The sequence below is a fragment of the Cognatilysobacter tabacisoli genome (assembly GCF_003586305.1).
GTDB classification, from domain to species: domain Bacteria; phylum Pseudomonadota; class Gammaproteobacteria; order Xanthomonadales; family Xanthomonadaceae; genus Cognatilysobacter_A; species Cognatilysobacter_A tabacisoli.
On record NZ_QXJI01000001.1, the window covers coordinates 273,274 to 328,262 of the forward strand.

Sequence of the window (54,989 nt, forward strand, 5' to 3'; positions counted from 1 at the left end):
ACGACCGGCCAGGTCGGCGACCTGGTCGGAGCCGATGACCCAGGCCCCGGGATGTCGCGCGGACACCTCCGCTGCCTTGGCCGCGGCCAGGCGCAGCGCCAGCGACGTCGGCGACTCGTCGTCGGCCGCGGTTTCGTCGACGTCCGGGCGTTCGACATCGAACGGCAGGCCCAGCCGCGACAGGAGCTCCCGCCGGTAGCGGGAGGTGGAGGCCAGGACGAGTCGCGGCATCGGCTCAGACCGCCGGCGCCCGGGCCTGCGCGATCCGCACCAGCTGGTCGTCGATGCGGTCGCGTGCGGCGTCGATCGACGCGCGGACCTCGGCCAGTTCGGCGACCGTGGCGTTGCGGCCGTGATCACGCAGCCACAGGCGCTGGCGCAGCATCTCCCGCATCGCGTCGCGGACCGGGTCCTGGTCGCGCTCGCCGGCGACCGCCTGGATTTCGTCGCGCGCCGTGCGCAGCCGGTCCTCGAGCGCGTCGGCGGCGTCGAGCACGTCGCGGACCGCCCGCTGGTGGCGACTGGGCCGGCGCAACATCAGCGCGAGCGCGGCCACGCAGGCGACGCCGATCAGGATGAACAGGGCGGTCTTCACGGAACGGTGTTCACAAAAGTCGGGGCCGGTCGTTCTGCGTTGGAAAGCCAGTCTGCCGTGCCCGGGCGCAAGCCCGCAAACCTGCGCCGCCGGCGGTCCCGCGGTTTGACACGCGGGGCCCCGATCCTTACCATTCCGCGGCTTATGTCAGCCGACCTGCCCGGGATTCTTGATGCATGGCGCATGGTCACGGCCCGGCGCGGCGTCGAAGGGCGCCTGCCGCTGTCATCGCTGACGCGACTGCAGGGCAGCCTGCTCGATACCGAAGGTGACGTGCGGTTCGCGCTCGAGTTCGATCGCGATTCGCTGCAGGTCCCGTACGTCGAGCTGCGCATCGATGCCGAGCTGCCGCTGGAATGCCAGCGCAGCATGAATCGATTCCTGCTGCCGGTGCACATCGTGCAGCGGCTCGGCCTGATCCGCGACGAGGCGGACGAGGCCGCGCTGCCGCCGGGCTACGAGCCTCTGCTGGTGCCGGACGACGGCATGCTGCGGACGGCCGAGCTGGTCGAGGACGAGTTGATCCTGGCGGTGCCGGTCGTGCCGGTGGCGCCGGGGACGGAAGAAGTGGAACGCGAGTGGCCGGCCAGCGAGGCCGAGCAGGAGCGGGCCAACCCCTTCGCCGCGCTGTCGGCGATTAAGAACAAATCGAACTGAGTTTCCCTGGAGTAAGACCATGGCTGTCCAGAAGTCCCGCGTCACCCCGTCCAAGCGTGGCATGCGTCGTGCGCACGACGCGCTGTCCGCCAAGCAGCTGGCCACCGACCCGACCACGGGCGAGACCCACCTGCGCCACCACGTGACCGCCGACGGCTACTACCGCGGCAAGAAGGTCATCGACACCCAGACCAAGGTCGTCGACGAGGAGTGATCCTCGCGGTCCCGGGCGGGTGACCGCCACCGGGACCGGCACCGGCTGTCGCGCGGCACCGCCGCCGGCAGCCACGACCGGCCGCGTCGTTCGATTCGAATCGATCGATCCGGCCAGCGAACCGAAACGGGCCGCATGGCCCGTTTCGTGCTCCGGGGCCGGCGCCGTCCTTGACGTGCCCGTGCTTCTGCGGCTTAGTCGCACGTCGCATCCGACGTGCCGGACGGGGTAACAGGCGGTAATGGCAGAGCACATCTACGCGCGTATCGCAGGCACCGGCAGCTACCTGCCGGAAAAGTGCCTGACCAACGACGACCTGGCCAAGTTTGTCGACACCAGCGACGAATGGATCGCGGCGCGCACCGGCATCCGGCAGCGCCACGTGGCCGCCGAGGGCGAGACCACCTGTGACCTGGCATACCACGCATCGGTCCGTGCGCTCGAGTCGGCCGGCGTATTAGCGAGCGAGCTCGACCTGATCGTCGTCGGCACGACCACGCCGGACATCATCTTTCCGTCGACCGCGTGCCTGCTCCAGCATCGGCTCGGCGCCAACGGCTGCCCGGCCTTCGACGTCAACGCGGCCTGCACCGGCTTCGTGTACGCGCTGACCGTTGCCGACAAGTTCATCCGCTCGGGCGCGGCGAAGACCGTGCTGGTGGTCGGCGCCGAGACCTTGACCCGCATGCTCGACTGGAGCGACCGCGGCACCTGCGTGCTGTTCGGCGACGGCGCCGGCGCGGTCGTGCTCAAGGCCGACGCCGAGACCGGCATCCTCAGCACCCACCTGCATGCCGACGGCGGCAAGAAGGAGCTGCTGTACAACCCGGTCGGCGTGTCGGCGGGCTTCAAGCTCGACGAGCCCAACGCCGGCGTGCGTGTCCTGATGACCGGCAACGAGGTGTTCAAGCACGCGGTGAAGGCACTTGACTCCGTCGTCGAGGAGACGCTCGAGGCCAACGGCCTCGACCGCCACGACATCGATTGGCTGATCCCGCACCAGGCCAACCTGCGCATCATCGAGGCGACCGCGAAGCGTCTGGACATGCCGATGGACCGCGTCGTCGTCACCGTCGACAAGCACGGCAACACCTCGTCGGGCTCGGTGCCGCTGGCGCTGGACCACGCGGTGCGCTCGGGCAAGGTGCAGCGCGGCCAGCTGCTGCTGCTCGAGGCGTTCGGCGGCGGCTTCACGTGGGGATCGGCGCTGGTCCGCTACTGACCGCGCGCCCGATGGTTGCAGATGAAACGCCCCGGCCCGCCGGGGCGTTTTGCGTTGGGCACGCCTGCCACGGCCGACGTCCGCGTCGATCGGCGGCGTGACTGTACGCGCGGGTACAGACGCGTTAGAGCAATCGCTCGTATCATTGCGCGTTCGTTTTTTGGTGGGCGGTCGCGTGGGCGCAAGGCAAGACACTTCATTGGCATTCGTGTTCCCGGGGCAGGGCTCGCAGTCGCTGGGCATGCTCGCCGAGCTTGCCGCGCGCGATGCCGGCGTTGCCGGCACGTTTGCCGAGGCCAGCGAGGGCGCCGGCGTCGACCTGTGGGCGCTGAGCCAGCAGGGTCCCGAGGCGCAACTGAACCAGACCGAGTTCACCCAGCCCGCGCTGCTCGCGGCCAGCGTCGCCGTGTGGCGCGCCTGGCAGGCGGCGGGCGGACCAGAACCGGCGATGCTCGCCGGCCACAGCCTCGGCGAGTACGCGGCGCTGGTCGCCGCCGGCGCGCTGTCGCTGCACGACGCCGCGCGCCTGGTCCGCCTGCGCGGGCAGCTGATGCAGGACGCGGCGCCGGCGGGCACCGGCGCGATGGCCGCCGTGCTCGGCGCCGAGGACGCCCTCGTCGCGGAGGTCTGCTCCGCCGTTTCCGGCAACGCCGTCGTTGTCCCTGCCAACTTCAATTCGCCCGGCCAGATCGTCATCGGTGGCCACGCCGCTGCCGTCGACGCGGCGCTGGTCCAACTGGCCGAGCGCGGCGTGCGAAAGGCGGTCAAGCTCGCCGTCAGCGTGCCGTCGCACACGCCGCTGATGCGCGAGGCCGCCAACCGGCTCGCCGAAGCAATGGGCGACCTGACCTGGCACGCCCCCAGCCTGCCGATCGTGCAGAACGTCGACGCCGAAGTGCACGACGGCGTGGAATCGATCCGCGACGCGCTGGTCCGCCAGCTCTATTTGCCGGTGCAGTGGACCGGCTGTGTGCAGGCGCTCGCCGCGCGCGGTGCCACCCGCGTGGCCGAGTGCGGCCCGGGCAAGGTGCTCAGCGGCCTTGTGAAGCGCATCGACAAGTCGCTCCACGCGCGCGCACTGGGCACTCCGGCCGACTTCGATGCCGCCCTGAACGAATGGAACCCCGCATGAGCCAGCTTCCCCTCTCCGGCGAGATCGCCCTGGTCACCGGCGCAAGCCGCGGCATCGGCGCCGCCATCGCCGACGAACTCGCCGTGCAGGGCGCGACCGTGATCGGCACCGCGACCTCCGAGTCCGGCGCCGCCGCGATCGGCGAGCGCCTGGCCGCGCACGGCGGCCACGGCCGCATGCTCGACGTCAGCGATGCGAGCTCGATCGAATCGGTGCTCGACGGCATCGCCAAGGACATCGGCGCGATCTCGATCCTGGTCAACAACGCCGGCATCACCCGCGACAACCTGCTGATGCGGATGAAGGACGAGGACTGGCAGGCCATCCTCGACACCAACCTGACCAGCGTGTTCCGCACGTCCAAGTCGGTCATGCGCGCGATGATGAAGGCCCGCAAGGGGCGCATCATCAACATCGCATCGGTGATCGGCGTGACCGGCAACGCGGGGCAGGCGAACTACGCGGCCGCCAAGGCCGGCATCATCGCCTTCAGCAAGTCGCTGGCGAAGGAAATCGGCTCGCGCGGCGTGACGGTGAATGTCGTCGCGCCGGGCTTCATCGACACCGACATGACCCGGTCGCTGCCGGAGGACGCCAAGAACGCGATGCTCGGGCAGATCGCGCTGGGCCGATTCGGCGAGCCGGCCGACATCGCCCGCGCGGTGGCGTTCCTGGCCGGTCCGTCGGCGGCGTACATCACCGGCGAAACCCTGCACGTCAACGGCGGCATGTACATGCCGTGATGCGCCCGTCGCATCCGGTAAGCGTTTGAAGAAAAAGGGCTTTGGCCCATCCGCACCGGCGCTCTCGCGAACGCCGGGGTTTCCATTAGACTAGTAAATCGAACATCCCGTCCGGGAGGAGAGAGCACCAATGAGCAGCATCGAAGAGCGCGTCAAGAAGATCGTGGTCGAACAGCTTGGCGTCAAGGAAGACGAGGTCACGAACAACGCGTCGTTCGTCGACGACCTCGGCGCGGATTCGCTGGACACCGTCGAGCTGGTGATGGCGCTCGAGGAAGAGTTTGAGTGCGAGATCCCGGACGAGGAAGCCGAGAAGATCACTTCGGTGCAGCAGGCCATCGACTACGTCAAGGCGCACGTCAAGTCGTAAGCGCGCCTCGCGGAGCGGCCGGCGGCGTTGCGCCGTCGCCGCCAGCACCACCGACCGGGGCCGCACTGCGGCCCCGCGTCTTTACGGAACCATCCATCGCCGCGGCACGCTGCCGTCGCGATGCAACCTGCGGTGCGGGCCGCCCGGCCGGCCCCGCCGACGGCACTGAATCCAAGCGGAGCCCTTCATGTCCCCACGTCGCGTCGTCATCACCGGCCTCGGCATCGTCTCCCCGCTGGGCAACGACCTGGCCACCACCTGGGACGGCATCGTCAACGGCCGTTCGGGCATCGGTCCGATCACCCATTTTGACACCGAGGGCTACGTCACCAAGATCTCCGGTGAAGTGCGCGGCTTCGACGTCACCCAGTGGGTGAACCCGAAGGACGCAAAGAAGATGGACCCGTTCATCCACTACGGCGTCGCCGCGTCGATGATGGCGATGCGCGACGCCGGGCTCGAAGTGACCGAGGCCAACGCCGAGCGCGTGGGCGCGCTGATTGGCTCGGGCATCGGCGGCATCCTCGGCATCGAGGAAACCGCGGTGAAGCTGCACGAGGGCGGTCCGCGCAAGGTCAGCCCGTTCTACGTGCCGAGCACCATCATCAACATGCTGCCCGGCCAGATCAGCCTGCTGACCGGCATGAAGGGCCCGAATTTTTCCGCGGTGTCGGCCTGCGCGACGTCGAACCATTCGATCGGCATGGCGATGCGCATGATCCAGCACGGCGACGCCGACGTGATGATCGCCGGCGGCGCCGAGCGCGGTTCGACGCCGAGTTCGATGGCCGGGTTCTGCTCGATGAAGGCGATGTCGACCCGCAACGACGAGCCGACGCGCGCGTCGCGGCCGTGGGACAAGGACCGCGACGGCTTCGTCATGGGCGACGGCGCCGGCATCCTCGTGCTCGAGGAGTACGAGTACGCCAAGGCGCGCGGCGCGCGGATCTATTGCGAGCTCGCCGGCTTCGGCGCCAGCTCCGATGCGTTCCACATGACCGCGCCCAGCGAGAACGGCGAGGGCCCGGCGCGCTGCATGGTCGCGGCGTTCAAGGACGCGAAGATCAACGCCGACCAGGTCGGCTACCTCAACGCGCACGGCACGTCGACGCCGCTGGGCGACCTGGCCGAGACGCTCGCGGTCAAGCGCGCGCTCGGCGACCACGCGTACAGGACGATGGTCAGTTCGACCAAGTCGATGACCGGCCACCTTCTCGGCGCCGCCGGTGGTGCCGAGGCGATCTTCTCGGTGATGGCGCTGCACACCGGCATCATCCCGCCGACGATCAACCTCGACGAACCAGGCGAGGGCTGCGATCTCGACTACGTGCCGAACGTGGCGCGCCAGCACGCGGTCGACGTGGCCGTGTCGAACGGCTTCGGCTTCGGCGGCACCAACGGCACGCTGGTGTTCCGCAAGATGTGATTCCGCGCCCCGCACGGCGGGGCCCCAGCGGCGCGCGCGGCCCTGCGCGCACCGCATCGCACGCCGCGGCCCGCACCCACGCGCGGTCGGGCCGTCCCGGACCCCCGATGCTGCTGAGCCGCGCGCTGCCGACATCGATCGACCTGCTCGACCTGCACCGGTCGGCACCGCTGCGCTTCCCGCTGCTGCTCGAATCGAGCGCGCACGGCACCGCGCAGGGACGCTGGGACCTGCTGCTGGTGGCCGGCGACGAGGCGCTGCGGCTCGGCCCCGACGGCGTCACCCGCGACCCCAGCGGGCAGGCGAAGCCCGGCACGTTCCTCGACGCGCTCGATGCGGCATGGCGCGCGCAGCAGACGGCGCGCGACGAGCCGCGCTGGCCGTTCCGCGGCGGCTGGGCGCTGCTGCTGTCGTACGAGCTGGCCGCGCAGGTGGAGCCGGTGCTGTCGCTGCCGCCGGCCCCGGGCGCCGTCCCGGTAGCGCTCGCGGTCCGCTGCCCGGCCGCGGTGCTGCGTGACCACGCCACGGGCGAATGCGTGGCCGTTGCCGAGTCGGGGTTTGGCCACCTGCTGAATGCGATCGAGCGCGACGCCGCGGCGGCGCTGCGCGCCCCCACGCTGCCGGACTGGCAGGCTCCGGCGCGAATCGACGAGGACGAGGCCGCGCGCTACACCGACGGCGTCGCGCGCGTGATCGACTACCTCGCCGCCGGCGACGTGTTCCAGGTCAACCTGTCGCGCGGCTGGCGCGCGCAGTTCGATCGCCCGCTTGAGCCGGCGGCCCTGTTCCAGCGGTTGCGCGCGCACAACCCGGCCCCGTTCGCGGGCGTGTTCGCCGGCGATGGCTGGGCGGTGGTCAGCGCGTCGCCCGAGCGGCTCGTGTCGGTGCGCGGCGACGTGGTGGAGACCCGGCCGATCGCAGGCACGCGGCCGCGGTTCGCCGGCGACGACGACCGCGCGCGCATCCAGGAGCTGGTCGGCCACCCGAAGGAGCGCGCCGAACACGTGATGCTGATCGACCTGGAGCGCAACGACCTGGGTCGCGTCTGCACGCCCGGCAGCGTCGAGGTCGATGAGCTGATGACGGTCGAGAGCTATGCGCACGTGCACCACATCGTCAGCAACGTGCGCGGGCGCCTGCGGCCCGACGCGACGCCCGGCGAGGTGATCCGCGCAGTCTTCCCGGGCGGCACGATCACCGGCTGCCCGAAGGTGCGGTGCATGCAGATCGTCGCCGAACTCGAGGGCGTGGGACGCGGCGCGTACACCGGTGCGATGGGCTGGCTGAACCGCGACGGGGACCTCGACCTCAACATCCTGATCCGGAGCGCCGAACTCGAACCGGTTTCCGGCGGCACCGAACTGCGCTTCCGCACCGGCGCGGGCATCGTGTTCGACTCGGTGCCCGAGCGCGAGCTCGACGAAACGCGCGCCAAGGCCCGCGGCATGCTGCGCGCGCTCGGAGTCGCGGGATGACGACGCGCGTGTTCGTCGGGGCCGACGAGGTCGCGGCCATCCCGCCGGACGACCGCGGCTTCGCCTACGGCGACGGGCTGTTCGAGACCATGCGCATCCACGGCGGCCGCGTGCCGTGGTGGGACGCGCACTGGGCACGGCTGTCGCGCGGCGCGCGGCATCTGGCGATCGCGCTGCCGCCGGCGCAGCGGGTGCGCGAGGAGGTCGAAGCCGCGAGCCGCGGCGCCGGTACCGGCGTGCTCAAGCTCGTGGTGTCGCGCGGCGCGGGCGGGCGCGGGTACGCGCCGGAGGCGGCGCCGACGCCCACGTGGACGCTCGGCGTCCACCCGCTGCCCGCGTCGCTGCCGGTCGAGGGCATCGCCGTGCGCTGGTGCGGCACCCGGCTCGCGACGCAGCCCGCACTCGCCGGGTTCAAGCACTGCAACCGCCTCGAGCAGGTGCTGGCCCGCGCCGAATGGGCCACAGCGACCGACGCGGAGGCGCATGAGGGGCTGATGCGCAGCATCGACGGCGACGTGGTCTGCGCCACCGCCGCGAACGTGTTCGTGCTGAGCGGCGACGTGTGGCGCACGCCGGCGCTGGACCGCTGCGGCGTGGCCGGCGTCTGCCGGGAACACGTGCTGCGGCTGGTGCCGGCTCACGTCGGCGTTGTGACGGTCGACGAGGTCGAGTCCGCGGACGCGGTGGTCCTGTGCAATGCGGTGCGCGGTATCCTGCCGGTCGCGCGGCTCGGCCTGCGCACCTGGGCGCCGCACCCCGCCGTGCGCGCGCTGCAGCGGCAGCTGGCCGGGCTGCATCCGGCGTTCGTCGTGGAGGAATCGTGAGTCGCAAGCGCAAGGGTGGTTGCCTCGGGGTCGTGTTCAAGCTGTTCGTGCTGCTGGTGCTGGTCGCCGCGGCGGCCGCGTTCTGGCTGTGGCAGCGTTACGACGGGTTCGCCGACGCGCCGATGTCCGGCATCGAGAACGGCGAAGCGCTCGTGGTGGCATCCGGCGACACCGTTCCGGCGGTCGTGCGCAAGCTGCGCGAGGCCGGCGTGGTGGAGGGCGATTCGCTCGAGTGGCGCGCGCTCGCGCGGCAGCTCGGCGCGGCCGGGCGGCTCCAGGTCGGCGAGTACGAGCTGAAGCCGGGCATGACCCCGCGCGAGCTGCTGGAGATGGTCCGCGACGGCCGCATCGTGCAGCGCCGCTTCACCATCGTCGAAGGCTGGAACATCCGCGAACTGCGCGCGGCGCTGAAGCGGGTTGCCGAACTGGAGCAGGAGTCCGCGGGCCTCGACGACGCCGCGCTGATGAAGGCGATCGGCCATGCCGGCCAGCACCCGGAGGGGCGGTTCCTGCCCGAGACCTACGCCTACACGCGCGGCGACAGCGATCTCGACGTGCTGCGCCGCGCGCACGAGGCGATGGCCAAGGCGCTCGACGCCGCGTGGGCGCGCCGCAGCAAGGATTCGGTCCTCAAGACGCCGGACGAGATGCTGGTGCTGGCGTCGATCGTCGAGAAGGAGACCGGCGTCTCCGCCGAGCGCCCGCAGATCGCCGGCCTGTTCGAGCGGCGCCTGCGCATCGGCATGCGCCTGCAGACGGATCCGACCGTGATCTACGGGCTCGGCGCCGCATACGACGGCAACATCCGCAAGCGCGACCTGACCACCGACACGCCGTACAACACGTACACGCGCCCCGGGCTGCCGCCGACGCCGATCGCGATGCCGGGCGTCGACGCGCTCAACGCGGTGGCGAACCCGGCGCCGGGCGACCACCTCTACTTCGTCGCGGTGGGCGACGGCAGCGGCCGCCACCTGTTCGCGCGCACGCTCGCCGAGCATGAGGCCAACGTCCGCGCCTACCTGCAGAACTACCGCAAGGCGCGGCAGGCCGAATCGCAATGACGCTGGCGACGCAGCCGCGCCTGGTCACGCTGGAGGGCGGCGAGGGCGCGGGCAAATCGACCGTACTGGCCGCGCTGCGCGAGGAGATCGCCGCGCGCGGCGACGGGCTCGTCTGCACGCGCGAGCCCGGCGGGACCCCGCTGGCCGAGCAGATCCGCGGCCTGCTGCTGGACACGCACCACGAACCGCCGACCGCCGACACCGAGCTGCTGCTGATGTTCGCCGCGCGCGCCCAGCACGTGGCCGAGACCATCGCCCCGGCGCTCGCGCGCGGCGCGTGGGTGCTGAGCGACCGGTTCACCGATGCCAGCTATGCGTACCAGGGCGCAGCGCGCGGCGGCGACGTCGGTTTCATCGCCGATCTGGAGCGGCGTGTGGTCGGCATCGTGCCGGGCCTGACGCTGCTGCTCGACGTGCCGGTCGACGTGGGGCTGCAGCGCGCCCGCGGGCGCGGCGCCGCCGACCGGATCGAGGGCGAGCGCGAGGACTTCTTCGAGCGCGTGCGCGAGGGCTACCTGGCCCGCGCCGCCGCCGAACCGCACCGCTTCCGCGTCATCGACGCGACCCGGCCGATCGAAGCCGTGGCCGCCGCGGCGCGTGCGCACCTGCGCGACTACATGGCCGGGCTCGCATGAGCGCGTTCGCACCGTGGCAGCAGCGCGCGTACGAGCAGGCGACGGCGGCGCTGGACGCCGGCCGTCTCGGCCACGCGCAGCTGTTCTGTGGCCCGGCGATGCTCGGCAAGCGGGCAGTCGCCGAGCGGCTGGCGCGCCGCGTGCTGTGCCAGCAGCGCATAGACGGCGAGCCGTGCGGGCGCTGCCGCAGCTGCCAGCTGCTCGACGCGGGCACCCACCCGGATTTCCACGTCGTGTCGTTCATCCCCAACAAGGAAGGCACGCGGCTGCGCACCGAGATCATCATCGACCAGATCCGCGCGCTGTCCGAGAAGCTCACGCTGACGACGCAGTACGGCGCCGCGCAGGTCGCGATCCTCGATCCCGCCGACGCGATCAACCACGCCGCGAGCAACGCGTTGCTGAAGACGCTCGAGGAGCCGGTCGACGGCCGCTACCTGTGGCTGGTCAGCGCGAATCCCCACCGGCTGTCGGCGACGATCCGCAGCCGCTGCCAGCGCCTCGAGTTCCGCCTGCCGTCGCGGGAGGAGTCCGTCGCCTGGCTGCGCGCACAGGGCCACCGCGACGCCGAAGCGGCCGAGGCGCTCGACGCGACGCGCGGGCATCCGGGGCTTGCGCACCAGTGGCTCGAGGGCGACGGCATGGCGCTGCGCCGCGAAGTCGCCGGCGACCTCGCGCGGCTGTCGCGCGGCGATGCATCGGCGATCGAGACGGCGCAGCGATGGGCCAGCGACGAGCACGCCGCGCTGCGGCTGCAGCACGCCGCGGACGTCGCGCTGGCCGAGGCGGCCCGCTTGACCGACCCGACCCGAGCGCGCAGTCTGGCGGCGTGGTTCGATCGTGCCAACCGCGTCCGCGATCTGTTGCGCACGACGGTCCGGACCGATCTGGCGATCGTCGAATTGTTGATGGCCTGGCAGGCCGGGGACGGGGCAAGCGTGGCGCGAGGACAGCACGGATGAGTGGAGGCAACGCGGGCGCAGCCGGTGGCGGGGCACGCCAGGGCATCGTCAACCACGCATTCAAGGACAAGGCGGCGCTGTACAGCGCGTACATGCCGTTCCTGAAGGCGGGCGGCATCTTCGTGCCGACGCCGAAGCGCTATTTCCTCGGCGACGAGGTCTTCCTGCTGCTGACGCTGCCCGATTCGACCGAGCGCCTGCCGATCGCCGGCAAGGTCGTCTGGGTGACGCCGCCGGGCGCGCAGGGCAATCGCCCCGCGGGCATCGGCGTGCAATTCGTCGACAGCGCCGAAGGCGAGGCCCTGAAGGGCAAGATCGAAGCGATGCTGGCCGGCACGCTGAACGCCGAGCGCGCCACGCACACGATGTAACGGTCGCGCCAGCGTCGTGCAATGGAAAGAGGCCGCTTGCGCGGCCTCTTTCGTTTGGTCCGGGTGCCGCGTCGCGCTAGGGCCGCAGCGCCGGCGCGTCCCAGCCCGGTCGCGGCGCGAAGCGGTCGCCGTAGCGCGCGTGCAGCTGCTGCAGGCGAGCCAGCAACGCGTCGGCACCGGCCTCGCGGATGTACTGGATCGGCCCGCCGCGGAACGGCGCGAATCCGGTGCCGAAGATCACGCCGGCGTCGAGCAGGTCGGCATCGGCGACCACGCCGTCGTGCAGGCACGCGACCGCCTCGTTGAGCAGCGGCAGGACCAGCCTGTCCTCGAGGTCGGACGGCGCCTGGTATTCCTTAGCCAGCGCCGGCTTCACCGCGCGCCCGTTCTCCCACTTGTACAGGCCCTGTCCGTCCTTCTTGCCGCGCTTGCCGGCCTCCGGCGGCGTCGACAGCGACGCCGGGATCGGCAGGCCGAGGAACGGGGCGAGCTCGGCACCGACGCCGGCAGCGACGTCGAGCCCGACCGTGTCGATCAGCTCGATCGGCCCCATCGGCATGCCGAACTTGACCGCGGCCTTGTCGATCGCCGCGCCGGGAATGCCCTCGGCGTACGCCGTCGCGGCTTCGAGCAGGTACGGAAACAGCACGCGGTTGACGAGGAATCCCGGCGTGCCGGCGACCGGCACCGGCAGCTTGTCGATCGCCTTGCAGAACGCTGCGAGGCGCTGCTCCACGTCCGGCGTCAGCGCGTCGTGGCGGATGATCTCCACCAGCGGCATCAGCGCGACCGGGTTGAAGTAGTGCAGGCCGGCGAACTGCGCCGGGCGCGCGATGTGCCCGCGCAGTTCGGTCAGCGGAATCGACGAGGTGTTGGTGGTCAGCAGCGCGTCGGCCTTCATCCGCCGCTCGACGGCCGCGTAGAGCTCGCGCTTGGCCTCGGCCTTCTCGATGATCGCCTCGATGACGAGGTCGGCGTGGGGCACGCCGTCGCCGGCGAGGTCGCCCTTCAACCGGCCCGCGACGGCCGCGCGCTTGGACTCGTCCTTGACCTTCTTGTCGAACAGTGCGGTCGACCGCTGCAGCGCGGCGTCGACGAAGCGCTGCTCGCGGTCCTGCAGCGTGACCTCGAAGCCCTTGTAGGCCGACCACGCCGCGATGTCGCCGCCCATCACGCCGGCGCCGACGACGTGCACGTGCCTGATGCCGTGATCCTTCCCGCCGAGCCCTTTCAGCCGCTCCTGCAGGAAGAACACCCGGATCAGGTTGCGCGCGGTCGGCGTTGAGGCGAGCTTGACCACGGCCTTGCGCTCGGCGGCGAGGCGCCCCTGGATGCCGGCGCCGCCGCTGCGCTCCCACGCGCCGATCAGCGCGTACGGCGCGGGATAGTGCTCCTTGCGCGCCTTGCGGGCGACCTGCTTGGCCAGCATCGGCGCCAGCAGCTTGCGGGCGGGCAGGGTGTTCGTCGCCCAGCCGAGCAGGCGCTGCTTGAACGGGCGCTGGGTGCCGCGCAGGCCGAGCATCGCCGCCTCCTGCACGAGGTCGGCCGGCTCGGCGAGCTTGTCGACCAGCCCCATCGCGCGCGCGGCCGAGGCCGACAGCGTGCGGCCCGTGAGCATCAGGTCGAACGCGGCCGGCGCGCCGACCAGGCGCGGCAGCCGCGCGCTGCCGCCCCAGCCGGGGAAGATGCCGAGCTTGACCTCGGGCAGGCCGATGCGCGTGGACGGATCGCGACTGGCGACGCGGTACCGGCACGCGAGCGCGAGCTCGGTGCCGCCGCCCATGCAGAAGCCGTGGATCGCCGCCACCGTCGGGCACGGCAGCTCGGCCAGTCGCTGGAACACCTGCTGGCCGCGGCGGATCGCGCCGTCGACCGTGCCCTGCTGGTCGAAGACCTGGAACTCCTTGATGTCGGCGCCGGCGATGAAGCCGCTGGCCTTGGCCGAGCGCACCACGAGCGCCTTGGGCGGATCCAGCGCGAGGCGCTCGAGCAGGCCGTCGAGTTCGACCAGCACGTCCTGGCCGAACGTGTTGACCGATGCGCCGGCACGGTCGAACGACAGAACGACGACGCCGTCGCCGCGCAGTTCGGTCGTCCAGTGCTGGGCGCGGAGGCCGTCGAAGCGCGACAGCCCGTGCAGGCCTGCGGTCATGCTGCACCATCCGTTCACGTATGGAATAGGCCGCTATCATCCCGAGGATGTTTCGACGCCGTCAAATCGCGGCGTCCCGCGGCCCGCGTCCGGTGCGTGACGCTTGGCGCTTGCGGATGGCACGCCGCGGCCCGATGTTGGTCGGTGTCAATGAATGCGCGGCGCGCGGCGGGCGGATGCCCGGGCGCCGCGGAACTTTCCCCCGGATGGGTGGTCACAGTGCCCGGCCATGGCCGAGCTGACAGGAGTGCCGGCGCGCCGTATGGCCGAACAAGAGTTGGACAGACAGCTGGAACTCGACCAGGAGCTGGTCAGGCGTGTACAGCGAGGCGACAGTGCGGCCTTCGATGCCCTGGTGCGCAAGTACCAGCACCGGATCGTCGGACTGATCGGGCGCTACATCGCCGACTGGAGCGAGTGCCAGGACGTCGCCCAGGAAACGTTCATCCGTGCCTACCGGGCGCTGCCGAACTTCCGGGGCGATGCCCAGTTCTATACGTGGCTGCACCGGATCGCCGTGAACACCGCCAAGAACCATTTGGTCTCGCAGAACCGCCGTCCTCCCAACGAGGACATCGACGCCGCCGACGCCGAGCAGTTCGATGGCGGCGCGCGCCTGCGCGACACCGATACGCCCGAGCGCGAGCTGCTGCGTCAGGAGATCGAGCGCACCGTGATGCGGGCGGTCGACGGCCTGCCGGAGGACCTGAAGGTCGCCATCACCCTGCGCGAGGTGGACGGCCTGAGCTACGACGAGATCGCGCAGAAGATGGACTGCCCGATCGGCACCGTGCGTTCGCGGATCTTCCGCGCCCGCGAGGCGATCGATGCGCAGCTGCGCCCCCTGCTCGATAACGACCAACGCGAACGTGCCCACCGATGATGTCGACCCTCAATCCGCACGATGACCGTGATGCCCTCAGCGCGCTGTTCGACGGCGAGCTGCAGGGCGATGCCGCGCGCTTCGCGCTGAAGCGGTTGGCCCACGACCCGCAGTGGCGGGAGAGCTTCAGCCGTTGGCAGCTGGCCGGCGACGCGATGCGCGGCCGCGCGACCGCGGCTGCCCCGCTCGATTTCGCCGACGGGGTCGCGGCACGCCTCGCGCGCGAGTCGGCGGCCACGGTGGTGCCAATCGCCATGGGCGAGCGCGTCGCCGCAGGCGAGCACGCGACGGTGGTGGCGTCGGGTTCCAGCGCGGGCGCCTTGTCGCGGCGGCGCTGGCTGGGCGGCGCCGCGCTGGCGGCGTCGGTCGCGATGGCGGCGCTGTTCGTCGGCCGCCCGTTCTCCGGCGGCGATGTGGCCCCGGCGTCGACTCCGATCGTCGCCGACGCTCCCGCGACGACGCCCGTCGCTGCGGCGCCCGCGGCGGCCGAGCCTGCCGCCGCCGCGCCGGTGCTGGCGGCCAGCGCCGTCGCGGTGGCCGTCGCCGAGGCCCCGCGGCGTGCCGCCGAGCGCCGTTCGCGCGGCCAATCGCAGCGCGCGGCGCTGCGCGCCCAGCAGCGGACGACGCAGGTCGTCGCCGCGGCCGCGTCCAGCGCGGCGCCGCCGGTCGTGGTTGCCACCAGCGCCGCGCCGGCTTCGGCCGACCCGTTCCGTCCGCTGCCGGCCGACACGATCACCGCCCGTCCGTGGCCGCGCGCGGCCCTGCCGAACTACCCGGCCACCGGCGCGCTGACCGCCAGCAGCGGCGCGAGCCTGGCGTCGGCGCCGTCGTTCTATCCGTTCGAACCTCGGCTGGATCCCAGCGCCGCCCCGTCCTCCGACGCCGGCCCCCAGCCCTGACGCACCGCTGCTGGCCCCGTGACGCGGCCGGCGTCGCGCGTGGCGCCCGCGCCGCGCGCTGCCCAATGCCATTCCCCTGTCCATCGCTCCTTTCGAGGCCGATCGCATGAACCGCCCGCTCCGCACCATCGCCGTGCTCGGCCTGCTGGCCGCCACGCTCCCCATCGCGTGCACCGCGCAGCAGCCGCCCGCCGAGGCGCGCGCGCCGGCGCCGACCGCCGTGCCCGCCGCGCCGATCGTCACCGGCCTGCCGGACTTCACCAGGCTGGTCGACCAGGTCGGCCCGGCCGTCGTCAGCGTCAGCGCCGAGTCCGCGCCGCGCCGCGCCGTGCGCGGGCAGATGCCGGACGAAGCGGAGATCCCCGAGTTCTTCCGCCGCTTCTTCGGCGACGATCTGCCGATCCCGGGTGGTCCGGGCGGCCCGGGCCAGGGCGGCCCGCGCATGCCGCGCGGCGGGGGCACCTCGCTGGGCACCGGGTTCCTGATTTCGGCCGACGGCTACATCCTGACCAACCACCACGTGGTCGCAGGCGCCGACACGGTGACGGTCCGGCTCAATGACCGGCGCGAGCTGGCGGCGAAGGTCGTCGGCAGCGATGCGCAGTCCGACGTGGCGCTGCTCAAGGTGGATGCCAAGGGCCTGCCGATGCTGCGCACCGGCGATTCCGACCGCCTGAAGCCCGGCCAGTGGGTCGTCGCGATCGGCTCGCCGTTCGGCCTCGACCAGTCGGTCACCGCCGGCATCGTCAGCGCGGTCGGTCGCAGCAATCCGTACGCGGACCAGCGCTACGTGCCCTTCATCCAGACCGACGTCGCGATCAACCGCGGCAACTCGGGCGGCCCGCTGCTGAACACCAGCGGCGAAGTAGTCGGCATCAATTCGCAGATCTTCAGCAACTCCGGCGGCTACATGGGCGTGAGCTTCGCGATCCCGATCGACGTGGCGATGAGCGCGGTCGACCAGCTCAAGCGCACCGGCCGGGTCAGCCGCGGCCAGCTCGGCGTGCAGGTGCAGCAGATCACCAGCGAGTCCGCGCGTGGGCTGGGGCTGCCCGACACCAGCGGCGCCCTCGTCGCGGACCTGGTCGCCGGCGGCGCCGCGGCGAAGGCCGGCTTGCAGCGCGGCGACGTGATCCGCTCGGTCAACGGCAGCCCGGTGAATGTCTCCAGCGACCTGCCGCCGCTGATCGGCGGCATGTCGCCTGGCTCGAAGGTGCGGCTGGGCGTGCTGCGCGACGGCAAGCCGCGCGACATCACGGTGGTGCTCGACGAGCTCGACGAAGGCCTCGCCGGCGGCGCGGTCGACACCCCGGCGCCGAACGCGCCGGCCGCGCCCTCACCGGCCACCAATGCACTCGGCCTGGTCGCGCAGGACCTGGCCACGGCCGAGCGCCAGCGCCTCGGCCTGCAGGCGGGCGAGGGCGTCCGCCTGGCGCGCGTCACCGGCGAGGCGGCGATCGAGGCCGGCCTGCAGTCCGGCGACGTGGTGCTGGCGGTCGGGCGCAACAGCGTCGGCAGCGTGGCCGACCTCAATCGCGAGCTGGCGCCGGTCCGCGCCGGCCAGACGGTGATGCTTCTGGTCCGGCGCGGTGGCGCGACCCAGTTCGTGGCCGTGACGGCCGACGGCGCGCGCGGCGCCGGTTGATCCCCGGCCCGTGAGGCCCTGCCGCCAACCCGCGGCGGCAGGGCCACTGAATGCGTGTGCGATAATTGCCCGTTACCTCCCAGGTCCCCCGGCGCGTTGTCGCCCACGCATGCAGCAGATCCGTAATTTTTCCATCATCGCCCACGTCGACCACGGCAAGTCGACCCTGGCCGACCGCATCATCCAGCTCTGCGGCGGCCTCGAGGCCCGCGAGATGGAAGCGCAGGTGCTCGACTCCAATCCGATCGAACGCGAGCGCGGCATCACCATCAAGGCGCAGTCCGTGTCGCTGCCGTACAAGGCCAAGGACGGGCTGACCTATTTCCTGAACTTCATCGACACGCCCGGCCACGTCGACTTCAGCTACGAGGTCAGCCGTTCGCTGGCCGCGTGCGAAGGCGCGCTGCTCGTCGTCGATGCCGCGCAGGGCGTCGAGGCGCAGTCGGTCGCCAACTGCTACACCGCGGTCGAGCAGGGGCTGGAAGTCGTGCCGGTGATCAACAAGATCGACCTGCCGACGGCCGACATCCCCAAGGTCAAGGCCGAGATCGAAGCGGTGATCGGCATCGACGCCGAGGACGCGGTCGCGATCAGCGCCAAGACCGGTCTCAACATCGTCGACGTGCTCGAGGCGATCGTGCAGCGCATCCCGCCGCCGAAGCCGCGCGACACCGACAAGCTGCAGGCGCTGATCATCGACTCGTGGTTCGACAACTACCTCGGCGTGGTCAGCCTCGTGCGCGTAATGCAGGGCGAGATCAAGCCCGGCGACAAGCTGCTGGTGATGTCGACCGGCCGCACCCACCAGGTCGACAAGGTCGGCGTGTTCACGCCCAAGCGCAAGGAGCTGACCAAGCTCGGCGCGGGCGAGGTCGGCTGGGTGCACGCTTCGATCAAGGACGTCCACGGCGCGCCGGTCGGCGACACGCTGACGCTGGCCGGCGATCCGGCGCCGAAGCCGCTGCCGGGCTTCCAGGAGATGCAGCCGCGCGTGTTCGCGGGCCTGTTCCCGGTCGACGCGGAGGACTACCCGGACCTGCGCGAGGCGCTCGAGAAGCTGCGGCTCAACGACGCCGCGCTGCGCTTCGAGCCGGAGAGCTCGGAGGCGATGGGCTTCGGCTTCCGCTGCGGCTTCCTCGGCATGCTGCACATGGAAATCGTGCAGGAGCGCTTGGAGCGCGAGTACGACCTCAACCTGATCAGCACCGCGCCCACGGTGATCTACGAGGTGCTCAAGACCGACGGCACGATCGTGCCGATGGACAACCCGGCCAAGCTGCCGCCGGTGAACCAGGTCGAGGAGATCCGCGAGCCGATCATCCGCGCCAACATCCTCACGCCGCCGGACTACGTCGGCAACGTGATCACGCTGTGCGAGGAGAAGCGCGGCAGCCAGATCGGCATCCAGTACATGGGCGGCCAGGTGCAGATCAGCTACGAGCTGCCGATGGCCGAGGTCGTGCTGGACTTCTTCGACAAGCTCAAGTCGGTCAGCCGCGGCTACGCGTCGCTGGACTACCACTTCCTGCGCTTCGACGCCGGCCCGTTCGTGCGCGTCGACACGCTGATCAACGGCGACAAGGTCGACGCGCTGAGCATCATCACCCACCGCAGCCACGCCGACCGCCGCGGCCGCGACTTGTGCGAGCGCATGAAGGAGCTGATCCCGCGGCAGATGTTCGACGTGGCGATCCAGGCCGCGATCGGTTCGCAGGTGATCGCCCGTTCGACGGTCAAGGCGATGCGCAAGAACGTGCTGGCCAAGTGCTACGGCGGCGACATCAGCCGCAAGAAGAAGCTCCTCGAGAAGCAGAAAGAGGGCAAGAAGCGGATGAAGCAGGTCGGCCGCGTCGAGATCCCGCAGGAAGCCTTCCTCGCGGTGCTGCAGGTTGACAACAAGTAGGCGCATGGGTCGCGCGCGCGGTTCCGCCGGCTCGACCGGAGCGGAGCGGTCCGCGACTGTGACCGGCCGCGGGTCCGCCGCTATGCTCGCCAGGCCGGGCCCGGCCGCGCTCCGCCGAGGCGCGGGCCCGCTCGATGCTCCCGGCATTTTCCAATCTGGATTTCTGCTCCAAAGGAGCGCGCATGCGTTGGTTTGAAATCGCCCTGGTCGTCCTGACCGCGTTCACCGGCCTGGTCTGGCTGATCGATGCGCTGTTCCTGGCCAAGCGCCGCGCGGCCGGCGCCGGCCTGCTCGACGAAGGCGGCGAGCCAGTGGTCGTCGACTACTCCAAGGCGTTCTTCCCGGTGCTGGTGATCGTGCTGGTGCTGCGCAGCTTCATCGCCGAGCCGTTCCGGATCCCGTCGAACTCGATGATGCCGACCCTGCTGACCGGCGACTTCATCCTGGTCAACAAGTTCACCTACGGCCTGCGCCTGCCGATCAACAACCACAAGGTCGTGCCGCTGGGCGAGCCGGAGCGCGGCGACGTGGTGGTGTTCCGCCCGCCGCACCACCCCGACCAGGACTGGATCAAGCGCGTGATCGGGCTGCCCGGGGACCGGATCGCCTACCGCGACAACCAGGTGTCGGTGAACGGGACGGTGCTGCCATACGAACTGAAGGGGCCGTTCGAGGGCACCGGCAACGGCACCGAGATGACCGGCGCCTCGCTGCTGGCCGAACAGCTGCCCGGCCGCACCCACGACGTCCTCGAGCGCGAGGACCTGCCGTTCCTCGACCAGGGCGAGGGCGAGTGGGTGGTCCCGCCGGGCCATTATTTCGTGATGGGCGACAATCGCGACAACAGCGAGGACAGCCGATACTGGGGCTTCCTGCCGGAGCGTAACCTGCGCGGCAAGGCGTTCCTGATCTGGATGAACTTCGACCGGCGCGCCGGCGGTGTCGACTTCGGTCGCATCGGCAGCCGCATTCCGTAAGATCAGGCGCGCGACGCGTCGACTGGCGACACGCCACACAACTGGGGAGAGCAAGGGGATGAAAGGTAAGCAGAGCGGCATGACCCTGATCGGGTTCATCCTGGTCCTGGGCGTGGTCGGCGTGTTCGTGTACATGGGCATGAAGCTGATCCCGATGTACTCCGAGTACTACGCGGTCAAGCAGGCGCTGAACGGGCTGGCCAGCGAGCCGGGCGTCGCCGAGAAGGACCCGGCGAAGCTCAAGGACCTGTTCTTCCGCCGCCTGTACATCAGCTACGCCGACAACATCAAGACCGAGAACGTCAAGGTCACGCGCAAGGAAGCCGGCTGGATGATGACGGTCGACTACGAAGTGCGTAAGCCGCTGATCGCCAACCTCGACGTGGTCGGCGTGTTCCACGCCGAAAAGGAACTGAGCCGTCGCAGTGGGATCGAGTGACCCCAGTCGCCACTCCCTGACGGCGCCGGCGTTCGGCCGGCCCGAGCTGCTGGCGCAGGCGCTGACCCACCGCAGCGCCGGCAGCCCGCACAACGAGCGCCTCGAATTCCTCGGCGACGCGCTCGTCAACCTGTTCATCGCCGAGGCGCTGTACGCGCGCTGGCCGCAGGTCGACGAAGGCGCGCTGACCCGCGCCCGCGCCGAGCTGGTGCGCGAATCGGCGCTGGCGTCCATCGCACGTGAACTCGACCTCGGCCCGCGGCTGACGATGGGCCCGGGCGAGATGAAATCCGGCGGTCACCGCCGCGATTCGATCCTCGCCGATGCGGTTGAGGCGCTGGTCGCGGCGATCTACCTCGATGCCGGCTTCGAGGCCTGCCGCGCCGCCGTGCTGCCGTGGTTCGAGCCGGCGATGGCCGCGCTGCCGCCGCCGCACAAGGTCGGCAAGGACGCCAAGACCCGGCTGCAGGAATGGCTGCAGGGCCGGCAGAAGCCGCTGCCGGTGTACACCCTGCTGTCCGAGTCGGGCGAGGAGCACGCCAAGCAGTTCCGCGTGCGCTGCGAGCTGCTGCAGCCGCCGCTGGCCACCGAGGGCGAGGGCGGTTCGCGCCGGGCGGCCGAGCAGATCGCCGCCGACGCGGCCTTGGCCCTCGTCGACCCGCCGCGCGGCGCACGCTGAGCCGCGCTTCGGCAGCGCCTGATCGGGCCGGCCTTCGCGGCCCAGCCGGTACAATCCCCGCATGACTACCTCCCCCCACCGCGCCGGCCACGTGGCCGTGATCGGGCGCCCGAACGTCGGCAAGTCGACGCTGGTCAACGCGCTGGTCGGCGCCAAGGTCAGCATCACCTCGAGCCGCCCGCAGACCACGCGCCACCAGCTGCTCGGCATCGCCACGTTCCCCGAGGGCCAGCTGCTGCTGGTCGACACGCCCGGCATCCACCGCGAACAGAAGCGCGCGATGAACCGCTGGATGAATCGTGCGGCCCGCGGCGCGCTGGAGGGCGTCGACGCCGCGCTGCTGGTGGTCCGCGCCGGGCGGTGGGACGACGAGGACGCGCTCGCGTTCGACGCGTTGAAGAAGGCCGGCCTGCCGGTCGTGCTGGTGGTCAACCAGGTCGACAAGATCAAGGACAAGGCCGCGCTGCTGCCGTACCTGGCCAAGGTCAGCGAGGGCCGCGACTTCGCCGGCGTGCACCCGGTCTCGGCGCTCAAGCGCAGCGGCCTCGACCCGCTGGTCAAGACGCTGCTGGCCCTAGTGCCCGAGCAGGACGCCCTTTACGGCGAGGACGAGATCACCGACAAGAGCCAGCGCTTCCTCGCCGGCGAGATGGTGCGCGAGCAGCTGATGCGCCAGCTCGGCGAAGAGCTGCCGTACGCGACCACGGTCGAGATCGAGAAGTTCGAGGTCGACGGCACAATGCTGCGCATCGGCGCGGTGGTGTGGGTCGAACGCGACGGCCAGAAGGCGATCGTGATCGGCAAGGGCGGCGAGCGGCTGCGCGAGATCGGCTCGCGCTCGCGCCAGCAGATGGAAAAACTGTTCGGCGCCAAGGTGTTCCTCGAGACGTGGGTGCGCGTGCGCGAGGGCTGGTCGGACGACGAAGCCGCGCTGCGCGCGTTCGGCTACCACGACTGATCGCCGCGATTACCCGCGCGCGCTGACCGATGCGCTACCAGGCCGAACCCGCCTTCGTCCTGCACGCGCGGCCGTGGCGCGAGACCAGCCTGCTGGTCGAAGTGCTGAGCGAGCAGCACGGCCGCATCGGGCTGGTCGCGCGCGGCGTGCAGACGCCCAAGCGCCACTTGCTGCGCGCCGCGCTGCAGCCGCTGCAGGCGATCCGCTTCGATGCCGTGCAGCACGGCGAACTCGCACGGCTGACCGCCGCCGAAGCCATCGACGCCGCGCCGCGCCTGCTCGGCGAGGCGATGCTGGCCGGCTTCTACGTCAGCGAGCTGACCCTGCGCCTGGCGCCGCGCCACGATCCGTCGCCCGAGCTGTACCACGCGTACGCGATCACGCGAGAGCGCCTGCGCGCGCAGGAGCCGCTGGCGTGGACGCTGCGGCGCTTCGAACGCGACCTGCTCGACGCGCTCGGCGTCGGCTTCGACTGGGCCAGCGACGGCGACGGCGCCGACATCGACCCGGCGGCGCGCTACCGGCTCGACCCCGAGCACGGGCCGCGCCGGTTGCTGAGCGATCGCGGCCGCGCCGACCGCAGCGAGGCGGCGACCGGACGCGCGCTGCTCGCGGTTGCCGCGGACCGCATGCCGTCGATCGACGACCTCGCCAGCCTGCGCCGCGCGATGCGCGGCGTGCTGGCCCATCACCTCGGGCCACGCGGGCTCAAGTCGTGGGAGCTGATCGGCGACCTGGCGCGGGTGTCGCGTCGCGAAGCACCCGGCGGTGCGCCCGCCGTCGCCGCAGTCGGGCCCACGGACGACCCGGCTAACGGTGCCGCGGAAGGCGGCGCTCACCCCGACGGCGAAGGCGCCTGATCGACGGTGTCGCGTGCTGCCTCGCGGAAGCGGGCGAGCAGCGCGTCCGAGCGCGGTCCGGTGCCCAGCGCCTGCGCGGCCGCGGCCAGACGCGCCGCGCCAACGAAGCCGCAGCTGGCGCGCAGTTTATGCAGCTCGGCGCTGATCGACTCGGCATCGCCGGTCGCTGCGGCGCGCTCGATGCGGTCGACGACGCCCGGCAGTTCACCTAGGAACAGCCCGCGCAGCGTCGCCACATGCGCGGCGTTGCCGGCCAGCGCGCGTGCGGCCGCGGCGTCGTCCCAGACCGGTAGCTTGGGCCCGAGCGCCGCCAGGTCGGTCGATACCGGGCTGCCTGGGGGCCGCCCCAGTGCCCGCCGGATCGCCGCCTGCACCGCGGCGGCGGGCAGCGGTTTGACCAGCACTTCGCTGAAGCCCCCACCGATCAGCCCGTCGGCGGCGGCGCGGGTCGTGTCGGCGGTGTGCGCGACGGCGGCGGCGTGCGCATCGTCCGCACGCAGGCGCGCGAGCAGCTCGACGCCGCGGCCGTCCGGCAGGTTCGCGTCGACCAGCCACAGTGCGTAGCGGTGCCGCGCGCCCAGCGTCACCGCGGCGTGAATGCTGTCGGCGCTGTCGACGCGTGCCGGCGTCGCCTCCGCCGCCGCGGCGAGGAAGGCGCGGCTCACGGCGTCGTCCTCGACCAGCAGGATGCGCGGCAGATCGCCCGTCGGAAGGTTCATGGCGTGCTCGCGCTCCGTCGCTATGCTGATGTCCATGTCGCGCCCGATGGTAATCCCGCTGCCGAGCCTGCGCGCGTGTGCGCTGGGGCTCGTGCTGCTGGGCATGTCGATCGCCGGCGGCGAGGCGCAGGCGCGCTCGGCGACGGCGCGCATCGCGCGCGTGGTCACGCCGGCGGCGACGCTCGAGGGCGTGCGGGTGCGCCTCGATTGGCCGGCGAGCGCGGCGTCTGGCGAGCTCCGCCTGCAGGCCGCGCGCCTGGATGCGCCGGATCTGGGCTACCGCTTCCGCGACGTCGACTGGCGCTGCCCACTGCAGCGCGACGGGCGCGGCGGCTGGCGCTGCGACGGCACCGTGCGCAGCGGCCGCGGCGCGCCGTTCCGGCTGGCGATCGACATCGACGATGCGGGCACCGACGCGCGACTGGTGCGCGGCGACTCATCGATCGCGGTCCGCCGCGACGCGCGCACCCCGGACGTCACCCGCATCGACCTCGCCCGCGTGCCGCTGGCGTGGACCCAGGCGCTGCTCGCGCCGGCGTGGCCCGACGCGCGGCTGACCGGCGGCGACGGCGATGCCGAGTTCCGCCTGGCCACCCCGTCCGGCGGACCGGTGCGCCTGAGCGGTCCGCTGCGGCTGCGCGGGCTGTCGCTGGACACGCCCGACGGCACGATCGCCGCGCAGGGGCTCGGCGCGCGGCTCAAGGTCGACGTCACGTTTGGGCCGCGGACAGTCGTCGACCTGCAGGGCCAGCTGATCGGCGGCGAGGCGCTGTTCGGCACGACGTACCTCGCGCTGGAGCAGCGGCCGGTCGACGTGTCGCTGCGCGCCGAGGCGCTCGCCGGCGGCGGCTGGGCGATCCCGCGCTTCGCGTGGAGCGACGGCGGGCTGCTGCGCGCGACCGGCAGTGCGCGCATCGGCGATGGCGGCGGGCTCGACGCGCTCACGATGCAGGCGCGCAGCGACGACCTGTCGACGCTGCGCGACGGCTACCTGAGCGGCTGGCTCGGCAGCGCCGGGCTGTCCGCGCTGCAGCTGCGCGGGTCCGCCGACGCGAACCTGACCGTGGCCGGCAGCGCACTGCAGACGGCGGAGCTGGCGCTGCACGACGCCGACGTCGACGACCCGGACGGGCGCTTCGTGTTCGACGGTCTCGACGGCGAGGTTCGCTTCTCGGGCGGCGCGCCGGTCGACAGCGCGCTGCGCTGGCGCAGCGGCGCGCTGTACGGACTGGCGTTCGAGGGTTCGCGGCTCGCGTTCAGCAGTGCCGATGGACTGCTGCGGCTGCGCGAGCCGGCCCGCGTGCCGATCCTCGGCGGCACCGCGACGTTCGATCACCTGAGCCTGCGTCCGCGCGCGGGCGAGCGCGGGATGGAGCTCGAGTTCGGCCTCAGCCTCGACGAACTCGACGTCGGCCAGCTGGCGAAGACGCTCGACTGGCCTGCGTTCACCGGCGAGCTGACCGGGGTGATCCCGAGCGCGCGCTACGCCAACGACCAGTTGCAGTTCGACGGCGGCCTGTCGATGGGGGTGTTCGGCGGGCAGGTGCAGGTGTCGGCGCTGGCGATGGAGCGGCCGTTCGGGGTCGCGCCGACGCTGTCGGCGGACGTCGCGTTCAACGACCTGGACCTCGAGGCGCTGACCGGCGTGTTCGGCTTCGGCGCCATCACCGGGCGCCTCGACGGTACGCTCGCCGGCGTCCGTCTGGTCGACTGGACGCCGGTCGCCTTCAACGCGGAACTCCATTCCGACCGCGACGCCGCGCGCCGCGCGCGCGTGCGCCAGCGCATCAGCCAGCGCGCCGTGCAGAACATCTCCAGCGTCGGTGACGCCTCGTTCGTGACCAGCCTGCAGGGCCAGCTGATCGGGCTGTTCGACGACTTCGGCTACCGCCGCATCGGCATTTCCTGCGCGCTGGCCGACGAGGTCTGCACGATGGATGGACTGGGTTCAGCGGGCGAGGGCTTTATTATCGTCGAGGGGTCGGGCCTGCCACGCCTGACCGTGGTCGGCTTCAACCGCCGCGTCGACTGGCCGACGCTGCTCGAGCGCCTCGCCGCGGTCGGCAGCGGCGACGTCAAGCCGGTGGTCGAGTGACCGCCGGCCGTCATTCACAGGAGAAGGTCATGCGTCGTTGGATGGGGATTCCCGCAACCGCCGTGCTGCTGACGGCGTGCGTCACGATCAACGTGTACTTCCCGGCCGCGGAGGCCAAGGAAGCGGCGAAGGAATTCGTCGAGAAGGTCATCGGTGACGAAGTGTCCCCGCCGGCACCCGCGCCGCCGACGCCGGGCGGGAGTGCGTCGCTGCCGTCGCCGGTCGACGCGCTCGCGCGCATCGACTTCCTGTCGCTGGTCGGCATCGGCGCCGCCCACGCGCAGGGCCAGCCCGACATCACGATCAAGACCCCGGCGATCCAGGCGATCCAGGCCCGCATGGCCGCGCGCTTCGACGCCCAGCTGCGGACGGGCTTCGATGCCGGCGCGCTCGGCTTCGCCAGCGACGGCACGATCGTGGTTCGCGACGCCGGCAAGCTCGAGCTCAAGGACCGGGTCGCGGTGAACCAGGCCGTGGCCGACGACAACCGCGACCGCAAGGCGGTGTACCGCGAGGTCGCGGTCGCCAACGGACACCCGGAGTGGGAGGCGCAGATCCGCGACGTCTTTGCCAAGCAGTGGATCGCCAGCGCCCGCGACGGCTGGTGGTACCAGAGCGGCGGCGCCTGGAAGCAGAAATAAGGCGCGCTGCAGTCGATCCCGGACGGCCCGCTTCGGCGGGCCGTCTGCGTTTGGCAGGGTGCAGGCGCGCCGGATCGCGTCGCGCCGGTCGCGCCGGCGGCATCTGCGACAATACGCGGCCATTCGCTGTCCCCCGCCGAGCTCCGTGGCCCGCATCGACCAGACCCCGTTCGAAGTAGACATCACCGACCTGACCCACGACGGCCGCGGCGTCGCCCGCCGGCCGGATCCGAAGTCCCCGGGCGAGGCCGGCAAGGCGGTGTTCGTCGCCGGCGCGCTGCCCGGCGAACGGGTGGTCGCGGTGCAGACCGGGCGCCACCGCAGCTTCGACGAGGCGCGCACCGTCGACGTGCTGCGTGCCGCGCCCGAGCGCGTCGCGCCGCGCTGCCCGCACTTCGGCACGTGCAGCGGCTGCGCGCTGCAGCACTACGACGAGTCGAAGCAGATCAACGCCAAGCAGCGCGTGCTGATGGAGAACCTCGAGCGCATCGGCCACGTGACGCCTGGCCGGGTGTTGCCGCCGCTTACCGACGCCGCCTGGGGCTACCGCCGCAAGGGCCGGTTCTCGGTGCGGCGCGTGGAGAAGAAGGACAAGACCCTGGTCGGCTTCCGCGAGGTCGACCCGCGCTTCGTCGCCGACATCGGCGAGTGCCACACCGTCATCCCGGAGATCGGTTCGCGCATCGCCGCGCTGTCGGCGCTGGTCGACGCGATGGACGGCCGCCGCGACATTCCGCAGATCGAGTTCATCGCCGGCGACGCCACGCCGGAGTTCGATGGGGTCGCGCTGACGTTCCGCCACCTGATGCCGCTGTCCGAGCGCGACCTCGCCGCGCTGGTCGCGTTCGGCCAGCACCACCGGATGGCGATCTTCCTGCAGCCCGGTGGCGTCGACAGCGTCCACCCGCTGTGGCCGGCCGATCCGCAGCTGGCGTTTTCGCTGCCGCAGTGGAACCTGTCGTTCGCGTTCCGGCCGCTCGACTTCATCCAGGTCAACGCCGGCCTCAACGGCAAGATGATCCGCTCGGCGCTCGACCTGCTCGACGCGCAGCCGGGCGACCGCGTGCTCGACCTGTTCTGCGGCCTCGGCAACTTCACCCTGCCGCTGGCGCGTGAAGTGCGCGAGGTCGTCGGTGTCGAGGGCGAGGCCGGCCTCGTCCGTCGCGCACGCGAGAACGCCGAGCGCAACGGCATCGCCAACGCGCAGTTCCACGCGGCCGACCTCGGCAAGGACCTCAGCGACCAGCCGTGGATGCGCGAGGGATTCGACCGGCTGCTGCTCGATCCGCCGCGCTCGGGCGCCGATTTCGTGCTGACCCAGCTGCCGCTGAAGCAGTTCAAGCGCATCGTCTACGTCAGCTGCCACCCCGCGTCGCTGGCGCGCGATGCCGGCTACCTCGTCAACGAGAAGGGCTGGAGGCTGGCGGCCGCCGGCGTCATGGACATGTTCCCGCACACCGCGCACGTCGAGTCGATCGCCGTGTTCGAGCCGGCCTGAGGACACGCGATGGGCATCGAGATCGAACGCAAGTTCCTGGTCAACGGCGACGGCTGGCGCGCGGCCGCGCACAAGGTCGTGCCGATGGCGCAGGGCTACCTCAACGACCTCGCGGCGATGGACGCGGCGGCCGACGGCCGCCCCGCGATGAAGGCGTCGGTGCGCGTGCGCATCCAGGACGACCAAGCCTACCTCAACCTCAAGTCGCGCGAGCTGGGCCACACCCGGCAGGAGTTCGACTACCCGATCCCCGTCGATGACGCGCGCGGGCTGCTGGCGCTGTGCATCGGTGGGCTGGTCGACAAGCGTCGGCACTACGTCGAGTTCGAAGGGCGGCTGTGGGAGGTCGATGAGTTCCTCGGCGACAACGCCGGGCTGGTCGTGGCCGAGATCGAACTCGAGTCCGCCGACGCGGTGTTCGCGATGCCCGACTGGGCCGGTCGTGAAGTGACCGACAGCCCCCGCTACTACAATCTGGCCCTGGCCTCGCGGCCGTACTCGCAGTGGAGCGGGGCGGAGCAGTCGGGCGCCGCACCGTGATGGAGAATCCGCAATGCTCGTAATCGGCGTCGCCGGCACCGAACTGACCGCGCAGGAGCGCGACTGGCTGCAGCACGACGCGTGCGCCGGCGTGATCCTGTTCAAGCGCAATTACGCATCGCGCGCCCAGGTGGCCGAGCTGTCGCAGGCGATCCGCGAGGCCGCACCGCGCCCGCAGCTGGTCTGCGTCGACCAGGAAGGCGGCCGGGTGCAGCGCTTCCGCGACGACGGCTACAGCGCGCTGCCGCCGCTGGACGGCTTCGGACGGCGGTATGCCCGCGATCCGCAGGCCGCCTTGGCGCTGGCCGAGGAGCACGCGTGGCTGATGGCCAGCGAGGTGCGCGCCAGCGGCGTCGACCTGAGCTTCGCGCCGGTCGTCGACGTCGGCCACGGCAACTTGGCGATCGGCGACCGCTCGTTCTCCGAGTCGCCGCAGGTCGTCGCCGAGTTCACCCGTGCCTACGTGCGCGGCATGCACGCCGCCGGCATGGCCGCGACGCTGAAGCACTTTCCCGGCCACGGCTCGGTGCGCGAGGACACGCACTTCGACCACGCGTCCGACCCGCGTTCGCTCGACGAACTGCGCGCGCACGACCTGGTCCCGTTCGTCGCCGGCATCGAGGCCAAGGCCGACGCGGTGATGATGGCGCACGTCGCGTACCCGGCCGTCGCGCCGGAGCCGGCCGGCTACTCGCCGCGCTGGATCAAGGAGATCCTGCGCGAGGACATGGGCTTCCGCGGCGTGGTGTTCAGCGACGACATCGGCATGGCCGCGGCGTTCTCGGTCGGCGGCATCAAGGCGCGCGTCGACGCGCACCTGGACGCCGGCTGCGACGTGGTGCTGGTCTGCCACCCGGAGCTGGCGGAGGAATCGCTGAAGGCGGTCGAAGGCCGCACGCTCGACACGATGGCGGTCGCCAACCTGCTCGCGCGCGGGCCGATGACCTGGGACGGCCTGCTCGCCGACGCACGCTACAGCGCCGCGCGCGGCCGCCTCGAGGGGCTGGCATGACCGCGCCGCGGCTGGCCGATGCGCTGGCCAATGCCGAGGTCGTGTTCGACCGCGCGGCGCTCGAGCAGGCGATCACGCGGATGGCCGCCGACGTCGCCCGCGATTTCGCCGGCAGCGTGCCGGTGTACCTGACCGTCATGCACGGCGGCCTGCCGTTCGCTGCGCAGCTGGCGATGGCGGTCGGCGCGCACGGCGTCGACCTCGAGTTCGACTACCTGCATGCGACCCGCTACCGCGGCGCCACGTCGGGCGGAGAGCTGGTGTGGAAGCACCGGCCGGCGACGCCGCTGCGCGGCCGGCGCGTGCTGCTGGCCGACGACATCCTCGACGAGGGCCACACCCTGCTGGCGGTGCGCGACTGGTGCCTGGCCGAAGGCGCGAGCGAGGTCCGCATCGCCGCGCTCGCGGTCAAGCAGCACGACCGCTGCGTCGCGGGCATCTGCGCCGACTACGTGGGCGTCGAGGTGCCGGACCGCTACGTGTTCGGCTACGGCATGGATTTCCACGAGCAGGGCCGCAACCTGCCGGCGATCTACGCGCTGAAGGACTGAGCATGAGCACCCCGACCCATCCGCCGCTGGCGCTGGCCGTGATCGGCGGCACCGGCCTGTACCGGCTGGCCGAGCTGCAGGACGTCGAATCCCACCAGCCGGTCACGCGCTACGGCGCGCCGTCCGGGCCGATCCGGATCGGCACGCTCGACGGCCACCGCGTCGCCTTCCTCGCGCGCCATGGCGAAGGCCATTCGGTCCCGCCGCACCAGATCAACTACCGCGCCAACCTCGCCGCGCTGCAGGCGCTCGGCGCGTCGCACGTGCTCGCGCTGAACACCGTCGGCGGCATCACCGAGCGCTTCGGCCCGCGCGTGCTCGGCTGCCCCGACCAGCTGATCGACTACACCTGGGGCCGCGTCTCGACGATCTGCGAAGTCGAGGCCGACGGTCGACTCGGTGGCGAGGTGCTGCACGTCGACTTCGGCGACCCGTACACGCCGTCGCTGCGCGCGCGCGTGCTCGAGGCCGCCGCGGACGCCGGCGTCGCGCTGGTCGACGGCGGCTGCTATGGCGCCACGCAGGGCCCGCGTCTGGAGACGCGCGCCGAGATCGCGCGCATGCGGCGCGATGGCTGCGACCTGGTCGGCATGACCGGGATGCCCGAGGCCGGGCTCGCGCGCGAGTTGGGCCTGCACTACGCGTGCCTTGCGATTGTTGCGAACTGGGCGGCGGGCGCCGGGCCCGATCCCGACGAAGTGATCACGCTGCAGGACGTGCTCGACAACGTCGCGGCTGCGTCGTCCGGCGTGCCCGCCGTGCTGCGGTCGATGCTCGCGCGCGGACCGTTGCAGCCGTAACCGTTTTCGCACGACGCGGAGTGTTGCGCTCCGTTCAGGTGCAGGCATACTCGCCTCGCGCCCGACCCATGCCGGCGAGGGCGCGCATCATCGCACCCAGCATGAGGTCATCCAGGATATGCAGTACGGCACCGTGAAATGGTTCAACGACGCCAAGGGCTTCGGCTTCATCTCGCCGGAAGACGGCGGCGCGGATGTATTCGTGCACTTCTCCGCGATCAACTCCAAGGGCTTCCGCAGTCTGCAGGAAGGCCAGCGCGTCAGCTTCGAACTGACCCAGGGGCCGAAGGGTGCCCAGGCGTCGGGCGTGGTGCCGGTGGCCTGAGGCCGCGCGGCGACGCACACGCAGCCTCTTGAAAGCCCCGCCCAGGCGGGGCTTTTTTCATGCGCGCGCCGGCCGTCGCCGCGCGCGGCGCTGCGCTAGAGTCCGGCCACACCCGACCGGAGTCGCGCCGCGATGAGCCTGCCGCCGTTCGCCACGCACGTCGTCGACAACCAGCCGCCGCCGTTCCCCCCGCGCGACCTGTGGCGCGACGACGTCGCATTGCGCGAGGCGGTGCTGCGCGAAGGTGGCGGCGCCTTCGTCGAGCGGCTGGCGCGCTACGGCGCGCTCGCCGGCGACACGATGTACGCGGCAAGCATCGACGCGCACCGCGACCGGCCGCGTCTGCACACCCACGACGCCCGCGGCGCGCGCGTCGACCGGGTCGAATTCCACCCTGCCTACCACCAGGTGATGGGGGCGGCGATCGAGCACGGCGTCGCCGGGCTGTCGTGGGCCGAGCCGGGCCCGGGCGCGCACGTCGCGCGCGCCGCGCTGAGCTTCCTGCACTACCAGGTCGAACCCGGCAGCAGCTGCCCGCTGACGATGACCCACGCCGCCGCGCCGGTGCTGCGCGCCGTGCCGGCGCTGGCCGAGTGGCACGACAAGGTCATCGCGGCACATTACGACGGCCGCGACGTGCCAATCGGCGCAAAGCGCGGCGTCATGCTCGGCATGGGCATGACCGAGAAGCAGGGCGGCAGCGACGTTCGCGCCAACGCCACGGTCGCCACGGCGCTCGCGGCCGACGGCGAATACGAGCTGGTCGGCCACAAGTGGTTTTTCTCGGCGCCGATGTCGGACGGGTTCCTCGTGCTCGCGCAGGCCGCGGGCGGGCTGACGTGCTTCCTGCTGCCGCGCTGGCGGCCCGACGGCTCGCGCAACGCGCTTCGGCTGATGCGCCTGAAGGACAAGCTCGGCGACTGGTCGAACGCCTCGAGCGAGGTCGAGTTCGCCGGCGCCTGGGCGCACCGCGTCGGCGACGAGGGCCGCGGCATCGCGACGATCCTCGAGATGGTCATGCTGACCCGGCTCGACTGCCTGCTCGGCTCGGCGGGCCTGATGCGCATGGCGCTGGCGCAGGCGGTGCACCACGTGCGCCACCGGCGCGCGTTCGGGCGCGCCCTGGTCGACCAGCCGCTGATGCGCCGCGTGCTCGCCGACTTGGCGCTGGAGTCGGAGGCCGCGACCGCGCTGGCGTTCCGGGTCGCCGGCGCGATCGACCGCGCCGGGCGCGACCCGGGCGAGGCCGCGTTCGCGCGCATCGCCACCGCGATCGGCAAGTTCTGGGTGTGCAAGCGCGCGCCGGGTTTCGTCAACGAAGCGCAAGAGTGCCTCGGCGGCGCAGGCTACGTCGAGGAGTCGCTGCTGCCGCGGCTGTATCGGCAGGCGCCGCTGAACTCCATCTGGGAAGGCAGCGGCAACATCCAGTGCCTGGACGTGCTGCGCGCGCTGCGGCGCGAGCCCGGCTGCGCCGAGGCGCTGGTCGCCGAGTTCGACGCCGTCGCGGGGCGCTGCGCGTGGCTCGACGCCGAGGCCGCGGCGCTGCGGCCGCGGATCGCGGCCGACGTCGACGAGGCCAATGCGCGCGAACTGGTGCAGTCGCTCGCGTTGGCGCTGCAGGCGGCGGCGCTGCAGCGCGCCGGGCACGCGGCGGCGGACGCGTTCGGCCGGGTGCGCCTCGCGCCGTCGCGCGCGCTGGCCTACGGCGCCGGGCCCGCGCTGGCCGAAGAGGGGCTGCTGGTCGAGCGCGTGTTCGACGGCGCCGCGGGCTGACCGAACCCCGGATCGAGCGCCTGCAGGAATCGATCGACGCTGCGTGTGTAGGGGCTTGGCGCGCCCAAATCCCGGTTGATCTGCATGTGCGAGAGGGGCACGGCGAGCACCTCGGCGCGGCCGCCCAGCGCGTTCGCGCGGCGGGCGAACGCCTTCGCCTGCGGGCAGGCCTCGCGCCGGCCCGACGCGCACACCGCCAGCAGCGGCGCCGTCGGCCCGGACAGCGCGTGCAGCGGCGACGCCGCATTCCATTCGCGCGGGTCGCTGCCGAACGCGTCGGTGTGCAGCCGCATCGGGCGGCCCGCCATCAGCGCCGGCACGTCGAGCGCGGCGCCGTCGAGCAGCACGGTGCCGAGCCACGGCCGCGCCCCGGCCGCTGCGGACAGCGCGCGGTCGGCGTGGACCAGCGCGGCCAGGTGGGCGCCGGCCGAGTGCCCCATCAGCACGACGCGCGCCGGGTCGCCACCGAACTCGGCGGCGCGCCGCTGCACCGCGGCGAGCGCGAGCGCGAGGTCGGCGGCTTGCGTGCGCGGCGGCGCCTCGGGCAGCAGCCGGTAGTTGACCGACACGAACACCGCGCCGCGCGCCAGCCAGTGCGCGGCCTTGTCGCCGACGACACCCGGCGAGGCCTTGTCGCCGAACGCCCAGCCGCCGCCGTGCGCCATCACGACGATCGGCGCGCCGCGCGCGCCGGCCGGCCGGTACACGTCGAATCGCTGGCGCGGGTCGGCGCCGTAGCCGACATCGCGGATGACGCGGGTGCCGGCCGGCAGCCCGTGGGTCGGCGCGGATGCGCGACCGCGCTCGGCGAGGGCGTCGCGCACGCGATCGGCGGCGACCGCGTGCGCGGCGAGCAGCATCGCGATCGCCGCGGCCACGAGCGGCAGCGCGGCAGTCGGCAAGGAACGGGGCAGGGCCATGGCGGACTCCGGGGCGGCAACCCACCCGCCAACGCGCGACCAGATCGCGCGTTGACCGCCGACCGCCGCTAGTCGAGGAACTGCAGCCTGGCGAGCTCGGCGTACAGGCCGCCCTCGGCCAGCAGCGCGTCGTGCGTGCCCTCGGCGACGATGCGGCCGTGGTCCATCACGACGATGCGGTCGGCCTTCAGCACGGTGGCGAGGCGATGGGCGATCACCAGCGTCGTGCGGCCCTCCATCAGCGTCTCCAGCGCCTGCTGCACGGCGCGTTCGCTCTGTGCGTCGAGCGCGCTGGTGGCTTCGTCGAGCAGCAGGATCGGCGCGTCCTTGAGCAGTGCGCGGGCGATGGCGATGCGCTGCTGCTGGCCGCCCGACAGCCGCGCGCCGCGCTCGCCCAGTTCGGTGCCGAGGCCGTCGGGCAGCGCGGCGATGAAGTCGGAGGCGTGTGCGGCGCGCACGGCGGCATCGACCTCGGCGTCGCTGGCGTCCAGCCGGCCGTAGCGGATGTTGTCGCGCGCGGTCGTCGCGAAGATCGTCGGCTGCTGCGGCACCAGCGCGATCGCCTCGCGCAGCGCGGCCGGGTCGAGCTCGCGCAGGTCGATGCCGTCGACGCGCAGCGCGCCGGACTCGGGGTCGTGGAAGCGCAGCAGCAGCGAGAAGACCGTGCTCTTGCCGGCGCCGGACGGACCGACCAGGGCCACGGTCTCGCCCGGCCGCACGCGCAGGCTGAACTGCTCCAGCGCCGGCGCGTCGGGGCGCATCGGGTAGTGGAACGTCACCGCATCCAGCTCGATCTCGCCGCGCGGCGGCGACGGCAGCGCGCGCGGCGCCGCTGGCGCGCGCACCTCGGGCGTGGCCTGCAGCAGTTCGGTGATGCGGCCCATGCCGCCCGCGGCGCGCTGCAATTCGTTGAACACTTCGGCCAGCGCGCCGACTGAGCCGCCGCCGATCAGCGCGTACAGCACGAACTGGCCGAGCGTACCGGCGGTCATGCGGCCGGCGACGACGTCGTGCGCGCCCGACCACAGCACCAGCGTGATCGCGCCGAACACCAGCGTAATCGCCACCGCGGTGACCCACGCCTGCGCCTGGATGCGCCGGCGAGCGGTGTCGACCGCCGTCGCCAGCGCTTGGGCGAACCGGCCGCGCTCGTACGGCTCGCGCGCGTGCGCCTGCACCGTGCGCACCGCGCCGAGGGTTTCCGACGCCAGCGCGTTGGCGTCGGCCACGCGGTCCTGCGCCGATCGCGAGATCTTCTGCAGCCGGCGGCCGCCGAACACGATCGGCAGCACCGCCAGCGGAATGCCGACCAGTGCGTACGCCGCCAGCCGCGGACTGGTCACGAACAGCATCGCCAGGCTGCCGACCACGGTGACCGAGCTGCGCAGCGCGACCGACATGCTCGACCCGACGACGCTGCGCAGCAGCTCGGCGTCGGCGGTCAGCCGTGACACCAGCTCGCCGCTGCGGGTGCGGTCGTGGAAGCCGGCGTCGAGCGCCATCAGGTGCGCGTACAGGCGCTCGCGCAGGTCGGCGACGACGCGTTCGCCGAGCAGCGAGACGAAGAAGAACCGCGCGGCGGTCGCCAGCGCCAGCGCCACGGCGACCAGGAACAGCAGCACGAACGCGCGGTCGATCGCTGCGCCGCCCATGCCGTCGGCGCCGGCGGCGAAGCCCTGGTCGATCATCGTGCGGAACGCCAGCGGCAGGCTCAGCGTCGCGGTGCTCGACGCGGCCAGCGCGACCAGCCACGCGACGAACAGCCCGCGGTGGCGCCGCACGAACGGCCACAGCGCGCGCAGGGTGCCGAGCGGTGCCTTGGACAGCGGGTTCGGGTTGGGGGGCGGCGGAGCGGGTGAATTCATGGGCACAGGATGACCGGTCGGGGCGTCGCGGGCGAGCCGCGACGCGGGCACGTCAGCCGGCTTGCACCCGCACCCGGTCACGGGTGGCGTCGCGAAGCTGCGCTTTCAAGGCGTCCAATGCGCTCGCGGGCAGCCGCAGCCGCAGCGAGGCGCCGGCTTCCTCGAAGCGTTCGTCGAGCTTCTCGCCGGCGAAGTGCGCGAGCGCGGCGTGCACCGCGCCGGTGTCCTCGAAGCCGTAGTCGATGGTGGCGTCGACCAGCGCGACCAGCGGCTCGCGCACCGCCACGCGCAGGCACTCGGCCGCGCACCCGCCGTAAGCGCGAACCAGGCCGCCGGCGCCGAGCTTGACGCCGCCGTACCATCGCGTGACGACGACGGCGACGCGGTCGTAGCCCTGGCCGTCGATCGCGGCGAGGATCGGGCGCCCCGCGGTGCCGGCCGGTTCGCCGTCGTCGCTGAAGCGGTACTGCGCGCCGATGCGGTACGCCCAGCAGTTGTGCGTCGCCGCCGGGTCGGACACCGCGGCGACGAAGTCGAGCGCGGCCTGCGGTGACGCGACCGGCGCGGCGTGTGCGATGAACCGGCTGTGCTTGATCTCGACCGCGTGCGCGCAGCGCGCGGCGAGCGTGTCGAGGCTCATTGCAGCAGCGCGGCGAGGTCGTCGGGAATGCGCACGCGCGGATGGGCCTTGCGGAACTGCACCAGGCTCTCGCGCGCGTCGTCGAGCTCACCGGCGTCGCGGCGCGCGCGCACGCGCTCGAGCCAGTCGGCGGCGTCCAGGCCGCTGTCCTCGTGCAGCGGCGGCAGCGGTTCGCCCGCCGCGCGGATGCGCGTGCCGGTGACCTCGATGCGGTCCAGAGAGGACGCTGCGGCCGCCTCGCCGGTGAACTCCGGCGCGGCCGCCTTGGCCGATGCGCGCACCGGCGCATCCGGCACGGCGCGCGCGGAGTTCGTGTAGCTCGGCCGCCGCGCCGCGGCCGGCGCGGCGACCGCGTCGGCCGCCGTGCCGGCGAAGGCTTCGGGTTGATCGACGCTGGCGGCGGCGGGCGCGGGCGCGGGCGCGGCCGGCGTGCGCTCGCGTGCCTGCGACTCGGCCCGTTCGGCCGCGGCGCGCTGCTCGGCCGCCCGTGCACCGGCGCGCTGCGACGCGGCGTCCGCCGCCTGCCGTGCCGCGGCGTCGCGGGGGGTCGTGGCGTCCTGCCCTTCGGCCAGCTGCGTTTCGGCGGCGGGCGGCGGCGGCATCACCATCGGGCGCGGCGCGCTGGGCACCGTGTCGAAGACGACGGCCGGGCCGTCCGCCGCGGCGGCCGCCTCGCGTGCCGCGCTGCCGGCGGCGCCGTCGACCGGCGGCCGCAGCTGCCAGACGACGCCGATTGCCAGCGCGAGCGTGGCCGCGGTGCCCACCGCGGTGACCAGGCTGGCCGGAGTGCCGAGCCAGCCCCGCCACCCGCGCCGCGCCGGCGCGGGGCCGGCCACCGCGCGGTGCGCGGCGGCGAGGATGCGCGCGTCGAGTGCCGGCGACGGGCCGTCGTGCGGGCCGAGCCGCGCGAGGCGGTCGGCCAGCGCGCGCTCGTCGGGCGTCAGCGGGTCGTGGCGGGGCGTGGTCATTCGTTCAATCTCGCGCGCAGCTTGTCCATCGCGTACCGCAGCCGCGACTTGACGGTTTCCCGGCCGGCGCCGGTGATGTCGCCGATCTCTTCCAGGCTCAGCTCGTGCTCGAGCCGCAGCTGCAGCACCTCGCGCTGCTCGTCGGGCAGCGATTCCATCGCCAGCTGCAGGCGGCGGCGCTGCTCGAAGTCGGACAGCTCGCGCTCGGGCGTGGTCGGGTCGGGGACCCGGGCGGCGCGCTCGTCGCCGTCGTCCGGCGCCGGTGGGCGGTGTTTGAGGCCGCGCCAGTGGTCGTTGAGCCGATTGTGGGCGATCCGGAACAGCCAGGTCCTGAACGCGGCGTCCGGGGTCCAGCCGGCGCGCGCGGCGATCACCCGCTGCCAGACGTCCTGGAAGAACTCGTCGGCCAGCGCGGGATCGCGCAGCTGTCGCAGCAGGAAGCGATACAACGGACCGCGGTGGCGGGCATAGAGGACCTCGAACGCCGCGACGTCGCCGCCGGCCCAGGCCAGCATCAGCACGTCGTCGCCGGGGTCGCTGGCCGCATTCATCGCGGGCAGGGTACGGGCTGGGGCCTCGCCCGGGAAGCGGCCCGGCGCGGGGCCGGGCCGCCGCGGCAAGGCCGGCAGCGGCACGGCGGTCGAAACGTCCATGTTCGGATCAACGGGCATGGCGGGCAGACGGGGTTGGCCGCGTCGCCGGCGGTGCGCGCGTTATCCTCGTGAGTCAGGAATGGCGGCGAACGGGGGCCGCACACCCAATGGAGCAAGCGATGGCCACCAGCGGCGCGGGCGATGCCCCGGCCGGACGCGGTTCGTTGGCCGCGGCGCTGCAGGAGGCGCTGCCCAGCGGTTCGCAGGTCGCCGTCCACTGGCAGTGGCCGTCCGGCGAGCTGGGCGAGTCCCGGTCCGAACACGCGCCGCCGGCCCTGTCCGAGCATGCCCATCGCCTGATGGAGCGGAACGAGCCGGCGCCGACCGGCGCGCCCCGGCGCCTTCAGCTGTGCTGGAGCGACGACGACGACGGCTCCGCGGTGGCAGTGGTTGCCGACCTGCCCGAGGCGCTGTCGCCGGCGTCGCGCACCGCGTGGAAGGCGATGGCGCGGCGGCTGGTGTCCGCGCACCTGGTCGCGCTCCGCGCGCAGGCCCGCGCCGAGCTGCTCGAACGTTCGCAGCGCCTGCAGCAGGCGCTGTACGAGATCGCCGACCTGGCCGGCTCGGACCTCGAGATGGCCGAGATGCTGCGCCGCATCCACGAGGTGGTCGGCCGGCTGATGTTCGCCGAGAACTTCTACATCGTGCTGTACGACGACGTGCGCGATTCGCTGCGGTTCCTGTACTTCGCCGACAGCCAGGACAGCTACGTCGCCGACCCGGACGCGCACATCGCGATCGCCGACATGCCCAACAGCCTCACGGTCGGCCTGTTGCGCCACGGCGACCCGATGCGCGGCCCGTCGCGGTCGCTGCGCATGCAGCTGGGCATCCGCCGCGACGATGCGCACGGCCCCGACAGCGCCGACTGGCTCGGCGTGCCGATGCGGCGCGAGGACCGCGTGTGCGGCGCGATCGTGGTGCAGAGCTACGTGCTGCCGGGGGTCTACCGCGACGAGGAGCGCGCGCTGCTGGCGTTCGTTGCCCAGCACATCCTGACCGCGCTCGACCGCCACCAGGCGCGCGAGGAGCTCGAGCGGCGCGTCGAAGAGCGCACCCGCGAGCTGCAGCAGACCAACCGCGAGCTGCAGGCCGAGATCGTCGAGCGCCAGCGCGGCGAGCGCCTGCAGCGCGCGCTGTTCCGGATCGCCGAGCTGTCGATCAGCGCCGAGTCGCTGGAGCGCTTCTACCAGCAGGTGCACGACGTCGTCGCCGAACTGCTGTACGCGCGCAACTTCTACATCGCGCTGCTGTCGGCCGACGCGGCGCACCTGGAGTTCCCGTACTCGATCGACGAGCGCGACGCCGTGCGCGCCACGCGCAAGCTGTCCAAGGGCCTGACCGAATACGTGATCGGCAGCGGCCGGCCGCTGCTCGCCGACCGCCCCACGATCGACGCGCTGGCCGAGCAAGGCGTGGCGCGCAGCCGCGGTTCGCTCGCCCACTGCTGGCTCGGCGTGCCGCTGCTGCGCGGCGACGTGCCGGTCGGCGTCATCGCGGTGCAGAGCTACTCGCCCGCCATCGCCTTTAACGCGCGCGACCAGGAGCTGCTGACCTTCGTTGCCCACCACATCGGCATCGGCCTGGCGCGCAAGCAGGCGCAGGAGAGCCTGGTCGCCGCCCACGCCGAGCTCGAACAGCGGGTCGACGCGCGCACCCAGGAGCTGGCCGAGGCCAACGCGCAGCTGCGCGCCCAGATCAACGAGCGCCTGCGCGCCGAGCAGAAGCTGACCCACCAGGCGCGCCACGACGCGCTGACCGGGCTGCCCAACCGCGAGCAGCTGCTCGAGAGCCTGGCCGCGGCGATCCTCGCCGCGCAGGCCGACCCGGACCGCCAGTTCGCGGTGCTGTTCCTCGACCTGGACCGCTTCAAGCTGGTCAACGACAGCGCCGGGCACTCGGCCGGCGACGAGCTGCTGGTCGAGGCCGGCCGGCGCATCGTGTCGGCCGTGCGCAGCCACGACGTGGTCGCGCGGCTCGGCGGCGACGAGTTCGCGATCCTGATCGACGCGATCGATGGCCAGAACGTGGCCGAAGAGGCGGCGCAGCGGATCATCGAGGTGCTCGGCCAGCCGTGCTGGGTGGCGGGCCGCGAAGTGTTCCCGTCGGCCAGCATCGGCATCGCGCTGTGGCACCCGCGCTACCGCAAGGGCGCCGACCTGCTGCGCGACGCCGACGCGGCGATGTACCGGGCCAAGGCCGGCGGCCGCGACCGCTGCGCGGTGTTCGACGAGGCGATGCGCGAGGAAGCCGTGCGCATCCTCGACCTCGAGGCTGACCTGCGCCGCGCGATCAACAGCGACAGCTTCGTCGCGCACTACCAGCCGATCGTGCGGCTGGCCGACGGCATGCCGATCGGCCACGAGGCGCTGCTGCGCTGGCGCCACGAGCGCCGCGGGCTGCTGTTGCCGGGCGAGTTCATCGGCCTGGGCGAGGACACCGGACTGATCGAGGAGGTCGACTGGCTGCTGTACGCGCAGGTCGCGCAGCGGCTGGCCACGGTCGACGACGGCTACATCTCGATCAACGTGTCGCCACGGCACTTCCTGATGGCCGATTTCGCCGAGCGGCTGCTGAACCTGCTCGACGCCGCCGGCGCCGACCCGCACCGGCTGCGGATCGAGATCACCGAGGTGGCGCTGCTCGACGACGCGCCGCGCGCGCTGCGCATCCTGCGCACGCTGCGCAGCCACGGCGTGCTGGCGCAGCTGGACGATTTCGGCACCGGGTTCTCGGCGCTGTCGTACCTGCACCGCTTCCCGATCGAGTGCCTGAAGATCGACCAGAGCTTCGTCGCCGGCCTGGTCGGCGACACGCGCCCGGAGAGCGTCGCGGTGGTGCGCGCGATCCAGGCGCTCGCCGGCACGCTGGGCATCTACACGATCGGCGAGGGCGTCGAGAACGAAGCCCAGCGCGCGGTCCTGCGCGAGCTGGGCTGCGAACACGGCCAGGGCTATCTGTTCGGCCGCCCGGTCGAGGATCCGTTCGCGCTCGCGCGGCAGGCGGCGCTCATTCGCTGACAGTCGCGGTGCGTGCGCGGTCGGCATCGACCAGCGCCCGCGCCTGTTCGACCAGCTGCAGGAACTCCGCCCGCTGGCCCCAGCGGTCGTCGCCGCGGGCGCCGCGCGCCGACGCGGCGATCTGCGTCCAGCTCCAGCCATCCAGACGCGTGCCGCCGCGCAGCGCATCGGCGTAGCCGGCGACGGCGGCAGCGAAGCGCAGCGCCTCGCTCGGGCGGGCCCCCAGCGCACCGGCCGCGATCGGCGCTTCGATCAGGCGGCTGCGCGTCTCGCCGGGGCGCTTGTAGCGCAGGCGCAGGTGGGCGAGTTCACCCGCCGATGCGCTCGGCTTCGTCGTTGCGGCATAGCGCAGCGCCGGCAGGCGCTCCGTCCCCGAGCCGACCGGCGTGATCTCGTACAGCGCGGTCACTTCGTGGCCGGCGCCGATGTCGCCGGCATCGACGCGGTCGTTGGCGAAGTCCTCGCGCTGCAGCAGGCGGTTCTCGTAGCCGATCAGGCGGTACTCGGCGACGACGGCGGGGTTGAACTCGACCTGCACCTTCACGTCCTGCGCGATCGTCAGCAAGGTCGAGCCCATCTCCTCGACGAGCACCTTGCGCGCCTCCTGCAGCGTGTCGATGTAGGCGTGGTTGCCGTCGCCGACGTCGGCCAGCTTCTCGGCAAGCGCGTCGTTGTAGTTGCCGCGCCCGAAGCCGAGCGTGGTCAGCGCGATGCCGGACTTTCGCTGGTCGGCAACCAGGGTCTCCAGCGCGCCGTCGTCGACCGTGCCGACGTTGAAGTCGCCGTCGGTGGCCAGGATCACCCGGTTGACGCCGCCGGGCACGTAGGCCTGCTGCGCCATCGCGTAGGCCAGCCGGATGCCGTCGCCGCCGTTGGTGCTGCCGCCGGCCTGCAGGCGCTCGAGCGCGGCGAGGATCTCGCCCTGGCGGTCGCCCGGCGTCGGCGGCAGCACCAGCCCGGCGCTGCCGGCGTAGACGACGATCGACACGCGGTCCTGCGGCCGCAGCTGGCGCGCCAGCAGGCCGAACGCGCGGACCAGCAGCGGCAGCTTGTCCGGCGACTCCATCGAGCCGGACGTGTCGATCAGGAACACCAGATTGGCGGGCGGCAGGGTCGCCTTCGGCACGTCGTAGCCCTTGATGCCGACCATCAGCAGCTGGCGCTTGGCGTTCCACGGGGCGGCGGCCAGTTCCGTGGTCACCCGGAACGGCACCTCGCGCGACGTCGGCGCGGGGTGGCCGTAGTCGAAGTAGTTGATGAATTCCTCCGCGCGCACCGCGTCGGCCGGGGGCCGCTGGCCGTCGGCGAGCAGGCGGCGCACGTTGCTGTAGCTGCCGGTGTCGACGTCGACCGAGAACGTCGACACCGGCTGTTCGGTCGTGCGCTGTACCGGGTTGTCGGCGCGCTCGGCGTAGCGCTCGGTGTTGGCCACGGGCGGCGGGCCTGCAAATCCGGCGACCGGCGCGGCCATCCGCATCTGCGGCGGCGGGGGCGGGGACGGCGGCGCCATCACCTGGACGTGCGCGTCGTTGACTCGCGAGCCGATCACTTCGACGCGGTCGAGCGTGGCGCTCGCCTCGGCGGCGACCACGGCGGCGGCCGCGTGCTGCGCGGTCGCGTCATGGGCGCGCCGGGCGTTGGCGTCCGCGGCGGCGGCCGACGCCTTCTGTTCCGGCGAGACGGTGGAGCACGAACTGAGCACGCCTGCCGACAGGGCGACGGCCGAGAGCAGGGCGAGAGACAGCGCGGAGCGGGTGGGCGTCGGACGGTTCATCGGGTTCCTCCCGGGGTGGTCGTGGCGTTCGAACGCACGACCCCCGCGGGCGGGGTTAAGCCGATGCCGCCGGACGCGCGATCAGCCGGCGCGCACCACGAGCAGGCGCGGCTCGGTCATGTCCTCGATCGCGCTGCGCACGCCCTCGCGTCCGAGCCCGGACTGCTTGATGCCGCCGTACGGCATGTTGTCGACGCGGAAGCTCGGCACGTCGCCGACCACGACGCCGCCGACCTCGAGCCGGTCCCAGGCGCGCATCGCGTGGTCGAGGCGCGCGGTGAACACGCCGGCCTGCAGGCCGAAGTCGCTGTCGTTGACGCGCGCGATCGCCGCGTCGAAGTCCGCCACCGGCTCAAGGAGGGCCACGGGGCCGAAGGCCTCCTTGCGGTACAGGTCGGCGTCGCGCGGCACGTTCTCGAGCAGCGCCGCCGGCAGCCGGTTGCCGTCGCGCGCGCCGCCGGCCAGCCGCTTGGCGCCGGCCTTGCGTGCGTCGTCGATCCAGCGTTCGACGCGCTTGGCGGCGTCCTCGTCGATCATCGGGCCGATGAAGGTCCGCTCGTCGCGCGGGTCGCCCATCCGCAGCCGGCCGACCGCGGCCTTGAGCTTGCGCCGCAGCTTCTCGTACACGGCCTCGTGCGCGACGATCCGCTGCACGCTGATGCAGCTCTGCCCGCTCTGGTAGTACGCGCCGAACACCAGCCGCTCGACCACGTGGTCGAGCGAGGCGCCCGGATCGGCGTCGACGATGCACGCCGCGTTGCCGCCGAGTTCCAGCGTGACCTTCTTGCGTCCGGCCCGCGCCTTGAGGTCCCAGCCGACCAGCCCGCCGGTGAAGCTCAGCAGCGCGATGCGCTCGTCCTCGACCAGCGCATTGGCGTCCTCGTTGCTGCACGGGAACACCGAGAACGCGCCCTTCGGCAGGTCGGTCTCGGCCAGCACCTCGGCGATGATCAGCGCGCCGACCGGCGTCTTGGCCGCGGGCTTCAGCACGAACGGGCAGCCGGCCGCGATCGCCGGCGCGACCTTGTGCGCGACGAGGTTCAGCGGGAAGTTGAACGGGGTGATGAAGGCGCACGCGCCGATCGGCACGCGCTTGACCATGCCGCGGTAGCCGCGGGTGCGCTCGGACACCTGCAGTTCAATCAGCTCGCCGTCGATGCGGGTGGCCTCGCCGGCCGCGATGCGGAACGTGTCGATCAGGCGGGTGACTTCGCCGCGCGCGTCCTTGATCGGCTTTCCGGCCTCGATGCACAGGGCCAGCGCGAGCTCCTCGAAGCGCTCGGAGAACCGGCGCACGCAGTGCTCGAGCACGTCGCGGCGCGCGTCCGGTGGAAACGCCGCCATCGGCCCGCGCGCCTTGTGCGCGGCGACGATCGCCTTGCGCACCGTCGCCGCGTCGGCCATCGCGACGCGCGTCGCGCGCTTGCCGCTGTACTTGTCGAGCACGTCGAGGTCGGCGTTGGCCGCCACCGGCTGGTTCGCGAGGTAGTACGGGTAGCGCTTGGCGAGCATGGGTCGCTCCGGGCGGGGACGCGGCGCCAGCGTAGCGACTGGCGCGTAAACATGCGGTGCGGCTCGAGCGGGTGCGCTGTGACGCGTCGCCGCGCGGTGGGGCAATGAACGCGGGCTTGCGCTCAGTCGGCGGAACGTTCGCCGCGCGCCAGCACCTGCACCGCGAGCGTGCCGTCGGCCAGCCGCGCATCGAGGCGGTCGCCCGGCGCGGCGTCGAGCACGCTTCGCACGACGCGTCCGTCGTCCCGCAGCACGATCGCGTAGCCGCGCGCGACCGTGGCCAGCGGACTCACCGCCTCCAGCGAGCGCGCCAGTCCGCGCAGGTGCATCGCGTCGCGCGACAGCCGCCGCGCCATCGCCGACTGCGGCCGCGACGCGAGCGCGGCTAGCCGCTCGCGCAGCCGCTGCAGCCGGCGCTGCGGGTGCGCGGCGCGCAGCACCGCGTCGCTGTGGCGCAGGCGCGCGCGTTCGCGGTCGAGGCGGCGCTGCCACGCTGCGGCGAGCCGTCGCAGCGCCTCGGTCTGGCGCCGGCGCAGCAGTTCGAGCCGCGCCGCCGGGCGCAGCGCGTTCAGGCGCAGCGCGGCGCGGTCGGCGCGCTGCATCGCCGCGCGAAGCTGGTGCTGCTGCAGCGACGCAAGCCGCGCGTCGAGTGCGCGCAGCCGCCGGGCGAGGTCGTCGGCGTTCGGCACGAGCAACTCGGCGGCGACCGACGGCGTCGGCGCGCGCAGGTCGGCGGCGAACTCGACCAGGCTGAAGTCGGTCTCGTGGCCGATCGCCGCGACCACTGGCACCGCGCACTCGGCCACCGCGCGGGTCAGGCGCTCGTCGTTGAACGCCCACAGGTCCTCGAGCGAGCCGCCGCCGCGGGTCAGCAGCAGCACATCAAATCGACCGGACGCGGCCGCGCGCTGCAGCATCGCGAGGATCTGCGCCGGCGCGGCCTCGCCCTGCACCGGCACCGGCAGCACCTCGACCTCGACCAGCGGGAAGCGCCGCGCAAGCACGCTCAGGACGTCGCGCACCGCCGCGCCGCTGGGCGAGGTGATCACGCCGATACGGGCCGGGAACGCGGGCAGGGGACGCTTGCGCGACGGATCGAACAGGCCCTCGGCCTCGAGCCGCGCGCGCAGCTCGTCGTACGCGCGCCGCAGCGCGCCTTCGCCGGCCTCCTCCATGTGATCCAGCACCAGCTGGTAGTCGCCGCGCGCCTCGTACAGCGTCAGCCGGCCGCGCGCGAGCACGCGCACGCCCTCGCGCGGCTGGAACTTCAGCCAGCCGCTCTTGGGCTTGAACATCGCGCAGCGCACCTGCGCGCGCGCGTCCTTCAGGGTGAAGTACAGGTGGCCCGACGACGGGCGCGACACGTTGCCCAGCTCGCCCTCGACCCAGATCAGCGGAAAGCTGCCCTCCAGCAGGTCGCGCGCCAGCGCGTTCAGCTGGCTGGGGGTGAGCACGTCGCGGGCGTCGTCGCGGGTCATCGCAGGGCAGGCGGGACGGCCGGCCACGGTACCGCAGGGCCGGCCGGCGGTCACGCCGACGCTACAATGCGCGCATGGATTCCGCCGCCCTCAAGCCCTGCGCACACCCTGCATTCGGCCCGCTGCCGCGCCGCCTGACCCGCTCCGTCGCGATCGGCGGCGTGCAGGTCGGTGGCGGCGCGCCGGTGGTCGTGCAGTCGATGACCAACACCGACACCGCCGACGTCAACTCCACGACGAAGCAGGTCGCCGAGCTGTGGCGCGCCGGCTCGGAGATGGTGCGGGTCACCGTCAACACCGTCGAGGCGGCCGCCGCGGTGCCGCGCATCGTCGACAAGCTGGCGATGATGGGCGTCGAGGTGCCGATCATCGGCGACTTCCACTACAACGGGCACCAGCTGCTGGCTGCCGAGCCGGCCTGCGCCGAGGCGCTGGCCAAATACCGGATCAACCCCGGCAACGTCGGCTTCGGCAAGAAGAAGGACACCCAGTTCGCCACGCTGATCGAGTTCGCGATCCGCTACGGCAAGCCGGTGCGCATCGGCGCGAACTGGGGCTCGCTCGACCAGGCGCTCGCGACCCGCCTGATGGACGAGAACCACCTGCTGCCGCAGCCGAAGGAAGCGGCCGAGGTGCTGCGCGAGGCGCTGATCCGCTCGGCGCTCGATTCGGCCGAACGCGCCGTGGAGCTGGGCCTGCCGGCAGATCGCATCGTGCTCAGCGCCAAGGTCAGTGGCGTGCAGGAGCTGATCGCCGTCTACCGCGAACTGGCCCGCCGCGGCGACTACGCGCTGCACCTGGGCCTGACCGAAGCCGGCATCGGCAGCAAGGGCATCGTCGCCTCGAGCGCGGCGCTGGCGGTGCTGCTGCAGGAAGGCATCGGCGACACGATCCGCATCTCGCTGACGCCCGAGCCCGGCCAGGCGCGCAGCAACGAGGTCGTGGTCGCGCAGGAGCTGCTGCAGACGATGGGGCTGCGGGCGTTCACCCCGATGGTGACCGCGTGCCCGGGCTGCGGCCGCACCACCAGCACGTTCTTCCAGGAGCTCGCGCAGCGCGTGCAGGAGCACGTGCGCGCGAAGATGCCGGAGTGGAAGGTGACCCATCCGGGCGCGGAGAACCTGACCCTCGCGGTGATGGGCTGCGTGGTCAACGGCCCGGGCGAATCGCGCCACGCCAACATCGGCATCTCGCTGCCCGGCACCGGCGAAGCGCCGTCCGCCCCGGTGTTCGAGGATGGCGAGAAGACGGTCACCCTGCGCGGCGACAACATCGCAGGCGACTTCATCGGGCTGATCGACGCGTACGTGGCGCGTCGCTACGGCGGGCATGCATCCGCCGGCTGATCCCGGCGCCGCGCTGGCCGACGTGGCCCGCGACGTCGTCGACGTGCTGCGCCGTCGCGCGTGGCGGCTGGCGCTGGTGTTCGCGTGCATCGTCGCGCCGCTGTGGATGTTTGGCGAACTGGCCGACGAGGTCCGCGACCAGGACATGATCCCGTTCGACCAGCCGCTGCTGCGGCTGGCGCAGGCCATGGCGCGCGACGGCTTCGACCATGCCTTCCTGTGGCTGTCGAAGCTGGGCTACCTGTATTTCGTCGTCCCGTTCGACGTGGTCCTGGTCGTGGTGCTCGCCCTGGTGCGACGCCACCGCGAGTCGGCGTTCGCCGGCATCGCGCTGGCCGGCTCGGCGCTGTTGAACCTCGGCGCCAAGCAGTCGTTCGCCCGCGCGCGGCCGACGCTGTGGGAGTCGATCGCGCCCGAAGCGACGTACAGCTTTCCCAGCGGCCACGCGATGGGGTCGATGACGCTGGCCTGCGTCGTCATCGCGCTGACGTGGCAGACGCGCTGGCGCTGGCCGGTCGCGGTGCTGTCGGGGCTGTTCGTCGTCGGCGTGGGCCTGTCGCGCATCTACCTCGGCGTGCACTACCCGTCGGACATCCTCGCCGGCTGGGCCGCGGCCAGCGCGTGGGTGATGGCGGTCTACCTGCTGGCCTTCCGCGGCGAACTGCGGCCGTGGCACCCGCGCCAGCGCTGAGCGTCAGTCGGCGATCGCGTCGACCGGCCCCTCGAACGCGATGAACAGCGTGCACGGGCCGGTCGACTCGCACGTGGCCTCGTGGCTGCGGCCGGCCGGGCCGTAGGCGTAGCCGCCGGGCTCCAGCGTCGCCGCGGGTTGCCCCCGGTACTGGACGCGCAGCCGGCCCTCCACCAGCACCATCCGCTCGGCCGAGGTGTGCCGGTGCGACGGGATGACCGCGCCGCCGGGCACCTGGAAGAACACGTCGGCGTTCGGCTGGGCGGGGTCGCCGTGCAGCACCGCGATGCGGCAGCCCGCGGGCAGGAAGGCCGGGCACGGCCCCCACTGCAACCCGGCGGCATCGGCGCGGATGGCCAGCGCGGGGGCGGCCCGCGCGGCCTCGGCGGCCGTCGGCGTCGACGGCGGCGGGACCGGGGGCTCGGCCGATGCGGCGTGGACCCAGGCGAGCAGGGCGCCGGCGACGGCGAGGCAGGGCAGCGGCATGTTCATGTCGACCTCGGACGGCGGGCTCGTCCAAGTCAACGCAACCGCGGCACAAAGGCGGCCCCTGCGATCCGCCCGGCTCCGTCATCGCACGCCGGCGGCGATGCCGGTCGCAGCGCCACCGCGCGGCCTCACTCGCCGGGCTTGGCACCCGCGCTCGGCGCGGCGGTGCCTGCCCGGCGCGACAGCACCGCCTCGCGGTGCGCGATGTAGGCGTTCGAGGCGAGGATGATCGCGGCGCCGACCCAGGTCCACGCGTCGACGGCCTCGTCGAACAGCAGCCAGCCGGCGGCGGCGACCAACGGCAGCTGCATGAAGCTGATCGGCGTCAGCGCCGAGACCTCGCCGAGCTTCAGCGCGTGCGTCCACAGCACCTGGCCGCCGGTGCCGAACAGGCCGGCGGCGATCACCCACAGCCACGCGATCCCGACCGGCCACTCCCACACGAACAGCGCCGGCAGCAGCGACATCGGCACCCAGAACAGGTACGTGTAGAGGACGATCGTGTTGGCCGCGTCGACGCGCGACAGCTGCTTGATCTGGATCGCGACGATGCCGCTGAGCACCGCGGCCAGCAGCGCGATCAGGGTGCCGGTCGAGAAGTCGGCCGAGCCCGGCCGCACGATCACCAGCACGCCGAGGAAGCCGAGCGCGACCGCCGCCCAGCGCCGCGCGCGCACATGCTCGTGCAGGAACACCGCCGCGGCGATCGTCACGAACACCGGCGTCGAGTACGACAGCGAGATCGCCTGCGCCAGCGGAAGGTGGCCGATCGCCCAGAACCCGGCGAGCATCGAGCCGATCCCGATCGCGCAGCGGACGAAGTACTTCGGCAGCTGCGTGGTGCGCAGCGCGGCGCGCCCGGTGCCGATCAGCAGCGGCAGCACCGCGAGCAGCCCGAAGAAGTTGCGGAAGAACGCGATCTCGAACGTGTGCAGCGACGCCGACGCCAGCCGGATCGCGATCGCCATGACGCCGAACGACAGCGTGCTGGCGAACATGAAGCCCGCCGCGCGCAGCGGGTGCCCCGGCGCGGCCGTCACCACTGCGCGCCGATCACGCGCGGTTCCGGTTCGATCGCCACGCCGAAGCGGGCGTGCACCGAGTCGGCGATGCGGCGGGCGAGGTCGAGCAGCTGCGCGCCGGTGGCGCGGCCGTGGTTGACCAGCACCAGCGCGTGCGACGCAGCCACGCCGACGTCGCCGTCGCGATGGCCCTTCCAGCCGCAGGCGTCGATCATCCACGCCGCCGACAGCTTGCGCCGGCCGGCCGCGCCCGCGCGGAACACCGGCAGCGCCGGGTGCGCGGCGAGCAACGCATCGGCCTGCGCGGCCGGCACGATCGGGTTCTTGAAGAAGCTGCCGGCGTTGCCGAGCACCGCCGGGTCGGGCAGCTTGCGGCGGCGGATCGCGATCACCGCGTCGGCGACGTCGCGCGCATCGGGCGTCGCAACGCCGCGCGCGGCGAGCTCGTCGCCGAGCCCGGCGTAGTCGAGCCGCAGCGCCGGCGTGCGCGACAGCGCGAACTCGACCGCGGTGACCAGGTAGCGGTCGGCGTCGTGCTTGAACACGCTGTCCCGGTACCCGAAGCGGCAGGCGTCGCGACCGAGCCGGTGCACCTGGCCGGTAGACGGTTCGAACACCTCGACCGCGTGGATCGTCTCGCCGACCTCGACGCCGTACGCGCCGATGTTCTGGATCGGCGCGGCGCCGGTGGTGCCGGGGATCAGCGCGAGGTTCTCGAGCCCGCACAGGCCGCGGTCGAGCGTCCACAGCACCAGCCGGTGCCACTCGACGCCCGCGTCGGCGCGGACGATCGCGCGGTCGCCGTCGTCGTCGATGACCGCGATGCGGTCGCCGGTCAGCGCCAGCACCGGGCCGTCGGGATCGCCGGCGAACAGCAGGTTGCTGCCGCCGCCGAGCACCAGCGCGATGCCCAGGCGCAGCGGCGGCGCGGACAGCGCCTCCGGCAGCCGGGCGGCGTCGGCGACCTCGACCAGCCACGGCGCGCGGGCGTCGACGCCGAAGGTGTTGCGGGTGCGCAGCGGCGCGTCGCGGGTGACGCGGACGGCCTCGCTCATGCCGGCGTCGCGCGGCGCAGGCTGGCGGACGACTCGCGCCGCCGGCGGATCGCCTCGACGCACTCGTGCACGAGGCCGGGGCCGCGGTAGATCAGGCCGGTGTAGCACTGCACCAGCGTCGCGCCGGCGGCCATCTTCGCCACCGCGTCGGCGCCGGACAGGATGCCGCCGACGCCGACCAGCGGAATCGCCTCGGGCAGCCGCGTGCGCATGCGCCGCAGCACCGCGGTCGACGGCGCCATCAGCGGCGCGCCGGACAGCCCGCCGGTCTCGTTCGCGTGCGGCGCGCCTTCGACGTCGGGACGGCCGACCGTGGTGTTGGTCGCGATCACGCCGTCGACCTCGAGGTCGGCCAGCACGCGGCCGGCGGCCTCGATGTCGTCCTCGCTGAGGTCCGGGGCGATCTTGACCAGCATCGGCACGCGCCTGCCGTGCTTGGCGCCCAGGCGCTCCTGCTCCTCGCGCAGCGTGCCGATCAGCCGGCGCAGCTGCTGCTCCTCCTGCAGTTCGCGCAGGCCGGCGGTGTTCGGCGAGGAGATGTTGATCGTCACGTAGTCCGCCAGCGGATAGACCCGCGACAGGCAGTACATGTAGTCGCCCTCGGCGGCGTCGTTCGGCGTGTCCTTGTTCTTGCCGATGTTGATGCCGAGCAGGCCGCCCTTGCGCTGTGCCTTCTCGACGTTGCGCACCAGCGCGTCGACGCCGGCGTTGTTGAAACCGAGCCGGTTGATCACCGCGCGGTGCTCGGGCAGCCGGAACATCCGCGGCTTCGGGTTGCCCTCCTGCGCGCGCGGGGTGACCGTGCCGACCTCGACGAAGCCGAAGCCGAACGAGAACAGCGCGTCGATGTGCGCGCCGTTCTTGTCGAGACCGGCCGCCAGGCCGACCGGGTTCGGAAAGGTCAGGCCGAACGCCCGGGTCGGCAGCGGCGCCGGGCGGCGCGCGAGCAGCGGGTTCAGCCCGGTGCGGTACGCGGCCTCGAGCGCGCGCAGTCCGACGTCGTGCGCCTGCTCGGCGTCGAGGTGGAACAGGAACGGTCGGGCCAGGCCATACATGTCGGGGCAAGTGCTCGCGTTCGGAACGGGCGGGTGCGGCAGGATCGCCGCCCCGGGGAGCGGGGCGGCGATGGCGCTACGTTACAGGTCGAACTTGATGCCCTGCGCCAGCGGCAGCGCGTCGGAGTAGTTGATCGTGTTGGTCTGGCGGCGCATGTACGCCCGCCACGCGTCGGAGCCCGACTCGCGGCCGCCACCGGTTTCCTTCTCGCCGCCGAACGCGCCGCCGATCTCCGCACCCGAGGTGCCGATGTTGACGTTGGCGATGCCGCAGTCCGAGCCCCAGGCCGACAGGAACTGCTCGGCGGCCTTCAGGTTGGTGGTGAAGATCGACGACGACAGACCCTGCGGCACGGCGTTCTGCAGCTCGATGGCCTCGTCGAGGGTCTGGTACTTCATCACGTACAGGATCGGCGCGAAGGTCTCGTGCTGGACGATCTCGGCATCGTTGGTCAGGCCGGTGACGATGGTCGGCAGCACGAAATTGCCCTTGCCCTCGATCGCCGCGCCGCCGGTTTCGACGGTGCCACCGGCGGCCTTGGCCTTTTCGACCGCGTCGAGGTACGCGTCGACGCCGTCGCGGCTGTTGAGCGGGCCCATCAGCATGGTCGGGTCGGTCGGGTCGCCGATCTTCTTCTCGACCTGCTTGTACGCGGTGACGAGCTTGGCCAGCACGTCGTCGTAGATCGACTCGTGCACGAACAGCCGGCGCGTGGTCGTGCAGCGCTGGCCGGCGGTGCCGACCGCGCCGAACACGATCGCCGGGATCGCCAGCTTCAGGTCCGCCGACGGGTCGACGATGATCGCGTTGTTGCCGCCGAGTTCGAGCAGCGAGCGGCCCATGCGGCGCGCGACGCGCTCGCCGACGATGCGGCCGACCTTGGTCGAACCGGTGAAGCTGACCAGGCCGATGCGCTTGTCGTCGACGAAGGCCGAAGCCAGCTCGGTGCCGGCATCGTTGAACAGGAAGAAGATGTCCGGGAAGCCGGCCTTGGCCAGCGCCTCGTTGCAGATCTTCATCGACGCGATCGCCGACAGCGGGGTCTTCGGCGACGGCTTCCAGATGGTGATGTCGCCGCAGATCGCCGCGATGAACGAGTTCCACGCCCACACCGCGACCGGGAAGTTGAACGCCGAGATCACGCCGACCAGGCCGATCGGGTGCCACTGCTCGTACATGCGGTGGCCGGGACGCTCGGAGTGCATCGTCAGGCCGTACAGCTGGCGCGACAGGCCGACGGCGAACTCGCCGATGTCGATCATCTCCTGCACTTCGCCGTCGCCTTCCGGCTTGGACTTGCCCATCTCCAGCGCGACCAGCGACCCCAGCGCATCCTTGTGGGTGCGCAGCGCGTCGGCGCACAGGCGGATCGCCTCGCCGCGGCGCGGCGCCGGGGTCGTGCGCCAGACCTTGAAGGCGGCCTGCGCGCGCTCGACGATCGTGTCGTAGTCCGCCTGCGACGACGCCTGCACGCGACCGAGCACCTCGCCGGTGGTCGGGTTGACCGGTTCGATGACGCCGGCATCGCGGGTCGTCGACCACTGGCCGCCGCCGAGGTAGGTGCCGGATTCGCTGGCGCCGAGGCCGAGCGCGGTCAGGACGGGATGGGTCATGGGGTGGAGCTCCTGCAGGACGGGGACGGCGCGCCGGGGCAGGCGGGCCTTCGCTGGGGTGGCTGCGGCGGGCGTCATGCCCACGCGCGGTGGATGGCGGCCCCGACACGATTCGAACGTGCGACCTGTCCCTTAGGAGGGGACCGCTCTATCCAGCTGAGCTACGGGGCCTGAATGCGGAATTATCGCAGGGAACCCTCGGGCGAGGCCAACGCGGCGCGCGTCTGCGGGCGCCGAGAACGGGCACGCGCGCGCAGCGGCGACGGCGGTCGCGACCGCACGCCTCGGCAGGGCTGGCGCGCGGCGGCGGGCCCCGATAAACTCACCCGCGTTTCGTGGGGCGGTAGCTCAGCTGGGAGAGCGTCGCGTTCGCAATGCGAAGGTCGGGAGTTCGATCCTCCTCCGCTCCACCACGAACACCAGAACGGCGCCCTCGGGCGCCGTTCTCTTTTGGAGCGCTGGCGCCCTCGGGCGCCGTTGTCTTTTGGGATCGCTGGCGCCCTCGGGCGCCGTTCTTTTTTTGGATCGGTGGAGCCGGTGGGCGCCGTCGCGTCTTCTGGGTCGCGGGCACGGGGGGCACGCGGCTCTCACCCGTCCAGATAGTGCGCATCGGCGCGTCAGCGCTCGGGGCGCGGGCATTGCGACCGCTTCGGCGGTCCGCTTTGCCGCAGCGTCGTGGAAAGCCTGCCGTGCCCGATCGGGTCAGCCCGCCGGCTTCAGCAGCGGGCCGAGCACGGGCTCGAGCACCCGCCGGCGCCACCCTTCGAGCGCGTCCGGCCAGCCCTCGCGGTCGAGCATCGCTTCCAGCCAGCGCCGCGACGCCAGCACGCCGTCGGGCAGGCCGAGCTCGCCGCTGCGCTGCGCGACGGCGTCCTGCAGGGCGCGCAGGCGCTGCTTGTCGCGGGTCTCGGCCACGCCGGCATCGGGCAGTTCGGCCTCGTCGGGAAGCGGTGTGGTCAGCGCCCGCCAGATCGTGTCGACCAGCTTGCGCGGGCCCTTCGGGTGCGCGTCGACCTTGCGCTGCAGGGCGTCGCGGTCGGTCGGCGGCGTGCGTGCCAGCGCGACGGCCAGTTCGTTGTCGAGGATCCACGTGCGCGGGCGGTCGCTGTCGCGCGCGTAGGCGTCGCGCCAGCGCAGCAGGCGCACGAGGCGGACCTGCGAGTCGTGGTCGAGGAATTGCGCCGTGCGCAGCGACAGGTGCGGCCAGCGCTCGGGCGCCTCGTCGGCGGCGTTGGCGAGGGTGCGCGCGGCGTCCTCGGCCAGCCACGCGCGGCGTTCGAGTTCGCCCAGCCGCGCGTCGAGCGCGTCGTGCATCGCGAACAGGTGGCGCACGTCGTCGGCGGCGTACTCCAGCTGCGCCGGCGACAGCGGGCGTCGCATCCAGTCCGAACGGGTCTCGCCCTTGGCCAGCTGCACGCCGGTGAGCTGTTCGACCAGCTTCTGGTAGCCGAGCCCTCCGCCGATGCCTGCCATCGCCGCCGCCAGCTGGGTGTCGAACAGCGGCGCCGGCAGCACGCCGCAGGCGCGCTTGAACGTGACCAGGTCCTCGCTGGGGCTGTGCATCACCTTGAGGATGCGTTCGTCGGCCAGGATCGGCGCGAGCGCCTCGCACATGCCCGGCACGAGCGGGTCGACGAGCAGGATCGCGTCGCCGACCGCGATCTGCACCAGCGCCAGCTGCGGCCAGTACGTGCGCTCGCGGATGAACTCGGTGTCCAGGCCGATGCGGGCCGGCGCGGTGGCGAAATGCGCCTGCAGCGCGGCGGGGTCGGCGATCCAGATGGGCATGGGAGCGAAGGCGGGGCGGGCGGGCACGGTTGCCGCGGCGGGCGACAATAGCCTACTTTC

At 72.5% G+C, this 54,989-nt stretch carries 52 protein-coding genes and 2 tRNA genes (1 of these 54 running past the window's edge); 35 read left to right on the forward strand and 19 right to left on the reverse strand.

Going from position 1 to position 54,989, the window contains the following annotated elements:
* Positions 1–231, reverse strand: partial view of a Maf family protein gene (locus tag D3A60_RS05885; RefSeq protein ID WP_119717801.1) — the start only. The gene continues 345 nt to the left of window position 1, outside the view; only the first 231 of its 576 coding nucleotides appear in the window; its start codon is at positions 229–231; the stop codon falls past the left edge of the window.
* A 4-nt stretch (positions 232–235) separates the two neighbouring features.
* Positions 236–595 (reverse strand): hypothetical protein, encoded by a 360-nt coding sequence (locus D3A60_RS05890; protein ID WP_119717802.1) that lies wholly within the window; start codon positions 593–595, stop codon positions 236–238.
* Positions 596–739: 144 nt separating this feature from the next.
* On the opposite strand from D3A60_RS05890, the gene D3A60_RS05895 reads away from it, so the two are divergent.
* The 13 genes from D3A60_RS05895 (at position 740) to D3A60_RS05955 (ending at position 11,690) form a co-directional block, all read left to right on the forward strand.
* Positions 740–1,252 (forward strand): YceD family protein, encoded by a 513-nt coding sequence (locus D3A60_RS05895; protein WP_119717803.1) that lies wholly within the window; start codon positions 740–742, stop codon positions 1,250–1,252.
* 19 nt (positions 1,253–1,271) lie between these two features.
* Positions 1,272–1,466, forward strand: a complete 195-nt coding sequence (gene rpmF / locus D3A60_RS05900) for a 50S ribosomal protein L32 (protein ID WP_119717804.1) — start codon at positions 1,272–1,274, stop codon at positions 1,464–1,466.
* A 241-nt stretch (positions 1,467–1,707) separates the two neighbouring features.
* On the forward strand, positions 1,708–2,688 hold the full coding sequence (locus tag D3A60_RS05905; protein WP_119717805.1) for a beta-ketoacyl-ACP synthase III: 981 nt from the start codon (positions 1,708–1,710) through the stop codon (positions 2,686–2,688).
* A 175-nt stretch (positions 2,689–2,863) separates the two neighbouring features.
* Entirely contained in the window at positions 2,864–3,820 is a 957-nt protein-coding gene (fabD, locus tag D3A60_RS05910; protein ID WP_269203660.1) for an ACP S-malonyltransferase, read from the forward strand.
* On the forward strand, positions 3,817–4,563 hold the full coding sequence (gene fabG / locus D3A60_RS05915) for a 3-oxoacyl-ACP reductase FabG (RefSeq protein WP_119717806.1): 747 nt from the start codon (positions 3,817–3,819) through the stop codon (positions 4,561–4,563). Before fabD ends, fabG begins: the two co-directional genes overlap by 4 nt.
* Positions 4,564–4,693: 130 nt before the next feature.
* Positions 4,694–4,933 (forward strand): acyl carrier protein, encoded by a 240-nt coding sequence (gene acpP / locus D3A60_RS05920; protein WP_036111977.1) that lies wholly within the window; start codon positions 4,694–4,696, stop codon positions 4,931–4,933.
* 187 nt (positions 4,934–5,120) lie between these two features.
* The gene (gene fabF / locus D3A60_RS05925) at positions 5,121–6,359 is read left to right on the forward strand and encodes a beta-ketoacyl-ACP synthase II (RefSeq protein ID WP_119717807.1); all 1,239 of its coding nucleotides are present in this window, start codon (positions 5,121–5,123) and stop codon (positions 6,357–6,359) included.
* Positions 6,360–6,466: 107 nt separating this feature from the next.
* Positions 6,467–7,834 (forward strand): aminodeoxychorismate synthase component I, encoded by a 1,368-nt coding sequence (locus D3A60_RS05930; protein ID WP_119717808.1) that lies wholly within the window; start codon positions 6,467–6,469, stop codon positions 7,832–7,834.
* Positions 7,831–8,658: an aminodeoxychorismate lyase gene (pabC, locus tag D3A60_RS05935; RefSeq protein WP_119717809.1), complete on the forward strand. Its 828-nt coding sequence runs from the start codon at positions 7,831–7,833 to the stop codon at positions 8,656–8,658. The genes D3A60_RS05930 and pabC overlap by 4 nt, the downstream gene beginning before the upstream one ends.
* Positions 8,655–9,722 carry an endolytic transglycosylase MltG gene (gene mltG, locus D3A60_RS05940; protein WP_119717810.1) on the forward strand — a complete coding sequence of 356 codons (1,068 nt, stop codon included), beginning with the start codon at positions 8,655–8,657 and terminating at the stop codon, positions 9,720–9,722. Before pabC ends, mltG begins: the two co-directional genes overlap by 4 nt.
* Positions 9,713–10,357, forward strand: a complete 645-nt coding sequence (gene tmk / locus D3A60_RS05945) for a dTMP kinase (RefSeq protein ID WP_407062772.1) — start codon at positions 9,713–9,715, stop codon at positions 10,355–10,357. Before mltG ends, tmk begins: the two co-directional genes overlap by 10 nt.
* Positions 10,354–11,319, forward strand: coding sequence for a DNA polymerase III subunit delta' (locus D3A60_RS05950; protein ID WP_119717812.1), 966 nt, complete (start codon positions 10,354–10,356; stop codon positions 11,317–11,319). The genes tmk and D3A60_RS05950 overlap by 4 nt, the downstream gene beginning before the upstream one ends.
* Positions 11,316–11,690: a PilZ domain-containing protein gene (locus D3A60_RS05955; RefSeq protein ID WP_119717813.1), complete on the forward strand. Its 375-nt coding sequence runs from the start codon at positions 11,316–11,318 to the stop codon at positions 11,688–11,690. The genes D3A60_RS05950 and D3A60_RS05955 overlap by 4 nt, the downstream gene beginning before the upstream one ends.
* Positions 11,691–11,766: 76 nt before the next feature.
* Here D3A60_RS05955 and D3A60_RS05960 read toward each other — a convergent pair whose 3' ends face one another.
* Positions 11,767–13,842 carry a 3-hydroxyacyl-CoA dehydrogenase NAD-binding domain-containing protein gene (locus D3A60_RS05960; RefSeq protein ID WP_119717814.1) on the reverse strand — a complete coding sequence of 692 codons (2,076 nt, stop codon included), beginning with the start codon at positions 13,840–13,842 and terminating at the stop codon, positions 11,767–11,769.
* Between the two features lie 262 nt (positions 13,843–14,104).
* Between D3A60_RS05960 and rpoE the strand changes: the two genes are divergently transcribed.
* The 9 genes from rpoE (at position 14,105) to recO (ending at position 23,085) form a co-directional block, all read left to right on the forward strand.
* Positions 14,105–14,725 (forward strand): RNA polymerase sigma factor RpoE, encoded by a 621-nt coding sequence (gene rpoE / locus D3A60_RS05965; RefSeq protein ID WP_119717815.1) that lies wholly within the window; start codon positions 14,105–14,107, stop codon positions 14,723–14,725.
* Positions 14,722–15,624 carry a sigma-E factor negative regulatory protein gene (locus D3A60_RS05970; protein WP_119717816.1) on the forward strand — a complete coding sequence of 301 codons (903 nt, stop codon included), beginning with the start codon at positions 14,722–14,724 and terminating at the stop codon, positions 15,622–15,624. The genes rpoE and D3A60_RS05970 overlap by 4 nt, the downstream gene beginning before the upstream one ends.
* Positions 15,625–15,730: 106 nt before the next feature.
* Positions 15,731–17,269: a Do family serine endopeptidase gene (locus D3A60_RS05975; RefSeq protein ID WP_119717817.1), complete on the forward strand. Its 1,539-nt coding sequence runs from the start codon at positions 15,731–15,733 to the stop codon at positions 17,267–17,269.
* A gap of 109 nt (positions 17,270–17,378) precedes the next feature.
* Positions 17,379–19,172, forward strand: coding sequence for a translation elongation factor 4 (gene lepA, locus D3A60_RS05980; RefSeq protein WP_119717818.1), 1,794 nt, complete (start codon positions 17,379–17,381; stop codon positions 19,170–19,172).
* Positions 19,173–19,354: 182 nt separating this feature from the next.
* Complete coding sequence (gene lepB / locus D3A60_RS05985; RefSeq protein WP_119717819.1) at positions 19,355–20,149, forward strand: signal peptidase I; 795 nt, start codon at positions 19,355–19,357, stop codon at positions 20,147–20,149.
* A 58-nt stretch (positions 20,150–20,207) separates the two neighbouring features.
* Positions 20,208–20,588 (forward strand): DUF4845 domain-containing protein, encoded by a 381-nt coding sequence (locus D3A60_RS05990; RefSeq protein WP_119717820.1) that lies wholly within the window; start codon positions 20,208–20,210, stop codon positions 20,586–20,588.
* A complete protein-coding gene (rnc, locus tag D3A60_RS05995; RefSeq protein WP_119717821.1) occupies positions 20,575–21,267 on the forward strand; it encodes a ribonuclease III in 693 nt (230 codons plus the stop codon). The genes D3A60_RS05990 and rnc overlap by 14 nt, the downstream gene beginning before the upstream one ends.
* 61 nt (positions 21,268–21,328) lie before the next feature.
* Positions 21,329–22,225 carry a GTPase Era gene (gene era / locus D3A60_RS06000; protein ID WP_119717822.1) on the forward strand — a complete coding sequence of 299 codons (897 nt, stop codon included), beginning with the start codon at positions 21,329–21,331 and terminating at the stop codon, positions 22,223–22,225.
* Between the two features lie 29 nt (positions 22,226–22,254).
* Entirely contained in the window at positions 22,255–23,085 is an 831-nt protein-coding gene (gene recO, locus D3A60_RS06005; protein WP_119717823.1) for a DNA repair protein RecO, read from the forward strand.
* On the opposite strand, the gene D3A60_RS06010 is transcribed toward recO, so the two are convergent.
* On the reverse strand, positions 23,061–23,804 hold the full coding sequence (locus tag D3A60_RS06010; RefSeq protein WP_196778665.1) for a response regulator: 744 nt from the start codon (positions 23,802–23,804) through the stop codon (positions 23,061–23,063). The two genes, recO and D3A60_RS06010, sit on opposite strands and share 25 nt — an antisense overlap.
* Before the next feature lie 34 nt (positions 23,805–23,838).
* Here D3A60_RS06010 and D3A60_RS06015 point away from each other — a divergent pair, with 34 nt between their 5' ends.
* The 9 genes from D3A60_RS06015 to D3A60_RS06055 all read left to right on the forward strand — a co-directional run bounded on the left by D3A60_RS06015 (position 23,839) and on the right by D3A60_RS06055 (position 33,039).
* Positions 23,839–25,899, forward strand: coding sequence for a translocation/assembly module TamB domain-containing protein (locus D3A60_RS06015; protein WP_119717825.1), 2,061 nt, complete (start codon positions 23,839–23,841; stop codon positions 25,897–25,899).
* A gap of 29 nt (positions 25,900–25,928) precedes the next feature.
* A complete protein-coding gene (locus D3A60_RS06020; protein ID WP_119717826.1) occupies positions 25,929–26,540 on the forward strand; it encodes a DUF1318 domain-containing protein in 612 nt (203 codons plus the stop codon).
* A 145-nt stretch (positions 26,541–26,685) separates the two neighbouring features.
* Positions 26,686–28,038: a 23S rRNA (uracil(1939)-C(5))-methyltransferase RlmD gene (gene rlmD / locus D3A60_RS06025; RefSeq protein WP_119717827.1), complete on the forward strand. Its 1,353-nt coding sequence runs from the start codon at positions 26,686–26,688 to the stop codon at positions 28,036–28,038.
* 9 nt (positions 28,039–28,047) lie between these two features.
* Positions 28,048–28,578, forward strand: coding sequence for a CYTH domain-containing protein (locus tag D3A60_RS06030; RefSeq protein WP_119717828.1), 531 nt, complete (start codon positions 28,048–28,050; stop codon positions 28,576–28,578).
* 13 nt (positions 28,579–28,591) lie between these two features.
* Positions 28,592–29,590 carry a beta-N-acetylhexosaminidase gene (nagZ, locus tag D3A60_RS06035; RefSeq protein ID WP_119717829.1) on the forward strand — a complete coding sequence of 333 codons (999 nt, stop codon included), beginning with the start codon at positions 28,592–28,594 and terminating at the stop codon, positions 29,588–29,590.
* Entirely contained in the window at positions 29,587–30,141 is a 555-nt protein-coding gene (locus D3A60_RS06040) for a hypoxanthine-guanine phosphoribosyltransferase (RefSeq protein WP_119717830.1), read from the forward strand. Before nagZ ends, D3A60_RS06040 begins: the two co-directional genes overlap by 4 nt.
* A 2-nt stretch (positions 30,142–30,143) precedes the next feature.
* Positions 30,144–30,941 (forward strand): S-methyl-5'-thioinosine phosphorylase, encoded by a 798-nt coding sequence (locus D3A60_RS06045; RefSeq protein WP_119717831.1) that lies wholly within the window; start codon positions 30,144–30,146, stop codon positions 30,939–30,941.
* Positions 30,942–31,059: 118 nt separating this feature from the next.
* Positions 31,060–31,266, forward strand: a complete 207-nt coding sequence (locus D3A60_RS06050) for a cold-shock protein (protein WP_119717832.1) — start codon at positions 31,060–31,062, stop codon at positions 31,264–31,266.
* Positions 31,267–31,398: 132 nt separating this feature from the next.
* Positions 31,399–33,039: an acyl-CoA dehydrogenase family protein gene (locus D3A60_RS06055; protein ID WP_119717833.1), complete on the forward strand. Its 1,641-nt coding sequence runs from the start codon at positions 31,399–31,401 to the stop codon at positions 33,037–33,039.
* Here D3A60_RS06055 and D3A60_RS06060 read toward each other — a convergent pair.
* The 5 genes from D3A60_RS06060 to D3A60_RS06080 form a co-directional block, all read right to left on the reverse strand.
* Positions 32,967–33,959, reverse strand: a complete 993-nt coding sequence (locus D3A60_RS06060; RefSeq protein ID WP_119717834.1) for an alpha/beta hydrolase — start codon at positions 33,957–33,959, stop codon at positions 32,967–32,969. The two genes, D3A60_RS06055 and D3A60_RS06060, sit on opposite strands and share 73 nt — an antisense overlap.
* A 68-nt stretch (positions 33,960–34,027) precedes the next feature.
* Positions 34,028–35,824 (reverse strand): ABC transporter transmembrane domain-containing protein, encoded by a 1,797-nt coding sequence (locus D3A60_RS06065; RefSeq protein ID WP_119717835.1) that lies wholly within the window; start codon positions 35,822–35,824, stop codon positions 34,028–34,030.
* Between the two features lie 52 nt (positions 35,825–35,876).
* On the reverse strand, positions 35,877–36,464 hold the full coding sequence (locus D3A60_RS06070) for an IMPACT family protein (protein WP_119717836.1): 588 nt from the start codon (positions 36,462–36,464) through the stop codon (positions 35,877–35,879).
* On the reverse strand, positions 36,461–37,432 hold the full coding sequence (locus tag D3A60_RS06075) for a hypothetical protein (protein ID WP_119717837.1): 972 nt from the start codon (positions 37,430–37,432) through the stop codon (positions 36,461–36,463). Before D3A60_RS06075 ends, D3A60_RS06070 begins: the two co-directional genes overlap by 4 nt.
* Positions 37,429–37,983, reverse strand: a complete 555-nt coding sequence (locus tag D3A60_RS06080; protein ID WP_119717838.1) for an RNA polymerase sigma factor — start codon at positions 37,981–37,983, stop codon at positions 37,429–37,431. Before D3A60_RS06080 ends, D3A60_RS06075 begins: the two co-directional genes overlap by 4 nt.
* A gap of 221 nt (positions 37,984–38,204) precedes the next feature.
* Here D3A60_RS06080 and D3A60_RS06085 point away from each other — a divergent pair, with 221 nt between their 5' ends.
* On the forward strand, positions 38,205–41,105 hold the full coding sequence (locus D3A60_RS06085; RefSeq protein WP_196778666.1) for a bifunctional diguanylate cyclase/phosphodiesterase: 2,901 nt from the start codon (positions 38,205–38,207) through the stop codon (positions 41,103–41,105).
* Here the strand turns inward: D3A60_RS06085 and D3A60_RS06090 are convergent.
* The 3 genes from D3A60_RS06090 to xseA form a co-directional block, all read right to left on the reverse strand.
* Positions 41,095–42,879 (reverse strand): vWA domain-containing protein, encoded by a 1,785-nt coding sequence (locus tag D3A60_RS06090; RefSeq protein WP_119717840.1) that lies wholly within the window; start codon positions 42,877–42,879, stop codon positions 41,095–41,097. The genes D3A60_RS06085 and D3A60_RS06090 overlap by 11 nt on opposite strands.
* An 81-nt stretch (positions 42,880–42,960) precedes the next feature.
* Positions 42,961–44,391 carry an aldehyde dehydrogenase family protein gene (locus tag D3A60_RS06095; protein WP_119717841.1) on the reverse strand — a complete coding sequence of 477 codons (1,431 nt, stop codon included), beginning with the start codon at positions 44,389–44,391 and terminating at the stop codon, positions 42,961–42,963.
* A gap of 122 nt (positions 44,392–44,513) precedes the next feature.
* A complete protein-coding gene (gene xseA / locus D3A60_RS06100) occupies positions 44,514–45,869 on the reverse strand; it encodes an exodeoxyribonuclease VII large subunit (protein WP_119717842.1) in 1,356 nt (451 codons plus the stop codon).
* A gap of 74 nt (positions 45,870–45,943) precedes the next feature.
* Between xseA and ispG the strand changes: the two genes are divergently transcribed.
* On the forward strand, positions 45,944–47,215 hold the full coding sequence (gene ispG / locus D3A60_RS06105) for a flavodoxin-dependent (E)-4-hydroxy-3-methylbut-2-enyl-diphosphate synthase (protein WP_119717843.1): 1,272 nt from the start codon (positions 45,944–45,946) through the stop codon (positions 47,213–47,215).
* Positions 47,199–47,906 carry a phosphatase PAP2 family protein gene (locus tag D3A60_RS06110; protein WP_119717844.1) on the forward strand — a complete coding sequence of 236 codons (708 nt, stop codon included), beginning with the start codon at positions 47,199–47,201 and terminating at the stop codon, positions 47,904–47,906. The genes ispG and D3A60_RS06110 overlap by 17 nt, the downstream gene beginning before the upstream one ends.
* Before the next feature lie 3 nt (positions 47,907–47,909).
* On the opposite strand, the gene D3A60_RS06115 is transcribed toward D3A60_RS06110, so the two are convergent.
* The 6 genes from D3A60_RS06115 to D3A60_RS06140 form a co-directional block, all read right to left on the reverse strand.
* Entirely contained in the window at positions 47,910–48,398 is a 489-nt protein-coding gene (locus D3A60_RS06115; protein WP_119717845.1) for a cupin domain-containing protein, read from the reverse strand.
* A gap of 125 nt (positions 48,399–48,523) precedes the next feature.
* Positions 48,524–49,393 carry a DMT family transporter gene (locus D3A60_RS06120; RefSeq protein WP_119718991.1) on the reverse strand — a complete coding sequence of 290 codons (870 nt, stop codon included), beginning with the start codon at positions 49,391–49,393 and terminating at the stop codon, positions 48,524–48,526.
* Between the two features lie 38 nt (positions 49,394–49,431).
* A complete protein-coding gene (gene murB / locus D3A60_RS06125; RefSeq protein ID WP_119718992.1) occupies positions 49,432–50,472 on the reverse strand; it encodes a UDP-N-acetylmuramate dehydrogenase in 1,041 nt (346 codons plus the stop codon).
* A complete protein-coding gene (locus D3A60_RS06130; RefSeq protein WP_119717846.1) occupies positions 50,469–51,527 on the reverse strand; it encodes a quinone-dependent dihydroorotate dehydrogenase in 1,059 nt (352 codons plus the stop codon). The genes murB and D3A60_RS06130 overlap by 4 nt, the downstream gene beginning before the upstream one ends.
* Positions 51,528–51,608: 81 nt before the next feature.
* The gene (gene amaB, locus D3A60_RS06135) at positions 51,609–53,141 is read right to left on the reverse strand and encodes an L-piperidine-6-carboxylate dehydrogenase (protein WP_119717847.1); all 1,533 of its coding nucleotides are present in this window, start codon (positions 53,139–53,141) and stop codon (positions 51,609–51,611) included.
* A 94-nt stretch (positions 53,142–53,235) separates the two neighbouring features.
* Positions 53,236–53,312 (reverse strand) — tRNA-Arg (locus D3A60_RS06140).
* A gap of 166 nt (positions 53,313–53,478) precedes the next feature.
* Between D3A60_RS06140 and D3A60_RS06145 the strand changes: the two genes are divergently transcribed.
* A tRNA-Ala gene (locus D3A60_RS06145) sits at positions 53,479–53,554 on the forward strand.
* Between the two features lie 289 nt (positions 53,555–53,843).
* Here the strand turns inward: D3A60_RS06145 and rnd are convergent.
* Positions 53,844–54,929: a ribonuclease D gene (gene rnd / locus D3A60_RS06150; RefSeq protein ID WP_119717848.1), complete on the reverse strand. Its 1,086-nt coding sequence runs from the start codon at positions 54,927–54,929 to the stop codon at positions 53,844–53,846.
* Positions 54,930–54,989: the final 60 nt, after the last annotated feature.

What these genes read in the sequence shown, in the direction of transcription:
- D3A60_RS05895 (WP_119717803.1), top strand. Translation starts at nt 740, where the DNA reads ATGTCAGCCGACCTGCCCGGGATTCTTGATGCATGGCGCATGGTCACG.
- rpmF (WP_119717804.1), top strand. Translation starts at nt 1,272, where the DNA reads ATGGCTGTCCAGAAGTCCCGCGTCACCCCGTCCAAGCGTGGCATGCGT.
- D3A60_RS05905 (WP_119717805.1), top strand. Translation starts at nt 1,708, where the DNA reads ATGGCAGAGCACATCTACGCGCGTATCGCAGGCACCGGCAGCTACCTG.
- fabG (WP_119717806.1), top strand. Translation starts at nt 3,817, where the DNA reads ATGAGCCAGCTTCCCCTCTCCGGCGAGATCGCCCTGGTCACCGGCGCA.
- acpP (WP_036111977.1), top strand. Translation starts at nt 4,694, where the DNA reads ATGAGCAGCATCGAAGAGCGCGTCAAGAAGATCGTGGTCGAACAGCTT.
- fabF (WP_119717807.1), top strand. Translation starts at nt 5,121, where the DNA reads ATGTCCCCACGTCGCGTCGTCATCACCGGCCTCGGCATCGTCTCCCCG.
- D3A60_RS05930 (WP_119717808.1), top strand. Translation starts at nt 6,467, where the DNA reads ATGCTGCTGAGCCGCGCGCTGCCGACATCGATCGACCTGCTCGACCTG.
- pabC (WP_119717809.1), top strand. Translation starts at nt 7,831, where the DNA reads ATGACGACGCGCGTGTTCGTCGGGGCCGACGAGGTCGCGGCCATCCCG.
- D3A60_RS05950 (WP_119717812.1), top strand. Translation starts at nt 10,354, where the DNA reads ATGAGCGCGTTCGCACCGTGGCAGCAGCGCGCGTACGAGCAGGCGACG.
- D3A60_RS05955 (WP_119717813.1), top strand. Translation starts at nt 11,316, where the DNA reads ATGAGTGGAGGCAACGCGGGCGCAGCCGGTGGCGGGGCACGCCAGGGC.
- D3A60_RS05960 (WP_119717814.1), bottom strand. Translation starts at nt 13,842, where the DNA reads ATGACCGCAGGCCTGCACGGGCTGTCGCGCTTCGACGGCCTCCGCGCC.
- rpoE (WP_119717815.1), top strand. Translation starts at nt 14,105, where the DNA reads ATGGCCGAACAAGAGTTGGACAGACAGCTGGAACTCGACCAGGAGCTG.
- D3A60_RS05970 (WP_119717816.1), top strand. Translation starts at nt 14,722, where the DNA reads ATGATGTCGACCCTCAATCCGCACGATGACCGTGATGCCCTCAGCGCG.
- D3A60_RS05975 (WP_119717817.1), top strand. Translation starts at nt 15,731, where the DNA reads ATGAACCGCCCGCTCCGCACCATCGCCGTGCTCGGCCTGCTGGCCGCC.
- lepA (WP_119717818.1), top strand. Translation starts at nt 17,379, where the DNA reads ATGCAGCAGATCCGTAATTTTTCCATCATCGCCCACGTCGACCACGGC.
- lepB (WP_119717819.1), top strand. Translation starts at nt 19,355, where the DNA reads ATGCGTTGGTTTGAAATCGCCCTGGTCGTCCTGACCGCGTTCACCGGC.
- D3A60_RS05990 (WP_119717820.1), top strand. Translation starts at nt 20,208, where the DNA reads ATGAAAGGTAAGCAGAGCGGCATGACCCTGATCGGGTTCATCCTGGTC.
- era (WP_119717822.1), top strand. Translation starts at nt 21,329, where the DNA reads ATGACTACCTCCCCCCACCGCGCCGGCCACGTGGCCGTGATCGGGCGC.
- recO (WP_119717823.1), top strand. Translation starts at nt 22,255, where the DNA reads ATGCGCTACCAGGCCGAACCCGCCTTCGTCCTGCACGCGCGGCCGTGG.
- D3A60_RS06010 (WP_196778665.1), bottom strand. Translation starts at nt 23,804, where the DNA reads ATGAACCTTCCGACGGGCGATCTGCCGCGCATCCTGCTGGTCGAGGAC.
- D3A60_RS06015 (WP_119717825.1), top strand. Translation starts at nt 23,839, where the DNA reads ATGTCGCGCCCGATGGTAATCCCGCTGCCGAGCCTGCGCGCGTGTGCG.
- D3A60_RS06020 (WP_119717826.1), top strand. Translation starts at nt 25,929, where the DNA reads ATGCGTCGTTGGATGGGGATTCCCGCAACCGCCGTGCTGCTGACGGCG.
- D3A60_RS06030 (WP_119717828.1), top strand. Translation starts at nt 28,048, where the DNA reads ATGGGCATCGAGATCGAACGCAAGTTCCTGGTCAACGGCGACGGCTGG.
- nagZ (WP_119717829.1), top strand. Translation starts at nt 28,592, where the DNA reads ATGCTCGTAATCGGCGTCGCCGGCACCGAACTGACCGCGCAGGAGCGC.
- D3A60_RS06040 (WP_119717830.1), top strand. Translation starts at nt 29,587, where the DNA reads ATGACCGCGCCGCGGCTGGCCGATGCGCTGGCCAATGCCGAGGTCGTG.
- D3A60_RS06045 (WP_119717831.1), top strand. Translation starts at nt 30,144, where the DNA reads ATGAGCACCCCGACCCATCCGCCGCTGGCGCTGGCCGTGATCGGCGGC.
- D3A60_RS06050 (WP_119717832.1), top strand. Translation starts at nt 31,060, where the DNA reads ATGCAGTACGGCACCGTGAAATGGTTCAACGACGCCAAGGGCTTCGGC.
- D3A60_RS06055 (WP_119717833.1), top strand. Translation starts at nt 31,399, where the DNA reads ATGAGCCTGCCGCCGTTCGCCACGCACGTCGTCGACAACCAGCCGCCG.
- D3A60_RS06060 (WP_119717834.1), bottom strand. Translation starts at nt 33,959, where the DNA reads ATGGCCCTGCCCCGTTCCTTGCCGACTGCCGCGCTGCCGCTCGTGGCC.
- D3A60_RS06065 (WP_119717835.1), bottom strand. Translation starts at nt 35,824, where the DNA reads ATGAATTCACCCGCTCCGCCGCCCCCCAACCCGAACCCGCTGTCCAAG.
- D3A60_RS06070 (WP_119717836.1), bottom strand. Translation starts at nt 36,464, where the DNA reads ATGAGCCTCGACACGCTCGCCGCGCGCTGCGCGCACGCGGTCGAGATC.
- D3A60_RS06075 (WP_119717837.1), bottom strand. Translation starts at nt 37,432, where the DNA reads ATGACCACGCCCCGCCACGACCCGCTGACGCCCGACGAGCGCGCGCTG.
- D3A60_RS06080 (WP_119717838.1), bottom strand. Translation starts at nt 37,983, where the DNA reads ATGAATGCGGCCAGCGACCCCGGCGACGACGTGCTGATGCTGGCCTGG.
- D3A60_RS06085 (WP_196778666.1), top strand. Translation starts at nt 38,205, where the DNA reads ATGGCCACCAGCGGCGCGGGCGATGCCCCGGCCGGACGCGGTTCGTTG.
- D3A60_RS06090 (WP_119717840.1), bottom strand. Translation starts at nt 42,879, where the DNA reads ATGAACCGTCCGACGCCCACCCGCTCCGCGCTGTCTCTCGCCCTGCTC.
- D3A60_RS06095 (WP_119717841.1), bottom strand. Translation starts at nt 44,391, where the DNA reads ATGCTCGCCAAGCGCTACCCGTACTACCTCGCGAACCAGCCGGTGGCG.
- xseA (WP_119717842.1), bottom strand. Translation starts at nt 45,869, where the DNA reads ATGACCCGCGACGACGCCCGCGACGTGCTCACCCCCAGCCAGCTGAAC.
- ispG (WP_119717843.1), top strand. Translation starts at nt 45,944, where the DNA reads ATGGATTCCGCCGCCCTCAAGCCCTGCGCACACCCTGCATTCGGCCCG.
- D3A60_RS06110 (WP_119717844.1), top strand. Translation starts at nt 47,199, where the DNA reads ATGCATCCGCCGGCTGATCCCGGCGCCGCGCTGGCCGACGTGGCCCGC.
- D3A60_RS06115 (WP_119717845.1), bottom strand. Translation starts at nt 48,398, where the DNA reads ATGAACATGCCGCTGCCCTGCCTCGCCGTCGCCGGCGCCCTGCTCGCC.
- D3A60_RS06120 (WP_119718991.1), bottom strand. Translation starts at nt 49,393, where the DNA reads ATGTTCGCCAGCACGCTGTCGTTCGGCGTCATGGCGATCGCGATCCGG.
- murB (WP_119718992.1), bottom strand. Translation starts at nt 50,472, where the DNA reads ATGAGCGAGGCCGTCCGCGTCACCCGCGACGCGCCGCTGCGCACCCGC.
- D3A60_RS06130 (WP_119717846.1), bottom strand. Translation starts at nt 51,527, where the DNA reads ATGTATGGCCTGGCCCGACCGTTCCTGTTCCACCTCGACGCCGAGCAG.
- amaB (WP_119717847.1), bottom strand. Translation starts at nt 53,141, where the DNA reads ATGACCCATCCCGTCCTGACCGCGCTCGGCCTCGGCGCCAGCGAATCC.
- rnd (WP_119717848.1), bottom strand. Translation starts at nt 54,929, where the DNA reads ATGCCCATCTGGATCGCCGACCCCGCCGCGCTGCAGGCGCATTTCGCC.